41 protein-coding genes are annotated in these 44,021 nt (G+C 63.1%); 19 read left to right on the top strand and 22 right to left on the bottom strand.

What is annotated here, in order from left to right; translation table 11 throughout:
• Positions 1-144 precede the first annotated feature (144 nt).
• Both VRS74_RS12175 and VRS74_RS12170 read right to left on the bottom strand, forming a co-directional pair.
• Positions 145-609: a MaoC family dehydratase gene (locus VRS74_RS12175; protein ID WP_354145499.1), complete on the bottom strand. Its 465-nt coding sequence runs from the start codon at positions 607-609 to the stop codon at positions 145-147.
• A 29-nt stretch (positions 610-638) separates the two neighbouring features.
• Entirely contained in the window at positions 639-1,931 is a 1,293-nt protein-coding gene (locus VRS74_RS12170; RefSeq protein ID WP_354145498.1) for an alkaline phosphatase family protein, read from the bottom strand.
• Between the two features lie 477 nt (positions 1,932-2,408).
• Between VRS74_RS12170 and VRS74_RS12165 the strand changes: the two genes are divergently transcribed.
• Positions 2,409-3,242: a hypothetical protein gene (locus VRS74_RS12165; RefSeq protein WP_354145497.1), complete on the top strand. Its 834-nt coding sequence runs from the start codon at positions 2,409-2,411 to the stop codon at positions 3,240-3,242.
• Here the strand turns inward: VRS74_RS12165 and ychF are convergent.
• On the bottom strand, positions 3,239-4,339 hold the full coding sequence (gene ychF, locus VRS74_RS12160; protein ID WP_354145496.1) for a redox-regulated ATPase YchF: 1,101 nt from the start codon (positions 4,337-4,339) through the stop codon (positions 3,239-3,241). The genes VRS74_RS12165 and ychF overlap by 4 nt on opposite strands.
• A gap of 132 nt (positions 4,340-4,471) precedes the next feature.
• Here ychF and VRS74_RS12155 point away from each other — a divergent pair, with 132 nt between their 5' ends.
• On the top strand, positions 4,472-6,823 hold the full coding sequence (locus VRS74_RS12155) for a zinc-dependent metalloprotease (RefSeq protein ID WP_354145495.1): 2,352 nt from the start codon (positions 4,472-4,474) through the stop codon (positions 6,821-6,823).
• A gap of 14 nt (positions 6,824-6,837) precedes the next feature.
• Here the strand turns inward: VRS74_RS12155 and VRS74_RS12150 are convergent, their stop codons facing one another.
• Genes VRS74_RS12150 through pth form a run of 4 tightly spaced genes read right to left on the bottom strand, consistent with a single transcriptional unit; the run spans position 6,838 to position 9,715 of the window.
• On the bottom strand, positions 6,838-7,833 hold the full coding sequence (locus VRS74_RS12150; protein ID WP_354145494.1) for an SDR family oxidoreductase: 996 nt from the start codon (positions 7,831-7,833) through the stop codon (positions 6,838-6,840).
• Positions 7,834-7,863: 30 nt separating this feature from the next.
• Complete coding sequence (locus VRS74_RS12145; RefSeq protein ID WP_354145493.1) at positions 7,864-8,382, bottom strand: P-loop NTPase family protein; 519 nt, start codon at positions 8,380-8,382, stop codon at positions 7,864-7,866.
• Between the two features lie 55 nt (positions 8,383-8,437).
• Positions 8,438-9,088 (bottom strand): hypothetical protein, encoded by a 651-nt coding sequence (locus VRS74_RS12140; protein ID WP_354145492.1) that lies wholly within the window; start codon positions 9,086-9,088, stop codon positions 8,438-8,440.
• A 57-nt stretch (positions 9,089-9,145) separates the two neighbouring features.
• On the bottom strand, positions 9,146-9,715 hold the full coding sequence (gene pth, locus VRS74_RS12135; protein WP_354145491.1) for an aminoacyl-tRNA hydrolase: 570 nt from the start codon (positions 9,713-9,715) through the stop codon (positions 9,146-9,148).
• A 110-nt stretch (positions 9,716-9,825) separates the two neighbouring features.
• Here pth and VRS74_RS12130 point away from each other — a divergent pair, with 110 nt between their 5' ends.
• The gene (locus VRS74_RS12130; protein WP_354145490.1) at positions 9,826-10,035 is read left to right on the top strand and encodes a hypothetical protein; all 210 of its coding nucleotides are present in this window, start codon (positions 9,826-9,828) and stop codon (positions 10,033-10,035) included.
• 76 nt (positions 10,036-10,111) lie between these two features.
• Here the strand turns inward: VRS74_RS12130 and VRS74_RS12125 are convergent, their stop codons facing one another.
• The 3 genes from VRS74_RS12125 to VRS74_RS12115 all read right to left on the bottom strand — a co-directional run bounded on the left by VRS74_RS12125 (position 10,112) and on the right by VRS74_RS12115 (position 12,716).
• Positions 10,112-10,774 carry a 50S ribosomal protein L25/general stress protein Ctc gene (locus tag VRS74_RS12125; protein WP_354145489.1) on the bottom strand — a complete coding sequence of 221 codons (663 nt, stop codon included), beginning with the start codon at positions 10,772-10,774 and terminating at the stop codon, positions 10,112-10,114.
• 137 nt (positions 10,775-10,911) lie between these two features.
• Positions 10,912-11,790, bottom strand: coding sequence for a TraB/GumN family protein (locus tag VRS74_RS12120; RefSeq protein WP_354145488.1), 879 nt, complete (start codon positions 11,788-11,790; stop codon positions 10,912-10,914).
• Positions 11,787-12,716, bottom strand: a complete 930-nt coding sequence (locus tag VRS74_RS12115; RefSeq protein WP_354145487.1) for a TraB/GumN family protein — start codon at positions 12,714-12,716, stop codon at positions 11,787-11,789. Before VRS74_RS12115 ends, VRS74_RS12120 begins: the two co-directional genes overlap by 4 nt.
• A gap of 172 nt (positions 12,717-12,888) precedes the next feature.
• On the opposite strand from VRS74_RS12115, the gene VRS74_RS12110 reads away from it, so the two are divergent.
• The 3 genes from VRS74_RS12110 to ppdK all read left to right on the top strand — a co-directional run bounded on the left by VRS74_RS12110 (position 12,889) and on the right by ppdK (position 18,645).
• Positions 12,889-13,803: a glycine--tRNA ligase subunit alpha gene (locus VRS74_RS12110; RefSeq protein WP_354145486.1), complete on the top strand. Its 915-nt coding sequence runs from the start codon at positions 12,889-12,891 to the stop codon at positions 13,801-13,803.
• Entirely contained in the window at positions 13,770-15,908 is a 2,139-nt protein-coding gene (glyS, locus tag VRS74_RS12105) for a glycine--tRNA ligase subunit beta (RefSeq protein ID WP_354145485.1), read from the top strand. The genes VRS74_RS12110 and glyS overlap by 34 nt, the downstream gene beginning before the upstream one ends.
• A gap of 61 nt (positions 15,909-15,969) precedes the next feature.
• Positions 15,970-18,645: a pyruvate, phosphate dikinase gene (gene ppdK / locus VRS74_RS12100; RefSeq protein WP_354145484.1), complete on the top strand. Its 2,676-nt coding sequence runs from the start codon at positions 15,970-15,972 to the stop codon at positions 18,643-18,645.
• Here the strand turns inward: ppdK and VRS74_RS12095 are convergent.
• On the bottom strand, positions 18,642-19,391 hold the full coding sequence (locus VRS74_RS12095; protein ID WP_354145483.1) for a methyltransferase domain-containing protein: 750 nt from the start codon (positions 19,389-19,391) through the stop codon (positions 18,642-18,644). The genes ppdK and VRS74_RS12095 overlap by 4 nt on opposite strands.
• A gap of 55 nt (positions 19,392-19,446) precedes the next feature.
• Here VRS74_RS12095 and VRS74_RS12090 point away from each other — a divergent pair, with 55 nt between their 5' ends.
• The 6 genes from VRS74_RS12090 to VRS74_RS12065 all read left to right on the top strand — a co-directional run bounded on the left by VRS74_RS12090 (position 19,447) and on the right by VRS74_RS12065 (position 24,791).
• A complete protein-coding gene (locus VRS74_RS12090; protein ID WP_354145482.1) occupies positions 19,447-20,289 on the top strand; it encodes a ComF family protein in 843 nt (280 codons plus the stop codon).
• Between the two features lie 310 nt (positions 20,290-20,599).
• Positions 20,600-20,995 (top strand): phosphoribosyl-AMP cyclohydrolase, encoded by a 396-nt coding sequence (hisI, locus tag VRS74_RS12085; protein ID WP_354145481.1) that lies wholly within the window; start codon positions 20,600-20,602, stop codon positions 20,993-20,995.
• A gap of 30 nt (positions 20,996-21,025) precedes the next feature.
• Positions 21,026-21,484 (top strand): MerR family transcriptional regulator, encoded by a 459-nt coding sequence (locus tag VRS74_RS12080; RefSeq protein WP_354145480.1) that lies wholly within the window; start codon positions 21,026-21,028, stop codon positions 21,482-21,484.
• A 44-nt stretch (positions 21,485-21,528) separates the two neighbouring features.
• Complete coding sequence (locus VRS74_RS12075; RefSeq protein ID WP_354145479.1) at positions 21,529-23,334, top strand: acyl-CoA dehydrogenase C-terminal domain-containing protein; 1,806 nt, start codon at positions 21,529-21,531, stop codon at positions 23,332-23,334.
• Between the two features lie 215 nt (positions 23,335-23,549).
• A complete protein-coding gene (locus tag VRS74_RS12070) occupies positions 23,550-24,533 on the top strand; it encodes a hypothetical protein (protein ID WP_354145478.1) in 984 nt (327 codons plus the stop codon).
• A gap of 84 nt (positions 24,534-24,617) precedes the next feature.
• Positions 24,618-24,791, top strand: coding sequence for a hypothetical protein (locus tag VRS74_RS12065; RefSeq protein WP_354145477.1), 174 nt, complete (start codon positions 24,618-24,620; stop codon positions 24,789-24,791).
• A gap of 24 nt (positions 24,792-24,815) precedes the next feature.
• Here VRS74_RS12065 and VRS74_RS12060 read toward each other — a convergent pair whose 3' ends face one another.
• The 5 genes from VRS74_RS12060 to tyrS all read right to left on the bottom strand — a co-directional run bounded on the left by VRS74_RS12060 (position 24,816) and on the right by tyrS (position 29,542).
• Positions 24,816-25,508 (bottom strand): dienelactone hydrolase family protein, encoded by a 693-nt coding sequence (locus tag VRS74_RS12060; RefSeq protein ID WP_354145476.1) that lies wholly within the window; start codon positions 25,506-25,508, stop codon positions 24,816-24,818.
• Positions 25,509-25,510: 2 nt separating this feature from the next.
• A complete protein-coding gene (cysK, locus tag VRS74_RS12055) occupies positions 25,511-26,431 on the bottom strand; it encodes a cysteine synthase A (protein ID WP_354145475.1) in 921 nt (306 codons plus the stop codon).
• A 1-nt stretch (position 26,432) separates the two neighbouring features.
• Positions 26,433-27,653 (bottom strand): MFS transporter, encoded by a 1,221-nt coding sequence (locus VRS74_RS12050; protein WP_435521404.1) that lies wholly within the window; start codon positions 27,651-27,653, stop codon positions 26,433-26,435.
• 170 nt (positions 27,654-27,823) lie between these two features.
• Positions 27,824-28,162, bottom strand: coding sequence for a PilZ domain-containing protein (locus tag VRS74_RS12045; RefSeq protein ID WP_354145473.1), 339 nt, complete (start codon positions 28,160-28,162; stop codon positions 27,824-27,826).
• Positions 28,163-28,312: 150 nt separating this feature from the next.
• Positions 28,313-29,542, bottom strand: a complete 1,230-nt coding sequence (gene tyrS, locus VRS74_RS12040) for a tyrosine--tRNA ligase (RefSeq protein WP_354145472.1) — start codon at positions 29,540-29,542, stop codon at positions 28,313-28,315.
• Positions 29,543-29,623: 81 nt separating this feature from the next.
• Here tyrS and VRS74_RS12035 point away from each other — a divergent pair, with 81 nt between their 5' ends.
• The 3 genes from VRS74_RS12035 to VRS74_RS12025 all read left to right on the top strand — a co-directional run bounded on the left by VRS74_RS12035 (position 29,624) and on the right by VRS74_RS12025 (position 32,719).
• Complete coding sequence (locus VRS74_RS12035; RefSeq protein WP_354145471.1) at positions 29,624-30,145, top strand: DOMON domain-containing protein; 522 nt, start codon at positions 29,624-29,626, stop codon at positions 30,143-30,145.
• A gap of 2 nt (positions 30,146-30,147) precedes the next feature.
• On the top strand, positions 30,148-31,347 hold the full coding sequence (locus VRS74_RS12030) for an exo-beta-N-acetylmuramidase NamZ family protein (protein WP_354145501.1): 1,200 nt from the start codon (positions 30,148-30,150) through the stop codon (positions 31,345-31,347).
• A 79-nt stretch (positions 31,348-31,426) separates the two neighbouring features.
• Positions 31,427-32,719 carry a spinster family MFS transporter gene (locus VRS74_RS12025; RefSeq protein WP_354145470.1) on the top strand — a complete coding sequence of 431 codons (1,293 nt, stop codon included), beginning with the start codon at positions 31,427-31,429 and terminating at the stop codon, positions 32,717-32,719.
• On the opposite strand, the gene VRS74_RS12020 is transcribed toward VRS74_RS12025, so the two are convergent.
• Complete coding sequence (locus tag VRS74_RS12020) at positions 32,716-33,567, bottom strand: DUF817 domain-containing protein (RefSeq protein WP_435521403.1); 852 nt, start codon at positions 33,565-33,567, stop codon at positions 32,716-32,718. The two genes, VRS74_RS12025 and VRS74_RS12020, sit on opposite strands and share 4 nt — an antisense overlap.
• Positions 33,567-34,751 carry a vWA domain-containing protein gene (locus tag VRS74_RS12015; RefSeq protein ID WP_354145468.1) on the bottom strand — a complete coding sequence of 395 codons (1,185 nt, stop codon included), beginning with the start codon at positions 34,749-34,751 and terminating at the stop codon, positions 33,567-33,569. Before VRS74_RS12015 ends, VRS74_RS12020 begins: the two co-directional genes overlap by 1 nt.
• A 77-nt stretch (positions 34,752-34,828) precedes the next feature.
• On the opposite strand from VRS74_RS12015, the gene VRS74_RS12010 reads away from it, so the two are divergent.
• A complete protein-coding gene (locus VRS74_RS12010; protein ID WP_354145467.1) occupies positions 34,829-36,274 on the top strand; it encodes a methyl-accepting chemotaxis protein in 1,446 nt (481 codons plus the stop codon).
• On the opposite strand, the gene VRS74_RS12005 is transcribed toward VRS74_RS12010, so the two are convergent.
• The 4 genes from VRS74_RS12005 to VRS74_RS11990 all read right to left on the bottom strand — a co-directional run bounded on the left by VRS74_RS12005 (position 36,259) and on the right by VRS74_RS11990 (position 41,063).
• Positions 36,259-36,969, bottom strand: a complete 711-nt coding sequence (locus tag VRS74_RS12005; RefSeq protein WP_354145466.1) for a hypothetical protein — start codon at positions 36,967-36,969, stop codon at positions 36,259-36,261. The genes VRS74_RS12010 and VRS74_RS12005 overlap by 16 nt on opposite strands.
• A gap of 13 nt (positions 36,970-36,982) precedes the next feature.
• The gene (locus tag VRS74_RS12000; RefSeq protein WP_354145465.1) at positions 36,983-37,840 is read right to left on the bottom strand and encodes an AAA family ATPase; all 858 of its coding nucleotides are present in this window, start codon (positions 37,838-37,840) and stop codon (positions 36,983-36,985) included.
• Between the two features lie 97 nt (positions 37,841-37,937).
• Entirely contained in the window at positions 37,938-39,914 is a 1,977-nt protein-coding gene (gene parE / locus VRS74_RS11995; RefSeq protein ID WP_354145464.1) for a DNA topoisomerase IV subunit B, read from the bottom strand.
• Between the two features lie 57 nt (positions 39,915-39,971).
• Positions 39,972-41,063, bottom strand: a complete 1,092-nt coding sequence (locus VRS74_RS11990; RefSeq protein ID WP_354145463.1) for a penicillin-binding protein activator — start codon at positions 41,061-41,063, stop codon at positions 39,972-39,974.
• A gap of 110 nt (positions 41,064-41,173) precedes the next feature.
• On the opposite strand from VRS74_RS11990, the gene rsmI reads away from it, so the two are divergent.
• From rsmI to gshB, 3 genes are all read left to right on the top strand, one after another.
• On the top strand, positions 41,174-42,034 hold the full coding sequence (rsmI, locus tag VRS74_RS11985; protein WP_354145462.1) for a 16S rRNA (cytidine(1402)-2'-O)-methyltransferase: 861 nt from the start codon (positions 41,174-41,176) through the stop codon (positions 42,032-42,034).
• A 62-nt stretch (positions 42,035-42,096) separates the two neighbouring features.
• Positions 42,097-42,381 carry a YraN family protein gene (locus VRS74_RS11980; RefSeq protein ID WP_354145500.1) on the top strand — a complete coding sequence of 95 codons (285 nt, stop codon included), beginning with the start codon at positions 42,097-42,099 and terminating at the stop codon, positions 42,379-42,381.
• Between the two features lie 114 nt (positions 42,382-42,495).
• Positions 42,496-43,446, top strand: coding sequence for a glutathione synthase (gene gshB / locus VRS74_RS11975; protein ID WP_354145461.1), 951 nt, complete (start codon positions 42,496-42,498; stop codon positions 43,444-43,446).
• Positions 43,447-44,021 lie beyond the last annotated feature (575 nt).

The raw sequence follows: 44,021 nt of genomic DNA, 5'->3' as shown, positions 1-44,021 counted from the left end.
CGCCCACACGTTCATGTCCGCCATCTGCGTCGCCGCAACCGTCATCTTCTGGCTGCCGCAATGAGTCCTGAGCCTAGAACAAACCTTGAGAAAAGATACTATCAGGAGCCATCGGACGGCGGCTAACCACCCAATAGCAGACGTTTAATCCTCGATCGGTGCATCCGGGTCGCGCACCGCGATCAGCCCGTTCGACGTCATTTCCATCACGACGTCGCCATTCTGGTTGAACACGCGTGCGCGGCTCTTGAAGATCCCCATTTCGCGGCGTGACTTGCTGCGCCGCATCTCGATCACTTCGCTTTCGACCCGCAGGGTGTCGCCCGGATAGACCGGCTTCTTCCATTGGAGATTGTCGACCCCGGGCGAGCCGAGCCCCGCCTGCTTCACCGACTTCATATTCTCGACCATCATCGCCATGGTCATCGCGCAAGTATGCCAGCCGCTGGCGGAAAGCCGCCCGAAATGGGTTTTGGCGGCGGCCTCGTCATCGAGGTGGAACGGCTGCGGATCGTACTTTCGCGCGAAATCGAGCACTTCCTCTCGCGTCACTTCATAGTGGCCGAAAGCAGTTTTCTTCCCGATTTCAATGTCTTCAAAGTAGTTCATGCAAACCATCCGAGTTCAATCGTGGCAAGTTACTCACGCGGTAACAGCGCCGGCAGCAGCGGCGCTAGCACATCGCGCGATTGCTGCGCCCCTGGCAAGTGAAGCAGTTCGCGCAGCAGCGGCGCCACGACAGTGTTGTCGAAGGCGTCGAGCTTGACCCCGTGGCGGAACGCCGGGCCATTGGCGATGAACAGCGCAAGCATCTCGGGCGAGGCATTGTCATAGCCATGGTTGCCGCCGCTCCATTCACCGTTGGGCCGCGAGGTAGTGACGGTCCAGCCGGTTTCGGGCAGGCAGAAATAGGGCGGGATGCGGCGATGCGTTCCGTATTGGAAGCGCGCGGGCATTTCTCCCTTGCGCCAGCAGGTCATGTGCTCACGCGGCGCCAGTAGCACGGCCTCGAGCGCCGCTTCATTGCCTTCGGTCGGTTCAAAGCTGGCATAGGCGCCGCCCTCGACGAGGCGGTAGAGCGAAGGATCAAGAAAATCGTTGAGCGCGATCACCCGTTCGGAGCTGGTCGGCGCCATGCCGTGGTCCGATACGATCACGAGATTGGCCGGTTGGCCAAGCCGTGCAAGGCCATCGACCAGCATGGCGACATAGCCGTCGATGTCCTTCAGCCCGGCGTGCAATTCCTCGCTCTGCGGGCCAGAATCATGGCCCGAGGTGTCGATCGTGTCGAAATAGAGCGTAACGAAGCGCGGGCGGATATCCGCCGGGCGGCGCAGCCAGTCGAGCACGCTGTTGACGCGCTGTGTATTGTTCACCTGCATGCTGAACTGCTGCCAGTCCTGCGGCAGGATGCCATCCTGCACCGGGCCCCAGCCACGCGCTGTGCCGCCCCATGGAACAGCCGAGCCGGGCCAGAACATCGCCGCGCTGCGCACACCGGCTTCTTCGGCCTCGACCCAGATGGGCTTGGCGTCGCTCCACCACCGCGGATCGACCGTTGCCATGGTGAAGGTTTCACCCGGTCGGCCCGGGTCTTCCATCCGGTTGGCGGTGATGCCGTGGCGATCGGGCACGAGGCCTGTCACCAGCGTCCAGTGGTTGGGGAAGGTCTTGGTCGGGAAGGACGGGCGCATCGGCGCGCTGACGCCATGGCTGGCGAGCGCATCGAGAGTGGGGGTCCTCCCTTTGCCGAGATAGTCGGGGTGGAACCCGTCGATCGACACGAGGATGGTGACCGGCGCGCGCTCTTCCTGCGCGCTGGCGGTGCTCGCTGCCGGGATCGGCTCTGCGGCAAAGCCTGGCTGCGGTGTATTGACCGCCAACATTGCGGCAAGCGCCAGGGTCAGGGATTTCGCCAGCGCACGCATCATGCTTTCTCCGCGTCTCAATCGTTGAACTTGAACAGCATCACGTCGCCATCCTGGACGACGAGAGGCGCTCCTTCCTAGGCAAATGTTTCAGTACGAATAAGGTCACACCTGAAATTGGTGTGGATTTCAACTTTGGGCTGTGCGGTGCGGATTAGGGGGCGCAAGTGGCAAGCATCGCGCACTAGTACCTCAGCTCCTATCGCAGGACCGACGATTACAAGTGTAATTGGGATTACATCTGTAGTCCAAGGAGTTGGTCCGTGCTTCGTATTGCTTCCGTTGTCCTTGCTTCGGCCCTTGGTGGCCTGACCGCGCCCGCATTTGCGCAGTCTTGTCCCGAAATCGACGGATTGGAGCTGGCACAATTCCACTGCGCCATGACCGACCGCGGGCTCATAATTGCCGAAAGCCCTGTTCGAAACCCTTTTCGCCAGCAAGGCCGCGCCATATGCGATTGTCGACCGCACCGAAGGCGGCTTGAGCGGCGGTGACAGGCAAGCCCTGACGGCAGCGGGCTATCTGGCTATCCTTCCCTGGCTGTCCCCCGACGGCTTTCGCAACCAGATGTCGGCATCGGTGCGCCGTTCAATAGAGGCGAATACCTCGGCCCTGACGGAAGAGCAGCGTGAGGCCGCGCTGAAATCGGCACTCGCACAGCTTGAGAGCCGGTTGTCGGATTCAGCTGCCGCCGACCGTGACGCTACCGCCATTCCGCACGAACTCGGTCACATGTGGCTGATTCGCGCATTCTGGCCCCAGATGATCGAAATCGAAGGCGGTCATTACGGCGGTCCGGGCCCAGACTGGCTGGACGAACTTGCCGCCGTGCTTCACGAACCGGAAACGATGGCCGCACAACGCCGGGACCATTTCGCCAAGCGCCTCAATGCCATTCGGGCCGCGCAAGCGAAGGGCGAGGAGGTGACGGATGAACTGCTCGACCTGACGGCCTACCTCACGAAGGCTCACCCGGTTGGCGGAAATCCGCAGGAGTTGATGGCGCAAACTGGCGGCGCTCCCACCACGGGGGGAGCGACCATACAAGTGCTGACCGGGGCGGAAGCCCAGCGTGTGTCTGGCGACGGAAGCCGTTTCTACCTGCAATCGCGATTGGTGGCGGATTATGTGCTCGAACGCAGTGGTGATCCGGCGATCTTCGGCAAGATCGCCGCGGCTATGGCCAGCGATCCCGACTTCGGTGCGTGGCTGTCGGGCAATGGGCACGAGCACAATCTGCCCGGCTCGATCGCCGCGCTTGAGAAGAACTGGCTGGCTTGGCTGGATCTGAAATATCCAGCCGCGCCGAGCTAGACGTTGAACTTGAACAACATCACGTCGCCATCCTGGACGACATATTCCTTGCCTTCCTGGCGCAGCTTGCCGGCTTCCTTCGCACCCGCTTCTCCGCCCAGTGCGACATAGTCATCGTAGGCGATTGTTTCGGCGCGGATAAAGCCGCGCTCGAAATCGGTGTGGATCTCGCCTGCAGCCTGCGGGGCCTTGGCGCCCGCGGGGAAGGTCCATGCGCGCGCCTCCTTCGGCCCGGCGGTGAAGAAGGTCTTGAGGCCAAGCAGCTTGTAGCCCGCGCGGATCACGCGGCTGAGCCCGCTTTCCTCAAGCCCCAGCTCGGCAAGGTATTCGGCGCGGTCCGCAGGGTCCATCGCGACGAGTTCGCTTTCGATCGCGGCTGAAACCACCACCGCTTCGGCACCCTCGGCCGCTGCCTTGGCGAAGACGAGTTCCGAAAGGGCATTGCCCTTGGCGGCGTCTTCCTCGCCCACATTGCAGACGTAGAGCACCGGCTTGGCCGTGAGCAGCTGCGCCTGTGCGAAGACGCGCGCTTCTTCATCGTCTTTCGGCTCGGTCAGCCGTGCGGGCTTGCCTTCGCGCAGCAGCTCGAGCGCCTGGCCGAGGACCGACGCCATCAGCTTGGCTTCCTTGTCGCCGCCGGTCGCGCGCTTCTGCGCGGCAGGCACGCGCTTTTCGAGGCTTTCGAGGTCCGACAGCATTAGCTCGGTTTCGACCACTTCGGCATCCGTGATCGGATCGACCTTATTGGCGACGTGCCGGATGTCGTCATCTTCGAAGCAGCGCAGCACATGCACGATCGCGTCGACTTCGCGGATATTGCCGAGGAACTGGTTGCCCAGGCCTTCGCCCTGGCTTGCACCCTTGACCAGCCCGGCGATGTCCACGAACGCCAGCTGGGTGGGAACCACCTTGGCGCTCTTGGCGATTGCCGCGATCTTGTCGAGCCGCTCGTCCGGCACAGCGACCTGGCCAACATTCGGCTCGATCGTGCAGAACGGATAGTTCGCGGCCTGCGCGGCCTGCGTCTCGGTCAGTGCATTGAACAGGGTGGACTTGCCGACATTCGGCAGGCCGACGATCCCGCAACGGAAACCCATCGATAACTCCGGAATAAGTGATTGGCGCGGCCCTTAGCGTGTCGCGCGCCGATGTGGAAGCACAGGCTTGGCCATTTGCTCGACTTGCCGTTGCGACATGCTAAGCCTGCGGCAACTCAAGGGGAGTTCGTAATGAGCAAATCCATGATCGCACTGCTGCTGGCTTCGGCAATTCCGCTCGCTCCGGCGGCGGCGCAAGACAGCCTTGTTCCGGTTGCGGCCGATTTGCAGCAGGGCACGATCGAGCTGACGCTTCCGGCACCCGATAGCGAAGGCGTTGCCGCGCGCTTCCTCTATGTTGCGCAGATCGAGACAGGGGTAGGTTCGGCGGCGACCGGAGTGGACCGGGGCGCGCCGCTGCAAACGGGCATCCTCCGCTTCCGCCGCCTCGGCAAGAAGGTGGTCGCCGAGCTTGAGAACACCGGCTTCGTCGCGCCCGCCGGATCTGCGGCGCAGCAGCAGTCCGTCGCCAACAGCTTCACCAACGCCACCATGTGGGTGGGCGATATTGGCAAGACCGCCGCCGATGGCAGCTTCACCTTCGATTTCGCGCCTTTCCTGGCCAAGGATCATTTCGGTTTCGCGCGGCAATTGGGGAAGGGCTACAAGCTGGAAGCGGGCTATTCGCTGGCCGATCCGGCCAAAGTGAAGGCCTTCCCCGAAAATGTGGAATTCTCCGCCCTGCTGAGTTTCTCGACCGACAACGCGCCGCCCGAGCTGCGCAATGTTTCGCCCAATGGCAGCGATATCTCGCTGTGGGTGCGGCATTCGCTGGTGGCACTGCCGACCGAGCCGATGCCGCGCCGCACCGATCCCTATGGCTATACCTTCAGCACCCGGACTTATGACTTTTCCGCGCCGCTGGGCCGCTCGATGCTGGTCAAGCTGGCTGAGCGGCACCGCCTGGAGAAAGTCGATCCGTCCGCTGAGCGCAGCCCGGTAAAGGAGCCGATCGTTTACTACGTCGATGGGGCCGCGCCCGAACCGGTTCGGCAGGCGCTGATCGACGGGGTGGGCTGGTGGGCTGAAGCCTTCGAGGAAGCCGGATTTCTCGACGCCTTCCGCGTCGAAGTGCTGCCCGAAGGCATCGACCCGCTCGACATGCGCTACAACGTGGTCAACTGGGTCAACCGCGCAACCCGCGGGTGGTCCTATGGCCCCAGCATCGTCGACCCGCGCACCGGCGAAATCCTGAAGGGAAGTGTCATGCTCGGCTCGCTCCGCGTGCGGCAGGACATACTGATCTTCCAGGCGCTGATGGGAGCGGGGCTGACCGATAGCGGCCAGCCGGATGATCCGGTGAAAGTGGCGCTCGCGCGGATTCGCCAGCTTGGCGCCCATGAAGTGGGCCACACGCTGGGCCTGTCGCACAATTTCGCCGCAAGTTCGCAGGGGCGCTATTCGGTGATGGACTATCCCGCACCGCGCGTGGAGCTGGTCGACGGGAAGCTGACCATCGCCGATGCCTATGGCGTAGGCGTGGGCGAGTGGGACAAGTTCGCGATCCGCTATCTCTACGCCGCGAAGACCGATGAGGAAGCGCGCGCCATGGTGCAGGAAGCGCAGGCGCGCGGGCTTCGCTTCGTCGCCGACGCCGATACAGCGGGCACCGGCACCGCCAATCCGCAGGCTTCGCAGTGGGACGATTTCACCGATCCCGTGGCCGAACTGGGCAGGGTGATGGCGGTACGCCGTGCCGCGCTGGACCGCTTCAATGTCGATGCCATCCCCAGCGGGCAGGACATGGCGAGCCTGCGGCGCGCTTTCGTGCCAGTCTGGCTGCTACATCGCTACCAGGTGGTGGCCGCGGCAAAGGCGCTGGGCGGGGTTGTCGCGCCCTATGCACTTTCGGGCGACGCGGTTTCGGTCGAGCCGGTGAGTGCGGAGCAGCAGGAACAGGCCTTGGCTGCGCTGCTCGACGCGCTTTCGGTCGAGGCGCTTACTGTTCCGGCGCGATTGCTGCCGATCCTGTCCTACGCGCCAGGAACCGATTTCGACTATTCGACCACGATCGAAGTCATGCCGACCGCAGGCGGGCCGGTGTTCGATCCGCTGCGCGCGACCGAGATCGGCGCGGTGCATGTGCTCGACAATCTGCTCGATCCGCAACGGCTCAACCGGATCGACCTCCAGCGCGCCAATGGCATTGGCGGCCCTTCGCTCGACGAGGTGTTAAGCAGGCTGATTGTCCATGCCGACCAGGCTGCGGCATCGGGTGAGGCAGGGAGGCGGATCGCCACAACCATCGCGCTCGACCTTGCACGAACCACGCGCGACGGCGCGCTGTCGCGCAGCATCGCGCTGCAGATCGAGGGGAGGCTGGCGAGCTGGGCCGCCAAGCTGGCCAAGGCTCCGGCCAAGGGCGCGCTTGGCGACTGGCAGCGCGGGCTGGCCCTGCTGCTGCGCGACCGCACGGCGCTGGACGCCGCGCTCGCCGACAAGAACCTGCTGCCAGAAGTGCCGCCGGGCATGCCGATCGGCTAGCCCGGCGGAGCTTGTCAGACCCGGTGCACGGCGCGGATCAGCGGACCGGCGCCTGATTGGCCAAGCCAGCCGACCTGCACCTGCGCGCAAACTTCGTTGATCGATGTCTGCGGAATCCCGCCTGCAGAAACGGGCTGGCGCAGCGGGCTGGTACCGCGCGGCATGGCGGCCAGCTTCGCGATGGCGCGCGGGATGTCCATCGTGTCGGCGCTGCGGCCCGATCCGTCCTCGGTCCCCATCCGCGCAACCTGTTGCGGATAGCCGGCGGTGTGAATTTCCTCCGCCCGCGCCTTGAGCGCCGAAGTGTAGATGTTGCGGTTGACCCAAACCTTGGTCGGGTAACCGCCGGGCTGGATGATGGTGACGTCAATCTTGTGCGGCACCAGCTCATAGGCAAGCTGTTCGCTCATCGCTTCGAGCGCGAACTTGGTCGCCGAATAGTGCCCCGAATAGGGGGCGATCACGCGGCCGAGCTGGCTCGACATCTGGAAGATGTGCCCGCCGCCCTTCGCGCGCATGCCGGGCAGCACGGCCCGTGCCATGCGGTGGCAGCCCAAGACATTGGTGTCGAAGATCAGCTTGGTGGCTTCCATGTCCTGCACTTCGAGAGGAGACGTGATCCCGATGCCGGCATTGTTGACGAGCACGTCCATGCCGCCGCCATTTATCCGCTCAGCCTCGGCCACCCCGGCGGCGACCTGCGCATCCGACAGCACATCGATCTCGATCACATGCAGGTCGAGCCCTTCGTCGCTCGCCAGCTGGCGCAGCTCGTCCGCTTCGGGGCGGGGCAGATTGCGCATCGTGGCGAAAACGCGCGCACCGCGGCGGGCGTAATATTCCGCACCGGCACGACCAAATCCCGACGAAGTGCCGGTGATCAGGATCGCCTTGCCCGAAAGGTCCGGTTCGGCATGCACATGGTCGGGCTGGGCGAAGGAAGCGGTAGCGGCAAAAGCGCCGGTGGCTGCGGCGCCTGCAAGCAGGCCGCGACGATCGATTGATGGCATGGTCTCTCTCCTATTGGTGCAGCATAGCGCCTATCGGCGGGCAAGCGAGTCCAGCCAGCATTGCGCCTCGCGCGAGCTGCATAGCCGGACCATCTTGTCCCGATAGGGCCCTATCCGACCTTCCAACCTCCGCCGCGGACCGTGGTTCCAGCGCGCAACGTAAAGAAGGAAGGACAGGTCGAGCCGTTCCGGGCATCCCTCCGGCATATCCGGGCGAGCACGACCGCGCCAGGTCAGGATGCGCTTGAGCACCCGCCAGAAACACAGCGGGATCGGGTAATCGAGATAGACCACAGTGTCCGCGCCCGGCAGCCGCTCGTCCAGTGTGCCGCCATAGGTCCCTTCGATGATCCAGCGCTCGCCAGCCACGACCTCGCGCAACCTGGCGCGCAATTCCTCATCGGTCGATTCGATCCACCCCGGCTTCCAGTTCAGCCTGTCCATATGGAACAGCGGCAAGCCGGCCGCTTCGGCCAATGCGAAGCCGAAGGTCGACTTGCCGGCGCCACATGGGCCGACGATCAGGACACGCTGCAATGAATGCGCCATTCCGCCGCGCCTAATAGGAACGGATGCAGGCACCAATAGGCAAGTGAGGGCGCGCCTAACTCTCAGGTCCGATCGAGCGGATGATATTGCCCGTATCATCGAGGAAGTTGATCGAGCTGGTTCCGTCCCTGTCGACCTTGAGCATGATCCGCGGCGTTCCCCGCTCATCCTGCAGCATGATCACCGATGCGCGGTCGCGTGACTTGCCTGCGAACAGGCGCGGAGCGCCGCGAGCCATTTCGGTTTTGACCTGTGATTTCCCATCGACCTTCTCGAACATCGATTCGGCGGCGCGATCGGAAATGATGAGTGCCGCGATGTCGCGGTCGCCACTATCGTTCTGCAGCAATTGCAGGGTCTGGTCGTTCTCATAGCGGTCGAAGGTCAGGCTGGCCCCGGCATTGGCTTTCCCGTCGACCGACTTGCCGGCCCAGATAAGGCCTCCGTTCTCGGTTCCCTCATCATTGAGGAACAGCATCCCCGCGGCAAAGCGCCGATCCGGGCGCGCAATTTCTTCGCCCTTGTGGAACGAGCCCGGGAAACGGTCGCGGCCCGAAATCACCATGCGGAGGGTGCCGTCCGGCTCGCGGATGTTGATCCGCTCGACGTCAATGGTCGAAAAATGCTGCGGTTTTGCAGCGGCAGTCAGCGCCACCGCCATTCCCACCAGTGCCGCACCCGTGACGATCCCCTGCCAATAGCTCATTTGACGCCTTTCCTGTGTTAATGACCCAACACAGTAAGACGGCAGGCAGCGGCAACGTCAATCCTGCATGCGTACTGCTACATCGCTCATGAAGCGGGCGTCGTCGCCCTTTGCCAGCCAATCCGCTTCGGCGGCGATCGCGCCGAGCATGTCGACAAGGTCGTCCTGCTCGCTCTTGGCATAATTGCCTAGGACATAGCCGGTCACGCGATCCTTGTGGCCGGGATGGCCGATACCGATGCGCACACGGCGGAAGTCGGGGCCCAGGTGCTGGTCGATCGACCGCAGGCCGTTGTGGCCCGCAGTGCCGCCGCCCTGCTTCACCTTCACCTTGAACGGCGCGAGGTCGAGCTCGTCATGGAACACGGTGAGCGCATCGGTGCCGAGTTTGTAGAAGCGCAGCGCCTCCGCCACGCTGCGGCCGCTTTCGTTCATGAAGGTCGCGGGTTTGAGCAGCAGGATTTTCTGCGTGCCGATGCGGCCTTCCTGCGCCCAGCCCTGGAACTTCTTTTGCACCGGGCCGAAATCATGCATGTCCGCGATAACGTCGAGCGCCATGAAGCCGACATTGTGCCGGTTCATCGCATATTTCGGTCCGGGATTTCCGAGGCCTGTCCAGATTTGCATCTGCGCGCCCTAGCATATGGATCGAAAATGCAAACCGCCGTTCGGAATGCCGATTGTCCGGTAAGGCAGAGCGAAGTAAATGCTGCGCTGGACGAAGGGGGCAAGGCTCGATGAAGCGATCGAAAATCTGGATATGGGCGGCAATTCCGATGCTGGGCGCTTGTGCAACCAGCAATCCCGGTTGGACCGGCGATGGCGCGGTGCCCTTCGATACAGCGCATGCTGCGTGCGAAACGGCGACTACGGGGATCGAAAGCGAAGAACTGCGATACCAGCAGATGACCGAATGCATGGCCGGGAAGGGCTGGTCCAGGGGCTGAGCCGCAGCCGTAGAAACCAAAACGCCGGCCCATTTCTGGACCGGCGCCTTGGTGATTTCGCAAGAGAAGCGGAGGATTATTCCTCGGTCGCTTCCTCTTCGCCGCCCTGTTCGGTGGCGGGCACTTCGGCAGCGGCTGCTGCAGTCGAGGTATCGCCTTCGGCCTTCTTGAGCGCCGAGGGGGCAACCAGCGTAGCGATCGTGAAGTCGCGATCCGTGATCGCGCTTTCGCTGCCGGCGGGCAGGGTCACTTCGCTGATGTGGATCGAATCGCCCACATCCTTGCCGGTGACGTCGATCACGATTTCGCTCGGGATCTTGTCCGCTTCGCAGATCAGGTCGAGTTCGTGACGCACGATGTTGAGAACGCCGCCCTTCTTGAGGCCCGGGCTCTTTTCTTCGTTGGAGAAGACCACCGGCACGTTCACTTCGACCTTGGCGTCCTTCGAAAGGCGCAGGAAGTCGACGTGGGTCGGGCGATCGGTGACGGGATGGAAAGCGACATCCTTGGGCAGGGTGCGCACGCTCTTGCCGCCGAGTTCGATCATCACGATCGAGTTCATGAAGTGGCCGGTGCCAAGCTGGCGGACCAGTTCCTTCGCCTCGACGTGGATCATCGTGGGTTCTTCCTTGCCGCCGTAGATAACGGCGGGAACACGGCCATCGCGACGCAATGCACGGGAGGCTCCCTTGCCAGCCCGTTCGCGCGCTTCGGCCGGCAGGTTCAGAGCGTCGCTCATGTAACTTACCTTTCGAATTGCTTTGAGTTTGTCATTTCGCGCGCCACACCTCCAGGGATGACCATGACGCCCAAGCGCGGCCCTTTAGGGGGCAAAGCGTCGAATGGCAAGCGTGGATTGCCTCGGCGCGCGCGGCCTTACTGCAGGCGGCGCACGGTATAGCCGCGCTGCTCCAGCAAGGCGGCGAGGCCATCGGGCCCGACGAGGTGCGCCGCACCCACTCCAACCAGCGGGCGCGGCTTCTGCTTGAGCATGGCGTCCAGCTGGGCAACCCAGTCCCGGTTGCGTCCGACCAGTAAGGCCTGGCGCAGCTCGCGATCGGCGAGAATGCCCGTTTGAGATGCTTCGACCAGCGCATCCTCGTCGCCCGAAAGCCATGCGCGCCTCAGGCGGTCCGGATCCTCGTCACGCTTCTTCGTTTCGGCGATTACGCCCGAGAGAAGGTCCGACTGGTCCTGCTCCGGCAGCTGGTCGAAAATGCCCAGCTGCCGCTCCGCGCCTTCGAGTTCGCGGATTTCGCTACCCTTGAAATCGGCCAGCAGAGCGCGATCGGCACCATGCCGCGACGAACCGTCATCGTCTACTTGCGCCAGCATCAGTGCCACCGCCCAGGTTTCGATTCCGGCGAAATCGCCGGGCGAATAGCCGCCACGCTCGATCAGTGCGAAGAGGTCCGGCCGGTGTTCGGAGTCCACCCGCATGCCGATATCCGGCTGTTCGGGTGAGCCTGCGAGATCGGCGAAGACCTTGCCGATTGCGGCATTGTCATCGAGCGCGGCAATTTCGACCACCAGCAGGTCGGCCTTGTCGACCACGCTGTCGAGTTCTTCGGTGCGCCATTGCACACCGCCGGGCAGCGAATGGATCGTGCCGAACAGCCAGCCTTCCACCGCGCCGTCCTTGCCCGTCACTTCGTAGAGAACGGGAGATGCATCGCTCCCACCGCCTTGCGGTTCCTGCCCGCATGCGGCCAGCGCTAGCGCGCCGATCAGGGGCAGGAACCGGCACGGGTTCACTGAACGCGAACCGTCTCGATGCCGAGCGCGCTCAAGGCGTCCTGCACGCTTTCCTTGCCTGCAAGGTGCCCGGCGCCCACTGCCACGAAGACCGTGCCGGGCGTTTCGAGCCGCGTATCGATCCATTGCGCCCAATTGCGGTTGCGCGAATAGAGCAGGGCATCGGCCACTTTCGGATCGGTCAGCCCTTCGTTCATCAGTGCGGCCAGTGCATCGGCATCGCCTTCGAGCCATTCGGCCACCATCTTGTCGAGCATGGGCTTGATCTCGTCGATCCCGGCCGAAGCCTCGACCAGGAAATTGACCTGCGATTCCTGCGGCAGCTGGTCGAAGATGCCGATCTGGAAAGCGATGGTTTCGAGAGCCTGCTGGTCCTTGTCGCCCGCCTTGGTCAGGATCACCTTCTCCACCCCGGCATCGGGCGAATAGCCTTGCTGCAGCAGCGGCAGCATCGACATCATCATGCCCGCATACCACGGCTCGAAGCGGTCGAAGGCGGCGGCCGGAATGCCGAGCTTGCCCATCGCGGCTTCGTAAGTCGCGGTCTGCTCGGGGTTCAGGAGGCTGCGCAGCGTGGTCTCCGCGGGCAGGATGCCTTTGGTCATCACCAGCTGCTGCATTTCCGTGGGCATCTCGGGCGTCATCTTGATCTCGGTGACGACGCTGTCGGATGAAACCAGCGCGTTTTCGAGCACGCTCGACGACCATTCGACATCCTTGGGCAAGGCGTGGACCGTGCCGAAGAGATAGATCGTGGTGTCCTCGTCTGCGACCTTCCACAGCGCGGGGCCGGTGGGGGTGCTCGCCTCGACGCTGGTTGTCGCTGCAGCTGCGACTTCGGCTTCCTGCCCGGCGAACGCGGGAGCGGCAAAGGCAAGTGCGGACACGCCAAGTGCGGCGAGGACTTTGCGAGGGGTCAGTTTCATCGATGGTCCCGTGATTGGTTCGTGGGTTTCGCGAATGCTAGTCCTAGGATGGCTGAACCATCAATGAAAAGGGTTTATGCGCCGGTCGTAAACGGTTTTGGGGCAGCTGCGCTGCGCAAATGCCGCACTGCGGCATTGACGGTGGGCAGGGGCTGCGCCATGGGCGCTGCCCATGAGTTTCGAACCGCCCAAACGCGATCCCAAGCGCTCCTTCCAGGACATGATCCTGGCGCTCCACGATTATTGGAGTGCGCAGGGCTGCGTCGTCCTGCAGCCTTATGACATGCGGATGGGAGCGGGCACCTTCCACCCTGCAACCACTTTGCGCGCGCTGGGCCCCGAGCCGTGGAACGCGGCTTTCGTCCAGCCTTCGCGCCGCCCGACCGACGGGCGCTATGGCGAGAACCCCAACCGGCTGCAGCATTATTACCAGTACCAGGTGATCATGAAGCCGAGCCCGCCGGACTTGCAGGAGCTCTATCTCAAGAGCCTGGAAGTGATCGGGATCGACCCGCTCAAGCACGATATCCGCTTCGTCGAGGACGATTGGGAAAGCCCCACGCTGGGCGCCTGGGGCCTTGGCTGGGAAGTGTGGTGCGACGGGATGGAAGTGACCCAGTTCACCTATTTTCAGCAGATGGGCGGGTTCGACTGCAAGCCCGTGGCGGGCGAGCTGACCTACGGGCTTGAACGGCTCGCCATGTATATCCAGGGCGTCGACAATGTGTACGACCTTGCATTCAACACGCAGGGCGTCAGCTATGGCGACGTGTTCCTCGAGAACGAACGCCAGATGTCGAAGTGGAACTTCGAAGTCGCCGACACCGATGCGCTGTTCGATCTGTTCAACAAGGCAGAGGCGGAATGCCGCAACTGCCTGGCAAACGACGTTCCGATCGCCGCCTATGAGCAAGCGATTGAAGCCAGCCACGTCTTCAACCTGCTTCAGGCGCGCGGCGTGATCAGCGTGCAGGAACGCGCCAGCTACATGGGTCGCGTGCGCGACCTCGCGCGCTCGTCCTGCGAGAAATATGCCGAGAAGATGGCGCCCGAATGGCAGGCCAAATATCCGGAGTGGACGCTGTGAGCAGGGACTTTCTTCTCGAGCTGCGCAGCGAGGAAATCCCTGCGCGGATGCAGGCCGGCGCGCGCGCGGAGCTGGAAAAGCTGTTCCGCCGCGAGATGGAGGCCGCCGGTGTCGCTATCGGCGACATTTCCGTCTGGTCGACGCCGCGCCGGTTGGCTCTGATCGCGAAGGGGCTTCCCGAAGCCACCGAAGCGGTGAGCGAGGAGGCCAAGGGCCCGCCCGAAGGCGCGCCCGATGCTGCGATTGACGGCTTCTGCCGCAAGAACGGCGTTGCGCGCGACCAGCTGGAGCTGCGCGACGTCAAGGGCCGCAACACCTGGTTCGCGGTGATCGAGAAGCCGGGCAGGGCGACCAAGGACGTGCTGGCCGAAGCAATCCCCGCGATCATTCGCGATTTCGCGTGGCCCAAGTCGATGCGCTGGGGTGCTGCTTCGCTTTCGACCGAGAGCCTGCGCTGGGTGCGCCCGCTTTCGGGCATCGTGGCGCTGCTGGGCGGTAAAGTGGTCGAATGTTCGGTGGGTAATGTTGCCAGCGGCAATGTGACGCTCGGGCACCGCTTCCATTCGCATGGCGAGATCGCGATTTCGGGCGCCGGGGACTATCTCGACAAGCTGCGCGTCGCCCATGTCATCGTCGACCATGAGGAACGGCAGGACATGGTGCGCGAAGGCGCTCGCAAGGCCGCCGCCGATGCGGGGCTGACGCTGGTTGAGGACGAGGGGCTGGTGGTCGAGAACGCCGGGCTCACCGAATGGCCCGTGCCGCTGCTCGGCCGCTTCGACGAGAGCTATCTCGACGTTCCGCCCGAAGTGATCCAGCTCACCGCGCGGGTGAACCAGAAATACTTCGTCTGCGAAGACAAGAACGGCAAGCTCGCTAACGCCTTCGTCTGCACCGCCAATATCGCGGCGGACGATCCGGCGGTAGTGGTCGACGGCAATCGCAAGGTGCTCGCCGCGCGGCTTTCCGATGCGCGCTTCTTCTGGGAACTCGACCAGAAGACCAGCCTCGAAGATCACGCGAAGAAGCTTGAGCGGATCACCTTCCACGAAAAGCTGGGCACGGTCGCCGACAAGGTCGAGCGGGTGGCCAAGCTGGCGCGTTGGTTGTGCGAGGAAAAGATCGTCGACGCCGATCCGACTTTGGCCGAACAAGCCGCGCGCCTTTGCAAGGCCGATCTCGTCACCGAAATGGTCGGCGAGTTCCCCGAGTTACAAGGCCTGATGGGCGGATATTACGCTGAGAAGGAAGGGCTGCCGCAGGAAGTCTGCGACGCCATCCGCGATCACTACAAGCCGGTCGGGCAGGGCGACGAGGTTCCAACCGCACCGGTGACTTTGGCGGTGTCGCTGGCCGACAAGCTGGACACGCTCCGCAGCTTTTTCGCGATCGACGAGAAGCCCACCGGCTCCAAGGATCCGTTTGCCTTGCGCAGGGCGGCTCTCGGTGTGATCCACACGGTCCAGGCCAATAACCTGCGTTTCGGTGTGGCTACAGGCGATTTGCTCGATTTCTTCGCCGATCGCCTCAAGGTCCAGCAGCGCGAGGCGGGTGTCCGTCACGATTTGATCGATGCGGTCTTTGCGCTCGGCGGCGAGGATGATCTGGTCCGCCTGCTCGCCCGCGTGAAGGCCCTGCAGGGCTTCATCGGCACCGAGGATGGCGCAAACCTGCTCGCGGGTTACAAGCGCGCGGCCAATATCCTCAAGAAGGAAGACTGGCACGGGATCGAAGGCGAGATCAGCCGCACTGGCGAGGAAGACCCGCTGGCGGGCGTCGACGACCCCGATCTTGCGCCTGTGATTGCCGCCAAAATGGCCGAGCGGCACGCGAATGAGCTTTCCTACACGCCCGAACCTGCGGAAAAGGCGCTGGTGGATGCGCTCGATACAGCCGAACCCAAAGCCGCCGCTGCAATCGCGGGTGAGGACTTCGAAGGCGCGATGGCCGCGCTCGCAACCCTGCGCGCTCCGATCGATCGCTTCTTCGATGAAGTCACAGTTAATGCCGATGAAGAAAACAAACGCGCGGCAAGGCTCGACATGCTGCTGCGCTTCCGCGATGCGGTGCACCGCGTGGCGGACTTCAGCCGGATCGAGGGATGAGTTTTTTCCCTCAATAAAGTGTCGCATGTGTCGCATGCGGGCCTAGCGAAGGGATTGCACATTGAAGACGGTCTACACATTCGGAGGCGACCCGGTCCTTGGGCAGGATCATTCGGACCCGCGCCAGAAGGACAAGACCGTTTCCGGCGGCAAGGGCGCGAACCTTGCTGAAATGGCCAGCATCGGCCTGCCGGTGCCCCCGGGCTTCACCATCACCACTGAAGAATGTGTGAAATATCTTCAGGAAGGTGCTGATTTTTCTGACGATCTGCGTGCGCAGGTTGCCGCGGCGCTGGCCCATGTCGAAGCGACAGTGGGCAAGAAATTCGGCGATGCGGGCGATCCGCTGCTGGTTTCGGTCCGCTCGGGCGCGCGTGTCTCCATGCCCGGCATGATGGATACGGTGCTCAACCTTGGTCTCAACGATGCCACGGTCGAGGGGCTGGCCACGACTTCGGGTGACGAACGCTTCGCTTGGGACAGCTATCGCCGCTTCATCCAGATGTATTCGGACGTGGTGCTGGGGCTCGATCACGGGCTGTTCGAGGAAGCGCTCGAAGTGGCCAAGGAAGACAAGGGCTATTACGCCGATACCGAAATGGAAGCGGAAGACTGGCAGGCGCTGGTCGGCGAATACATGGGTATTGTGCAGCAGGAGCAGGGCGCCCCGTTCCCGCAGGATGTGACCGAGCAGCTGTGGGGTGCGATCCGCGCTGTGTTCGACAGCTGGGATAGCGACCGTGCCAAGGTCTATCGCCGCCTCAACGACATTCCGGCCGATTGGGGCACTGCGGTGAACGTGCAGGCGATGGTGTTCGGCAATATGGGCGACACCAGCGCCACCGGCGTCGCCTTCACCCGCGATCCGGCGACCGGCGAGCGCGCCTATTATGGCGAATACCTCATCAACGCGCAGGGCGAGGATGTGGTGGCGGGCATCCGCACGCCGCAATATCTCACCCGCGCCGCGCGCGAGAAGGCCGGAGCCAAGCCGCTGAGCATGGAAGAGGCGATGCCCGAAGCCTATGCCGAGCTGGCTCGCGTGTTCGACCTGCTCGAGCGCCACTATAAGGACATGCAGGACATCGAGTTTACCGTCGAGCGCGGCAAGCTGTGGATGCTGCAGACGCGCAGCGGCAAGCGCACCGCCAAGGCGGCGCTGAAGATGGCGGTCGAGATGGTCGGCGAAGGGCTGATCGACGAGCGCACCGCGATCCTGCGGGTCGACCCCATGGCGCTCGACCAGCTGCTCCACCCCACGCTCGATCCCAAGGCGCCGCGCGAAGTGCTGACCAGCGGCCTTCCGGCCTCTCCGGGTGCGGCTTCGGGCAAGATCGTGCTCGATGCCGACACCGCCGAGACCTTCGCTTCGCGCGGGGACAAGGTGATCCTGGTGCGGGTCGAAACCAGCCCCGAGGATATTCACGGCATGCATGCGGCGCAGGGCATCCTGACCGCGCGCGGCGGGATGACCAGCCACGCGGCGGTGGTAGCACGCGGCATGGGCCGCCCCTGTGTGTCGGGCGCATCGGCGGTCTCGATTGATCGCGCCAGCAAGACCCTGCGGATCGGCAATCGCGAACTGCGCGAAGGCGATGTCATCACTATCGACGGCAGCAACGGGCAGGTGATGGCGGGCGAAGTGCCCACTGTGGAGCCGGAATTGGTCGGCGATTTCGGCACGCTTATGGAATGGGCTGATGCGCATCGCCGCATGAAAGTGCGCACCAATGCCGAAACCCCCGCCGATTGCCGCATGGCGCGCCAGTTCGGCGCGGAAGGCATCGGGCTGTGCCGCACCGAGCACATGTTCTTCGACGCACGCCGGATCCGCGCGGTGCGCCAGATGATCCTTGCGGAGGACGAGAAGACCCGCCGCGCGGCGCTGGCCAAGCTGCTGCCCGAACAGCGCGCCGACTTCCGCGAGATCTTCGACGTGATGTCGGGCCTGCCGTGCACGATCCGCTTGCTCGACCCGCCGCTTCATGAATTCCTGCCGCATGCGGATGAGGATTTCGCCGAGTTGGCCGATGCCACTGGGCTGGGGGTGGACCACCTCAAGCGCCGCGCAGCCGAATTACACGAGTTCAACCCGATGCTGGGCCATCGCGGTTGCCGGTTGGGGATCACCTTCCCCGAAATCTACGAGATGCAGGCGCGCGCGATCTTCGAGGCCGCATGCGAAGTGGCCAAGGCGGGCGGTGCAACGCCGGTGCCGGAGATCATGGTGCCGCTGGTGGCGACCAAGCGCGAGCTGGAACTGCTCAAGGCTCTGATCGACCGTGTGGCGAAGCAGGTGTTCGAGGAAACCGGATGCCCGGTCGAATACCTTGTCGGCACGATGATCGAGCTGCCACGCGCCGCGCTGATGGCGGGCGAAATCGCGCAGGAAGGCGCCTTCTTCAGCTTCGGCACCAACGATCTGACGCAGACGACGCTAGGCGTGAGCCGCGACGATTCGGCGCGCTTCCTTGCGCCCTATGTCGAGAAGGGGATTTTCCCGCGCGATCCGTTCGTCAGCCTCGATATCGAAGGCGTCGGCCAACTGGTCGAGCTTGCGGCGGAGCGGGGCAGGGCGACCCGGCCCGACATCAAGTTGGGCATCTGTGGCGAACATGGCGGCGACCCGGCGAGCATCGCGTTCTGCGAAAAGGTCGGGCTAGATTACGTGTCGGCCTCTCCCTATCGCGTGCCGATTGCGCGGCTTGCAGCCGCACAGGCTGCGCTGAAAGGCTAGCGCCAGCCGGTTAGAGTCAGGATCTGGAAGGTCTCGGCGACCTTACCTTCCTGGTCCTTCATCGCTTCGAGCGCGGCTTTGGCGCGCGCGAGTCCGGCCTTTCCTACATAGGGGGCGGGCGATACCAGCACCGAAGTGAGCGCCTGCTCGCGCAGATCGGTGATGAGGCGGTCGAATGAGCGGTAACGAACCGTCATCCGGTGCGTGTCGACAACCTGCTTGGCGAAACCGGCGCGCTGCATCAGCGCCGCTGCCGCGCGGTCGTCGATCTGGGGATGGAGCCGTGCAGCGGGGCGCTCGCCATCGGCGGCGAGCATCACTTGCCGGAGCGCGCTGAGGCTGCCCGCGCCCGGGAATTGCGCGATCGCCAGTCCGCCCGGGGCGAGCGCATTGCGCAGGTGGAGCAGGGCGCCGGGCAGGTCGTTGACCGTGTCGAGCCGCGCGTGGCTGACGATAAGGTCGTAGGGAGCGCCGACGATCGGCTGCTCCTCGTCAGGTGAGGTAGGGGTAGCGACGTCTGCGACTCGAGCCTGGAGTTGTGCAGCGAGTCCCTCGGCCGCATGACCTGTCACCAGTGCCCGCGCAGGTTCGAAGCGCATGAAGTCCAGCCGTTCGAGGACGTCGCGTTGCAGTTCCTCGTAGAGCCAGTTCGCCGCGCCTTCACGCGTCGCCAAGGCCTTGGCACGCGCGGCTCGTGCATCGCGCCGCTTGCCGGCGAAGATCTGGGGAACGCGAGGCTGGCTCATCGCCCAGCGCAGTGCCCCGCTTGCGCCCGCGGTGCAAGAGGTGCAGCATGGCGACATGGGTCGCGCAGAGGAATTTTCTGCATCGCTTTCGCGCGTTTTCGCGCCGCTGATCGATCTTGTGTACCCGCCGCGATGCCCCTTGTGCGGGGTTGCTATTGCCGAGAATGGCGGACTGTGCGGCGGTTGCTGGGCGGAACTGGTGATTCCCGGCGAACCGGCATGTGCGACGTGCTCGCGGCCATTTCCGTCGGGCATGGCAAGCGCGACCGCGCAATGCGCCGTCTGCCTGCACGATCCTCCTCGCCATGCGGGGATTGCCGCGGCGACGCTGTACAACGATGCTTCGCGGAGACTGATCCTTGCCTTCAAGCATGGGCGCAAGATTGCGCTGGCAGGGCAATTGGGGCGGCTGATGGCCGCGAAGCTGCCCGAGGCGGGCGAGGTGCCGCCGTTGCTGGTTCCCGTTCCCTTGCACCGCTGGCGCTTATGGCGCCGAGGGTTCAACCAGGCGGCGCTGCTTGCGCAGGAGCTAGCGCGACATGGCAAGGGCGAACTGGCGGTCGATGCGCTGGTGCGGCGCAAGGCGACGCCGATGCTTGGCGGGATGCGGCGCAAGGCCCGCCAGCGGGCACTCAGCGGGGCGATCGAAGTGCCGCGACGTCGCGCGGCGCTGGTCAATGGCCGCGATGTGATCCTGGTCGATGACGTGCTGACGAGCGGAGCCACGAGCAGCGCCTGCATCGCCGCGCTGCTCAAGGCCGGAGCCACAAGCGTTACAATCTGCTGTTTTGCAAGGGTGCTCGACGAGTCGTTTCAGGGCCGTGCCGCGGCAACTTCAACGGATCAGGGCCCGGAAAACATAACGCCCGGGATCGATATGATCCCGGGCGCCACGTGACGAATTAACGCGAACCCGCTTCCAGGAAGCTAAGGTGACCTCCCCCTTGATGGCCACCCGGGTTCTATCCCTCATCGTTTTTCCGGAAGCGCTCAACCCTAGTGGAGAGCGGCGTCCCGGGTACCCCTGAACCTGGCACTTTTGCTGTACCGGTGTTCGGTTGGCGAGCTATGCCCGCGGCCCGATTGGTCTCATTCAATTGCCATTCTTCAAAGTCTGAATCCGCTTCATCATGGATTTTGACCGTCATCTGTGGTTATCCTGCAACAAATCATCGCGCCTAACTACCTGTTCATCGAAGGAATCCCGAGTGTCCCACGCAGACCCCGGTGCTGACGCGGCAAATGAACCGCGCGACCAGACTCTAAAATTCCTGCCCAAATTCGATTCGGCCGGCCTGCTGACCGCAGTGGTGACGCATGCCCAAAGCGGCGAAGTGTTGATGGTCGCGTTCATGAATCGCGAAGCGGTCGAGGCCACGCGCGAAACGGGAATTGCACACTTCTGGTCACGCTCTCGCCAGTCGCTTTGGCGCAAGGGTGAGACTTCGGGCAATGAATTGCGGGTCGTCGAAATCCTGGTGGATTGCGACCAGGATGCGCTGGTCGTGCGAGCGGAACCCGCCGGTCCCACGTGCCACACCGGAGCGCGTTCGTGCTTTTTCCGGCGGTTGGAAGGTGACACTCTCGTAAGGGTCAATTCTTGACGCTAACGTAAAGGTAAGTTAGTGCAGGGCATGGCCAGCCCAGCAGCAAATCCGCAACCTGAGAATGACGAGCCCCGGCACGGAGGTGCGCATCTCGATCGTCCTGACAAGCATGAGCGCGAGCAGTATACTATTTCCGACCTGACCTCGGAATTCGACTGCACTGCGCGCGCATTGCGTTTCTACGAAGACGAAGGCCTGATTTCGCCCCAACGGGTAGGCCTGACACGCGTCTATTCGAAGCGCGATCGTGCCCGGCTTGCATGGATCATGCGCGCGAAGAACGTCGGCTTCAGCCTGACCGAAATCCGCGAGATGATCGATCTCTACGACCTGGGGGATGGCCGCGTCGAGCAGCGCCGTGTTACAGTCGAGAAATGCAAGGCGCATGTCGCCAAGCTCAAGCGCCAGCGCGCCGATATCGATTCCTCGATCAAGGAACTGAGCGGCTTCATCCGCATGGTCGAAGAGCTCGATCCGGGCCGCTGAGGCCCACCGACACATTAAACCACTTACGTACCAAGGACACATCGATGCCTATCTATACGGCCCCGACCCGCGATACCCGTTTCGTCGTTAATGAGCTGCTCGATCTTGCGAGCTATGGCAATCTGCCGGGCTTCGAGAACGCCACGCCCGACATGATCGATACGGTGATCAACGAAGCCGGCCGGTTCTGCGCCGAGGTTCTGGCTCCGCTTAACCTCGTCGGCGACCAGCACGGATGCGTCCGGCACGAAGACGGGTCCGTCACGACGCCTCCCGGGTTCAAGGAGGCCTACCAGCAGTTCCGCGAAAGCGGTTGGGGCACCGTTGCCCAGCCTGAGGAGTTCGGTGGGCAGGGCTTCCCGCATGTGCTCGGCTTCGTGCTCGAGGAATTCATGGGCACTTCGAACCAGGCTTTCGCCATGTATCCCGGCCTTGGCGCTGGCGCGGTCGCCGCGCTGATTGCTGCGGGCAGCGAAGAGCAGAAGGCGACCTATCTGCCCAAGATGGTCGCGGGCGAGTGGCTGGGCACGATGAACCTGACGGAGCCGCATTGCGGCACCGATCTGGGCATGATCCGCACCAAGGCGGAGCCCAATGGTGATGGCAGCTATGCGATCACCGGCACCAAGATCTTCATTTCGGCGGGCGAGCACGACCTGACCGAGAACATCATCCACCTGGTGCTGGCTAAGACGCCGGGTGCGCCAGACAGCACCAAGGGCATTTCGCTGTTCGTAGTGCCCAAGTTCCTCGTCAATGCGGACGGTTCGCTGGGCGAACGCAACGGCGTTTCCTGCGGCTCGATCGAGCACAAGATGGGAATCCACGGCAATTCCACCTGCGTCCTCAACTACGACGGCGCCAAGGGCTGGCTAGTGGGCGATGAGAACAAGGGCCTCGCCGCAATGTTCGTGATGATGAATGCCGCGCGCCTTGGCGTCGGCATCCAGGGGCTGGCGCAGGCCGAAGTCGCCTATCAGAACGCGGTCGCCTATGCGCTCGATCGCCGCCAGGGCAGGGCGCTCACCGGCCCGGCGGACCCGGAAGCCAAGGCTGATCCGATCTTCGTCCACCCGGACGTGCGCCGCATGCTGATGGATGCGAAGGTCTTCACCGAAGGGATGCGCGCACTGTGCCTGTGGGGCGCGTTGCTGGTTGACCTGTCGCACAAGGCGCCGACCGCCGAAGAGCGCGAACAGGCCGATGCGCTGATCGGTCTGATGACACCGGTGATGAAGGGCTATGGCACCGACAAGGGCTATGACGTCGCCACCAACATGCAGCAGGTCTTCGGCGGCCATGGCTATATCGAGGAATGGGGCATGAGCCAGTTCGTGCGCGATGCCCGCATCGCCATGATCTACGAAGGCACCAATGGCGTGCAGGCGATGGATCTGTGCGGCCGCAAGCTTGGCTCGAAGGGCGGCGCAGCGATCCAGGCCTTCTTCAAGATGGTCGATGACGAGATCGCGGAAGCGAAGGGCAATGAGCAACTCGCCGATCTCGCGACGCGCCTCGAAAAGGCACTGGGCGAGCAAAAGGCTGCGACCATGTGGTTCATGCAGAACGCGATGGCGAACCCGAACAACCTTGGTGCGGGCGCACATAACTACATGCACCTGATGGGTATCGTCGTGCTTGGCCTGATGTGGCTGCGCATGTCGAAGGTGGCACTGGAAAAGCTCGCGGGTGAACCCGAAGACAAGGCCTTCTACGAAGCCAAGCTGGTCTCGGCGAAATATTATGCCGAGCGCTTCCTGCCCGACGCAGGCGCGTTGCGCCGCAAGCTGGAGGCGGGCAGCGAGCACATGATGGCGCTGGGCGCGGACGCTTTCCAAACTGCCGCCTGATTTCCACTGCCAGAGACAAAGTTGCGGGGTGCCTTGAGGAAAGGCGCCCCGTTTTCTTATGTGGGCAGGGCCCGGCGTGAAGCCAACACCGATGGCGTTATCAACAAGGCGCGAGCGGCCTCGGCGGCAGGCTATTGGAGGATGACCCCCTATCCCTCTATCAGGTGACGATAAACCAGCATCGATGATGCCGTTGCGAGATGGGGGAATTGGGGATGTCATCGAGCGTTTTGCGGCGGCTCGCCGGTCCGGGCCTGATCTTTACGGGGGCCGCCATCGGCACCTCGCATCTCGTCCAGTCGACCCGCGCGGGCGCGATGTTCGGGGCTGCGCTGATCGGCGTGATCGTGCTGGCGAATTTCCTCAAATACCCCGCCTATCGCTTCGGGATCGACTTTGCGCATGCACGGGGGCGATCGCTGCTCACCGGCTATCGCGAGTTGGGCCTGTGGGCGCTGGTGCTGTTCCTGATCGCGGTAGCGCCGCTCGTTCCGATCATCTGGGCCGCGCTGGGGGCGGCGACTGCCGGGATCGTGACGGTAGTGATCGGGCCGATTTTGCCCGTTCCGATGCTCGCATCGTTGATACTCCTTGCGGCGACAGCACTGTTGCTGATCGGGGGATACAGGCTGCTCGACCGCGTGAATGCGGTTCTGCTCGCCTTCCTCGTCGTCTCGACGCTGATCACGACGATCATGGTGTTGCCGCGGGTCGAGCGGGGCACGCTGGTCGATTTCAGCTGGACGCGCGAGTTTGCGGCGCTGCTCTTCATCGTCGCGCTGGCGGGCTTCATGCCCAACCCGACCGACGTTTCCGTGCCGCTCTCGCTGTGGAAGATCGAAGCGGACCATTCGCTGCCGGAAGGCAGCAAGCCGACACTGGCCGAAAAACGCAAGAGCTTCTTCTGGCCCTATGTGATGACCGCATTCATGGCGGTGTGTTTCTGCATCATGGGGGCAGGGGTGATGCATCCGCAGGGAATCGCGCCGCTGGCCGATGCTCCGGGTTTCGCCGGGCAGCTCGTTGGGCTCTACCGCGAGGCGCTTGGTCCCGGCGCAGCCTTCCTTGCGGCGATTGCCGCGCTGTCGGTGATGCTCACAACGGTTATCGCCGGGATCGACGCCTATGCCCGCACTTTCGCCGCTTCGCTGGCGGTGCTCGGCGGGCGTGAGGACATTTCCTATACGAAGGGCGAATAGACGTCCTTCTGCCTCTTCTTCGTCGCCGTCGCGATATTAGCGCTGTTTACACTGCTTTCGGACCTGACGGGCTTCCTCGATTTTGTGACTTCGGCGAGCTTCGTGATCGCGCCGGGTGTCGCGCTGCTCAACCACCTGGTCGTGACGCGATGTGAAATGCCTGAGGAAGCCCGACCTACTCGCCTCGCACGGCTGCACAATGCGATCGCCATCGTGGTGATGGGCGCGCTGGCGGTGATGTATTTCGTGCTGATCTGACCGGCGCGGCTGCGCGAAAGCGGCCTATCCCAGCACTTCGTCGAACAGGCTGTGCATCGCCGCCCAGCTCTGGCGGTCTGCGCTGGAATTGTACGCCGGATTGGGCGAGCCATCGAGCATGCGCTGGTTGGTAAAACCATGTTCGACGCCGGAATAGCTGTGGAAGTGCCAGTTTGCACCCACACGATCCATTTCCTCCCAGAACTCGGTCACCTGGCTGCGCGGGACCAGCGAATCCGCATCGCCATGGCACACCAATATGCGTGGGCGGATCGTGTCGCTTGCGGGCAGGGGAGTCGCCAGCAAGCCGTGGAAGCTGACGACCGCTTCGAGTTCATGCCCGTCGCGCGCTAATTCGAGCACTGCCATGCCGCCGAGGCAGAAGCCGATCGCCAATTGCGGCAAGTCAGGGTGGAGCTGGCGCAGCAGCTTGAGGGTGGTTCCTAGCCGGGTCCGCATGGCGCGTGGATCTGCCCGCAGCCGTCCCATCGCTTCGAACGCCTGCTCGAAACTGGGCGGTGCATCTGGCCCGTAGAAATCGGCGATGAGCACGGCGTAACCGGCATCGGTCAACGCCTGCGCCTTGTCCTCCACGCCGGGAGTGGAGTTCATGAAGGTAGGGAAGATCGCGACAGCTGCCCGCGCCGATCCTTCGGGGCGCAAGTGCTGCGCGACCAGCGGCGTATCGCCATCGCGATAGTCGATCCGCTCAAACATGCTTATTCGACCGGAAGGAAATCGGGAACCGAGAGGTAGCGCTCGCCTGTGTCGTAGTTAAAGCCCAGCACGCGGCTGCCCGAGGGAAGCTCCTTCAGCTTTTGCGCAATCGCGGCGAGCGTCGCACCGCTCGAAATGCCCACCAGCATGCCTTCCTCGGCAGCGGCGCGGCGGGCCATTTCCTTCGCATCTTCCGGATCGACTTGGATCGCGCCGTCGATCGCCTGCGTGTGCAGGTTGCCGGGAATGAAGCCGGCGCCGATGCCCTGGATCGGGTGCGGGCCGGGCTGGCCACCGCTGATCACCGGGGAAAGGGTCGGTTCGACCGCATAGGCCTTCATGCCTGCCCATTGGCGCTTCAGTTCCTCGGCGCAGCCGGTGAGGTGCCCGCCGGTGCCGACACCGGTTACGAGGACGTCAACAGGCGCATCGGAGAAATCGGCCAGGATCTCCTTGGCGGTCGTGCGCACATGCACCGCGACATTGGCCGGATTGTCGAACTGGCTCGGCATCCACGAATTCTCGGTCGCTTCGATCAGCTCATGCGCGCGTTCGATCGCGCCCTTCATTCCCTTTTCCTTGGGCGTGAGGTCGAAGCTGGCACCATAGGCGAGCATCAAGCGGCGCCGCTCGAGTGACATCGATTCGGGCATCACCAGCACAAGCTTGTAACCCTTGACCGCAGCCACCATCGCCAGCCCGATCCCGGTGTTGCCGCTGGTTGGTTCGATGATCGTGCCGCCCGGTTTCAAGGCGCCGCTCTGTTCGGCATCCTCCACCATCGCCAGTGCGATCCGGTCCTTGATCGAACCGCCCGGATTGGCGCGCTCGCTCTTCACCCACACTTCGTGGTTGGGGAACAGCCGGGCCAGCCGAATATGCGGGGTGCGGCCGATCGTCTCGAGGATGTTCGCGGCTTTCATGTCAGGACTCCTGGGATTTGATGCGCTGTTGCTCGATCATGATTTCGTCGGGCGGATCGAATGTCCGCGTAGTTCTTAGCACAGGAAACAGCCGGCTCCACAGCGCGACCGTTACGATCGCGCCCGCACCGCCAGTGACCACCGCAGCGACGGGCCCGATCAGGAAGGCCAGGCTTCCCGAGAAGAAATCGCCGAATTCGTTGGATGCGCTGATCGAAAGCAGGCTGACCGATGATACGCGCCCGCGCATCTCGTCGGGTGTGTGCAGCTGGATCAGTGACTGGCGGATATAGACGCTGAACATGTCCGCCGCGCCGATGATGAACAGCATCGAGAGGCTCAGGGGCATCGAAGTCGAAAGGCCGAACACGATCGTCGCGAGCCCGAACAGGAACACCGCCCACAGCATCTTGGGGCCGACATTGTTCTCAAGCGGACGGAAGCTGAACCACAGCGCAGTAATCGCCGCTCCCAACGCCGGCGCCATCGCAAGCTGTGCCAGCCCGGTTTCGCCGACCTTCAAGATGTCGCGCGCATAGACCGGAAACAGAGCTGTCGCGCCTGCGAGGAACACCGCAAAAAGGTCGAGCGTGATCGCTCCGAGCACCATCTTGTTCTGGCGGACATAGCGCAGACCGTCGAGCATTTGCCCGATCGGGCGCCGATCCTTGCGCAGCGCGGGTTGCGGCACCTTGCCGATCAGGCTGAGCGCGGTGACCGAAACGAGGAACAGGCCGCTCGCAACGAGATAGGGAAGCGCAGGAAAGATCGAATAGGTATAGCCGCCGATGAAGGGCCCCACGATCATGCCGGTTTGCCAGGCGATGCTTGAAAGCGCGATGGCACGCGGCAGAATGCGCTTGGGCACCAGATTGGGGGCGAGGGCGGACAGCGCCGGGCCTGCAAATGCTCGCGCCACGCCCAGTAGCACAGCGATACCGAAGAGCACCGGCAGGGTAATATCTCCATGCCAGGTGAGCCAGGCCAGCAGCGCGGCGCAAGCGAGCTGCAACAGCACGGTGAGTCGAGCGATCATGCGGCGGTCGAAGCGATCGGCTGCGAGCCCGACGAAAGGCGTCAGAGCGAATAACGGAGCGAATTGCATCAGCCCGATCAGCGCCAGCTGGCCCGATGCTGCAGCCACACCCATGCCCGCGTCGCGCGCGATATTGTAGGTTTGCCAGCCGATAATCAGCAGCATGGCGTATTGCGCCAGCGTCATGCACAGGCGGCTCGTCCAATAGGCGCGGAAGTTGGCGACGCGAAACGGGTGCGTCGCTTCGACGCTTTGATCGGCCCCGCTGAGTGCTGTGTCGCTCACAGATGCGCAATGGCAGGGGCGATGCCCGCTGCCAAGGCGTCAAAAACTATATTGTCGGTAAGCTGGGGTTATCAGCGCAAACGGCGCAGGCGCGGATTGGGCTGCAGCTCGTCGATGATCGCGATGAAATCGTCGAGGCGGATGATCCGCTCGAACTGGAAACCGGCACGCTCGTCGCGCGCCCAGATCACATAGGCTTCGATCCGGCCAACCACGGGCAAGCGGATGATCACGCGGTCGCCGCGTTGAAGACCTTCGGCATTGTCGACCATGAAGCCATGCGCGGAAAGATTCGCGACATGCAGCTTGAGATCGCCCAGGCGGCGATGTTCGGCCATTACCGGGAAATCGACCGGGTGACGCGCGGCACGGCGCAGGTCGGTCACACTGAGATTGGCTCCGGCACTCACGGTTTCTTCCTCCAAGAAATGCTCTTGAAGGCATGATTGCCAGACAATCGCTGATATTTGGTAAAGACCGAATGCACCAAAACGGGACGCGCGGCGGCTTCGCGCATCACTGCGGGATAACTTTGGCTGGTTTGCAGCGACTTACCGCGGTTAACGCGTGATGACGCCGTGCTTCTTCTTTCCCAGGCTGAGCTTGCGCTGTTCGCCCTCGGCGACTTCGACGAGGAGGGCAGGGTCGCTGACCACCACATCGTCGAGCTTTACCGCACCTTCGGCGATCTTGCGCTTCGCCTCGCCATTGGAGGCAGTGAAGCCGATTTCGGTCAGCACTGCGCCGATCCGCATGCCTTCCGCACCGACTGCGAGAGTAGGAAGGTCTTCGCCCGCGCCGCCGCCGGCAAATGTCTCGATCGCGGTCGCTTCGGCAGCGCGAGCGGCTGCATCCCCGCGCACCAAGCTGGTCACTTCATTGGCAAGGACGATTTTCGCCTGGTTGATCTCCGCACCTTCGAGCGCTTCGAGCCGGGCGATCTCTTCCAGCGGCAGATCGGTAAAGAGGCGCAGGAACTTGCCGACGTCGCGGTCGTCCACATTGCGCCAATATTGCCAGAAATCGTAAGCCGGGAGCTGCGCTTCGTTGAGCCACACCGCGCCAGCGGCGGTCTTGCCCATCTTGGCACCGTCAGCGGTAGTAAGCAGCGGTGTAGTCAGGCCGAACAGTTCGACGCCGTCCATCCGGCGGCCCAGTTCGATCCCGTTTACGATATTGCCCCACTGGTCGCTGCCGCCCATCTGCAGGCGGGCGCCCATCGCTTGCGCCAGGTGGCGGAAGTCGTAGCCCTGCAGGATCATGTAGTTGAATTCGAGGAAGGTCATCGGCTGCTCGCGTTCGAGCCGCAGCTTGACCGAATCGAAGCTGAGCATGCGGTTGATCGTGAAATGCGTGCCGACCTTGCGCAGCATCTCGATGTAACCGATCCCGCCCAGCCAGTCGTAATTGTCGACCATCACTGCATCGGTCGGGCCGTCGCCGAAAGTGAGCAGGCGTTCGAACACCGTGCGGATCGAAGCGATATTGGCCGAGATTGTCTCTTCCGAGAGCATCTTGCGGCTCTCGTCGCGCCCCGTGGGGTCGCCGATGCGTGTGGTGGCGCCACCCATAACCACGATCGGCTTGTGACCGGCCTGCTGCAGGCGGCGTAGCATCATGATCTGCACCAGGCTGCCGATGTGGAGCGAGGGCGCGGTGGCGTCGAAGCCGATATAGCCGGGCACCACCTGGCCGGAGGCGAGCTTGTCCAGCCCCTCAGCATCGGTCAGCTGGTGGATATAGCCCCGCTCGTCGAGCAGGCGCAGGAGATCGGATTCGTAGGTGCTCATTTCGCGCTGGCCCCTAGCAGCGCTTTCGCCCGAGCGTAAGCCTCTTGCAGCATGCCCCGTGCCGCCATAGGGCAGAAGGCGATGCACTCGCTCGTTCTCCATCCCGATTGTCGGCCCGGGCCGATCGCTTCGGTCACTGCCAGCCTCACTCCCACTGCGGAGGGGTGCGAGGCGGAATTCCGCCTGCACGGCGATATTTCCGCGATCCTCGTGCCCGAGCCTGCTCTGCCCGAACGGCGCGATTTCCTGTGGCGGACGACCTGCTTCGAGATCTTCTGGCAACCCGATGGCGGCCATTGGTATCGCGAGTTCAACCTTTCGCCCTCTTCGTGCTGGGCCTGCTACGATTTCGACGATTTTCGCCTGAATTCCCGCGACGGGCCGGTTGAGGCGATCACTGTCGCCTGCTCCTATGACGAAAGCGAACTGGTGCTGCGCGCCAGCATCGCGGCCGAATTGCGCGATCCGGCGCAAGTGGCGCTCAACGCCGTTGTCGAGGACCTTGAAGGCAACATCCAATATTGGGCGCTGGCATTTCCTGGCGGCAAGCCGGAGTTCCACAGCGATATCTGCCGCCAGCTGCGCGTGGAGAGAGGCAAATGAACGTGCAGTTCGGGATCGACCGGCTGCTGGCCGAGCCGGAACTGCGGCGCGAGCTTGAGGGCAAGCGCGTGGCGCTGGTCGCGCATCCCGCTTCGGTTACGGCCGATTTGACGCACAGCCTCGACGCGCTGATCGCTGCGGGGATCAATGTCACCAGCGCATTCGGGCCGCAGCACGGGCTGAAGGGCGACAAGCAGGACAATATGGTTGAGACCGAAGACGAGCTCGACCCGCAATACGGCATCCCCGTGTTCAGCCTTTATGGCGAGGTGCGCCGGCCGTCCGGTCAGATGATGTCATCCGCCGATGTCTTCCTGTTCGACCTGCAGGATCTCGGTTGCCGTATCTACACTTTCGTCACGACGCTGCTCTACCTGCTTGAAGAGGCTGCGAAATCGGGCAAGAGCGTGTGGGTGCTCGATCGGCCCAATCCCGCCGGGCGCCCGGTGGAAGGCACTTTGCTGGTGCCGGGGCAGGAAAGCTTTGTCGGCGCCGCCCTCATGCCGATGCGCCACGGGCTTACCATGGGCGAGATGGGGCATTGGTTCATCCAGCATTTCGGGCTCGATCTCGATTATCGCGTGGTCGAAATGAAGGGCTGGGAGCCGGACGGGCCGGGCCATGGCTGGCCGGATAGCCGCATCTGGATCAATCCGTCGCCCAACGCCGCCAATGTGAACATGGCACGCGCCTATGCCGGGACAGTGATGATCGAAGGCGCAACGCTGAGCGAAGGGCGCGGTACCACGCGCCCGCTCGAAGTCCTGTTCGGCGCGCCCGACATCGATGCGAAAGCGGTGCTGGCGGAAATGCACCGGCTTGCGCCCGACTGGATGGCGGGTTGCGCGATCCGCGAATGCTGGTTCAGCCCGACTTTCCACAAACACGCAGGAACGCTTTGCAACGCATTGATGATCCATGCGGAAGGCAATTTTTACGACCACGCCGCATTCCGGCCTTGGCGGCTTCAGGCGCTGGCGTTCAAGGCGATCCGGCGGCTCTATCCGGATTACCCGATCTGGCGCGATTTTCCCTATGAGTATGAATTCGAGCGGCTTGCGATCGATGTGATTAACGGCGGCCCGGCATTGCGCGAATGGGTCGACGATCCGGCCGCAGATCCGGACGATCTCGACGCGCTGGCTTCGGCCGACGAGGCGGCATGGATCGCGAACGTAAGGGAACATCTGCTCTATTTTTGAATTGTGCAGGCTGAAAGCGTCTGAGTTAGCGACCAAAACAATAAGCGGCGCGGCCGCACCACGAGGGAAAGGAACGCGGATGGCATCCGCCGCAGAACAAGCGATTACGGCGCGCTCCGTCAGGGTCACATTGTGGATCCTGCTGATTGTCTACATCTTCAATTTCATCGACCGTCAGATCGTCAACATCCTGGCAGAGCCGATCGCGAAGGAACTGCAGCTCAGCGACACGCAGATCGGGCTGATGACGGGGCTTGCCTTCGCTCTGTTCTACACGGTGCTGGGCATTCCGATTGCGCGCCTTGCGGACCGACCGACCACTAGCCGCCCCAAGGTGATCGCGGTTGCGCTTGCGACATGGTCGGCGATGACGGCGCTGTGCGGCCTGGCGCAGAATTTCTTCCAGTTGCTGCTGGCGCGGATCGGCGTGGGTGTGGGCGAGGCGGGTTGCACCCCGCCTGCGCACTCTCTGATCAGCGAAACCGTGCCTCCCGAGAAGCGCAGTTCGGCGCTGGCGTTCTATTCGCTCGGCATCCCCATCGGCACTTTGCTGGGCATGGTGATCGGCGGGATTCTGGCCGACATGGTGGGTTGGCGCTACGCCTTCCTGATAGTTGGCTTGCCGGGCGTGTTGATGGCGCTGGTGGTGTGGTTCGTGCTGCGCGATCCGCGCCAGATGCACGCACAAGCTGCCCTCAAGGCCAGCTCGCATCCCCCCGCCATGCCGATGAAGGATGCGCTGAAGACCGTAATGGGTTCGCCTGCATTCGTGCTGCTGCTCACCGCCGGTTCGGCGGCGTCTTTCCTCAGCTATGGCAAGACGACCTGGACCACGATCTTCTTCCAGCGCACGCATGAAATGTCGCCCGGCGAAGTCGGCTTCTGGTTCGGCGTGATCAACGGGGTGGCGGGCATCCTTGGGACATGGCTCGGCGGCTATCTGGCCGACCTCTTCGGTGCGAAGAACCGCCGCCACGTGTTGAGCGCACCGGCGATCGGCATGGCGCTGGCGGTCCCGATCGCCTTCCTGGCCTATCAGGCATCGACCTGGCAGCTGGCACTGGCGCTGCTGTTCATCCCCACCGTGTGCAACTCGCTCTACTACGGGCCGACCTATTCCTCGGCGCAGGGCCTTGTGCCGGTGAGGGTGAGGGCGATTGCGGCGGCGACCATGCTGTTCTTCCAGAACCTGATCGGGCTGGGGTTGGGGCCGCTGTTTTTCGGCATGCTGTCCGACTGGATCCAGCCGACCTATGGCGCAGAGAGTGTCCGCTATGTGCTTTACGGCGCGGCATTCCTGGGGCTGGTTCCGGCCTATTTCTTTTGGCGTTGCAGCCTGCGGCTGTATGGAGAGCTGGACCAGAAGGATTAGGCAGGGGAAGGCCGGTCGGGCTTTCGCACCGGCTGAACCAATTCGACCAGCACGAAGCTGATCAGCATCAGCAAATACCAGCTGCCGAGCTTGGCGATGGAGACGGGTTCCCACCCGTCTTCCTGGCCCGGATAGTTCCACGCATTGGCGAAAGTGGCGATGTTCTCTGCCAGCCAGATAAATAGCGCCACCAGTCCGAAGCCAAGCAGCAGCGGCATCCACCGGTGCAGCCGGAAATTGCGGAAATGGATGCGCGTGTGCCAGAACAGGAGGGCTGTGAGTGCAAACAACGCGAGCCTGATGTCCACTGTCCAATGGTGCGCGAAGAAATTGACGTAGATCGCGGCCGCCAGCAGCCAAGTGGTCCAGCGCGGCGGATAATGGCTGAAGCGGAAGTCGAAAATGCGCCAGACGCGCGCGATATAACTGCCGACGCTGGCATACATGAAGCCGCTGAAAAGCGGCACAGCACCGACGTGGAGCACGCTCGCTTCGGGATAGGTCCACGAACCGGCAGCGGTCTTGAACAGTTCCATCACCGTTCCGACGACGTGGAACACCAGGATCAACTTGGCTTCTTCCCATGTTTCGAGCCGGAAGGCGAGCATCCCCGCCTGGATGGCGAGCGCACTGAGCGTCAGGAAATCATAGCGATGGAGCACCGCGTCGTCGGGGTAGAGCAGGTGAGTTCCCAGCAGCAGCGCCAGCAATAATGCGCCGAACAGGCAGGCCCACGCCTGTTTGAAGCCGAACAGCAGGAATTCGTACAGCCACAGCCGCCAGCCGGTGCCGGGATCATATGCTTCGAGCCACTGGCGAACCGCCAGGAAGCGCGAATGGGTTGGGATCAATGGCCCTGTTTCCGGCTCAGTTCGCGCATCGCGTCATCAAGCCCGTCGAGCGTGAGCGGATACATCCGGTCGCCCATCAGCTGCTTGATGATCTTGGTCGACTGCGAATAGCCCCATTGTTTTTCGGGCACGGGGTTGAGCCACACGCTGGCCGGATAGGTGTTTGCCACGCGCTGCATCCAAACCGCGCCGGCTTCCTCGTTCATATGCTCGACGCTGCCGCCGGGATGGGTGATCTCATACGGGCTCATCGCGGCATCGCCGACGAACACAACCTTGTAGTCATGCCCGTATTTGTGGAGCACGTCCCACGTCTTGGTGCGTTCCTGCCAGCGGCGCTTGTTGTCCTTCCACACGCCTTCGTAGAGGCAATTGTGGAAGTAGAAGAACTCGAGGTTCTTGAACTCGGTCGTGGCGGCGCTGAACAATTCCTCGCACAGCTTGATGAAGGGATCCATCGAGCCGCCGACATCGAGGAACAGCAGCAGCTTCACGGCATTGTGCCGCTCCGGCCGCAGGTGGATGTCGAGCCAGCCCTGCCGCGCGGTGCCGTCGATCGTCGCATCGAGATCGAGCTCGTCTGCCGCACCTTCGCGCGCGAAACGGCGCAGGCGCCGCAGCGCCATCTTGATGTTGCGGGTGCCCAGTTCCTTGGTGTTATCGAGGTTCTTGAACTCGCGCTTTTCCCAAACCTTGATCGCGCGCTTGTGCTTGCTTTCGCCGCCAATCCGCACGCCTTCAGGATTGTAGCCCGAATTGCCGTAGGGACTGGTGCCACCGGTGCCGACCCATTTGTTGCCGCCCTGGTGGCGCTTCTGCTGTTCCTCGAGCCGCTTCTTCAGCGTCTCCATGATCTCGTCCCAGTCACCCAGAGACTTGATCTTCTCCATCTCTTCGGGAGTTAGGAACTTCTCCGCCACGGCCTTCAGCCAGTCTTCGGGGATTTCGACCGGGTTCTGGCCGTAATCGGTCAGCAGTCCCTTGAAGACCTTGTTGAACACCTGGTCGAACCGGTCGAGCAGGCCTTCGTCCTTCACGAAGGTGGCGCGCGACAGGTAATAGAACGCCTCTGGCGTCTGCTCGATCACGTCACGGTCGAGCGCCTCCAGCAGTGTGAGGTGTTCCTTGAAGCTGGCGGATATGCCCGCGGCCCGCAATTCGTCGACGAAGTTGAAGAACATTGGTGTGGTTTAGCCCGCGCATCTCCGCCGCGCCAGTATTTGCAGCAAGGGCTAGCGAAATTAACGAGACGCTAACCATGGGCGGTTACCGAGCTCTACGGGTAATTATCAGGGGCGTACTTCATGAAGCCGATGCGCTCAACCCTGCCGGGGCAACCGCACTCGAAAAGATTCCAGAGAGTTGCGGCGATGTGACCGTTGGTTGCACCGATGTCGCGGGGATCGTCGAGGCGGTGATCCGTTCTTCGGAAACTCTGCGCGCGGAACATGCCGCGCTGCGTGGCACTGTTACCGCGCTGGAAGCCGACCAGGCCAAGGTTGCCGAAGCGAGTGACGAGGCGCGATTGCTGTCGGAACGAGCGATCGAGCGACTGGGCGAGGGCACTGCGCTGATCCACAGTTCGCTGGGCCAGATCAACGGGCTGCTCGAACTGGTGGAAGCGCTGTCGCAGCATGTCACCAGCTTTGCTGCTGCCATGGAACAGGTCCGCCGCAGCTCGAAGGATATCGAGCAGATCGCCGAAACCACCAATATCCTGGCGCTCAACGCCACGATCGAAGCGATGCGCGCAGGCGATGCCGGGCGCACCTTTGCGGTCGTCGCCAGCGAAGTGAAGAGCCTTGCTAATGACACGCGCAAGGCGACCGAGGAAATCACCACCACGATCGACGCGCTGGGCGGTGAGGCCGCGCAAGTGATCGAACGGATCGAAGCGGGCTCGAAGGCAAGCGGCGAAGCCAAGGCTTCGGTTGCGCGGATCGAACGCACCATCGTCAGCGTAGGCGAGCTGGTGGAAGAGGTCGACAAGCAGAACGACCAGATCGCGCGCTCGACCACCACCATCAGCGACCATGTGGTGCGCGTGCAGGACGTGCTCGACAGCTTCGACAACGCCGCGCGCGACAACGAAACAAAGCTCGAAAAGGCGCACAAGCGCATGGAAGAGCTGGAAATGACCGCGAGCGAAATGTTCGACCGGATTGTGCAGGCCGGGCTGTCGCCCGAAGACAGCATGATGGTCGAAAAGGCACAGGGCTTCGCGCGAGAGATCAAGGAACTCACCGAAGCGGCGATCGCATCGGGCGAGCTCGACTTGGCAGCGCTGTTCGACAGCGACTATCGCGAAATCCCCGGCAGCAATCCCAAGCGCTTCACCACCGCGTTGTCCGATTGGGCGCACCAGAAATGGCGCCCGTTCCTCGACCGCGCAAAGCAGAGCGACAGCCGCGTGCTGGCGGCCGCCTGCACCGACATGAGCGGCTTCCTGCCGACGCACCTTAGCGAGCGTTCGCTGGCACCGACCGGGAACATCACGCACGACACGGCTTTCTGCCGCAACGGCCGGATGATATTCGACCCGATCGACGCCAAGTCCAAGCGCAGCAATGCGCCCTACATGATGGCGGTCTATCGCCAGGAAGGCGACGGCCAGAGCTATATCGTGGTCCGCAACGTCTATATCCCGCTGGTGATCAACGGGCGGCGTTGGGGCGATTTCGAACTGGCTTACAGCTTCGACTGATCCGGGGTCGCGCCGGACCTGTACCACCGGGTTCCGGCGTGGATCGCCATTGCCAGCCAGCCCAGCCCGATCATGGTCGTTGCAAGTGGCGCGGTTCCCATCGGGTCGAGCATTCCCGGCACCAGCATCAGCGGGGCGGGAATGCACAGCAGCGCAAGCACCCAGCGCTTCATCCGGATGAAGGCCCATGCCGCTCCGCCGCAGGTTACAGCGAGCAATCCGAATTTGATCCACACGGGGTAGGGCAGCAGCGCCATGTCGGCATAGGCACCCGCATTGCCAGCGGTAAATTCGGCGACAATGCGGAACATCAGCGCGTTCTCGACCGCGTCGGACAGCGCCGCGATGACGCCCATCCATCCGACCAGGCTCCACCAGCCGGACGGAGTTTCGCTGGCGATGCCCCTGAAGAAGTTGAAGGTCAGCAAGGCGTAAGCGGGCATCAGCAGATAATCGAGCACATTGCCGGTGTGCATACCCGCGATCCTGGCATCGCGCAGCGGATCGCCGGCTTCGCCGAAGATGTGCACCAGATGCTCGTGCTTGCTGGCGAATTCGAGCAGCAGCACCGGGCGGATATCGCTGCCGGGCAGCGGGATCGCCAGCTCGGCCGGAAAATACTGCCGCATCACCAGCATCGTGGCGAGCGTCAGCACAAAGAAGAAAAGCGTCAGCCGGTGATCGCCGAGCCGCATGATGTGCGCCGCCTCAGCTCGGGTTGCGGCGCGCCATAAATGCCAGCCGTTCGAACATCATCACGTCCTGCTCATTCTTGAGCAGGGCGCCGTGCAGCGGTGGGATCGCGCTGTTGGGGTTCGAATCCTGCAGCACATCGAGCGGCATGTCCTCGTTGAGCAGCAGCTTGAGCCAGTCGAGCAATTCGCTGGTGGAGGGCTTCTTCTTGAGGCCGGGGACGTCACGCAGCTCGTAGAAGATATCCATCGCCTTGGTGACGAGGTTCTTCTGGATGCCCGGATAGTGGACTTCGATGATCTCGCGCATCGTCTCGCGGTCGGGGAACTTGATGTAGTGGAAGAAGCACCGGCGCAGGAATGCGTCGGGCAGTTCCTTTTCGTTGTTCGAAGTGATCACCACGATCGGGCGTTCCTTCGCCTCGATCCGCTCCTGCGTTTCGTAGACGTCGAAGCTCATGCGATCGAGTTCCTGAAGAAGGTCGTTCGGAAATTCGATATCGGCCTTGTCGATCTCGTCGATCAACAGCACGGGCAGCTCTTCGCAGGTGAAGGCTTCCCACAGCTTGCCCTTCTTGATGTAGTTGCGGATGTCATGGACGCGCTCTTCGCCAAGCTGGCCGTCACGCAGGCGCGCCACCGCGTCATACTCGTAAAGGCCTTGCTGCGCCTTGGTGGTGGACTTGACGTTCCACTCTATCAGCGGCGCGTCGATCGCCTTGGCGATTTCATGCGCCAGCACGGTCTTGCCGGTGCCCGGCTCGCCCTTGACCAGCAGCGGACGACGCAACGTGACCGCGGCGTTGACCGCCACTTTCAGGTCGTCGGTCGCGATATAGGAGCTGGTGCCTTCGAAGCGGGTCGTATCGGTCATCGGTTTTCCCTTGGAACTTTCCGTTGGCGTTAAGTTAAGCAACAGTTTGGCGCAAGGGTGTCACTGCGGAAGCTAGCGAATTGGAGGGGCCGCCAGCTCAGGCGTCGATCATCTCCCGATCCACATCGCTGGCGTGGTTCTGGATGAAGTTGAAGCGGTGTTCCGGATTGCGGCCCATCAGCCGGTCGACCAGCTCCTTCACCGCGAAGCGCGCTTCGTGTTGTTCGGGCAGGGTGATGCGGATCAGGCTGCGTGTGTCCGGGCTCATGGTCGTTTCGCGCAGCTGGTTCGGGTTCATTTCGCCAAGACCCTTGAAGCGGCTGACTTCGACCTTCTTGCCCTTGAACACGCTGGCTTCCAGTTCGGCGCGGTGCGCGTCATCGCGAGCGTAGCGCGTCTCCTTGCCGCTGGTGAGTTTGTAGAGCGGCGGTTGCGCCAGGTAGAGATACCCGCCGCGCACCACTTCGGGCATTTCCTGGAAGAAGAACGTCATCAACAGCGTAGCGATATGTGCTCCGTCGACATCGGCATCGGTCATGATGATGATGCGGTCGTACCGCAGGTTCTCAGGGTCGCAATCCTTGCGTGTGCCGCAGCCAAGCGCGAGCGCGAGATCGGCGATTTCCTGATTGGCGCGGATCTTGTCAGCCGTCGCGCTGGCGACGTTCAGGACCTTGCCGCGGATCGGCAGGATCGCCTGGCTCTTGCGGTCGCGCGCCTGCTTGGCGCTGCCGCCGGCCGAATCGCCTTCGACAATGAACAGTTCGGTCTCGCGGTCGCCTTCGCCCGAACAATCGGTGAGCTTGCCGGGTAGGCGCAGCTTCTTGGCGTTGGTCGCGGTCTTGCGCTTGATCTCGCGTTCGGCCTTGCGCTTGAGCCGCTCGTCCATCCGCTCCATCACGCTGCCCAGCAGCGCGCGGCCGCGCTCCATATTGGCGGTGAGGAAGTGGTCGAAATGGTCGCGCACCGCGTTCTCGACGAGGCGGGTCGCTTCGGGCGAGGTCAGGCGGTCCTTGGTCTGGCTCTGGAACTGCGGGTCACGGATGAAGACCGACAGCATCACTTCGCAGCCGGTCATCACGTCATCGGCGGTGATGTCTTTCGACTTCTTCTGGCCGGTCAGCTCGCCAAAGGCGCGCAGGCCCTTGGTCAGCGCCGAACGAAGGCCCTGCTCGTGCGTGCCGCCATCGGGGGTGGGCACGGTGTTGCAATACCAGCTGGTCGAACCGTCGGACCACAGCGGCCAGGCAATCGCCCATTCGACGCGGCCCTTTTCCTCGGGAAAGTCCTGGCTGCCGGTAAAGGGCTGGGCGGTGACGCATTCGCGGGCGCCTACTTGCTCGGCCAAATGGTTGGCAAGGCCGCCTGGAAACTTGAACGTCGCTTCCTCGGGCACATCCTCGCTCGCGAGCGAAGGGGCGCATTTCCAGCGGATCTCGACCCCGGCGAAGAGGTATGCCTTGGAGCGGGCCAGCTTGAACAGCCGCGCGGGCTTGAACTGGCGGTCGCCGAATATCTCTTCGTCGGGCGTGAAACTGACGGTGGTGCCGCGCCGGTTGGGCGTGGGGCCAAGGCTTTCGAGCGGGCCGAGCGTTTGGCCCTTGGCGAATTCCTGCGCGTAAAGCTGGCGATCGCGCGCCACTTCCACGCGCGTATGGCTGGAAAGCGCGTTGACCACGCTGACGCCGACGCCGTGGAGGCCGCCCGAAGTGGCGTAGGCCTTGCCGGAGAACTTGCCGCCCGAGTGCAGCGTCGAAAGGATCACTTCGAGCGTGGACTTGCCCGGGAACTTGGGGTGCTCGTCGACGGGAATGCCGCGGCCATTGTCGCTGATCGACAGGCGGTTGCCTTCTTCGAGCCGCACTTCGATCCGGCTTGCGTGGCCCGCGACCGCCTCGTCCATCGAGTTGTCGAGCACTTCGGCGGCGAGGTGGTGAAGCGCGCGGTCGTCCGTCCCGCCGATATACATGCCGGGGCGGCGGCGCACGGGCTCGAGCCCTTCGAGCACTTCGATGGCAGAGGCGTTGTAGTCGCCGCTCGAAGCGGGCGTGTTATCGAACAGATCGTCGGACATGGACAAGCCTATATGCTGCGGCCCAATCGCCGCACAAGCAGGGCGAGGGGGTTTTGCTCAGTCGGTGAAGCGGGCGGGCGCCGGATCGACCACGGTGACGTCGCCCGCCTTGACCTCGCGCACTTCCATCGCTCGCTCGATCACCCCGTTGGTGCCGAAGCGGAAGGCTCCATCGAGACCCAGGAAACCGTCGCGTGCAACAAGCTGGCTGGTGGGGAAGGGCCGCCCGAAGCGCCAGTCGCGCGCCACGCGGAGCGTCAACAGCACAGCGTCGTAGCCCAGCGTCGAAATGCGATAGGGCGCATCGCCGAAGCGGGCCTGGTAGCTGTCGCGGAAGCGCTGGAAGCGCTGGTTCGAGACTGCCGAAAACAGCGCGCCGCGTAGCGCAGCGGTGCGGGTTAGCGCGCTTTCGCCGCTCCACAATTCGGTGCCGAGGATGCGGGGCGATGCGCCGCCTTCCTTGAGCGCGGTTGCGCCTTGCGAGGCGAGTTGCACCCCGTCGGCGATCAGCACCGTGTCGTATCCGCCTGCTTCGCGCAGCCGGTTCGCGGCGCCGATCACAGCGGTGCTGCCGCGATCATAGCGCTCGGTCCGCTTGAGCAGCCCGCCGTAATTGCGCAGTGCATCGCTGAGCGCGCTCTGGGCACGGTCGCCATAATCGCCCGTGGGTAGCAGCGCGGCAAAATTGTTCGCCCCGCGTGACCTTGCAAAAGCGACCGAACGCTCGATCGATTGCTCGGGGATATGGCCCATCACGAACACATCTGCCTTCGCAACAGTGGTGTTGTTCGAGAGAGAAATCAGCGGCACCCCGGCCCGGCGGGCCACGGATTCCACCGCAGGGACATTCTCCGCCAGCATCGGGCCAAGGATCAGCTTGTTGCCATCGGCAACCGCCTTGGTTGCGGCGGCGCCGGCGCCTTGCGACGTGTCATAGGTGGTGATGCGCAGGTTTTCCGCGCTGGTGTCGAGAATCGCCATGTTTGCGGCATTGGCGATCGACTGGCCGACCGGCCCGTTGCGGCCCGTCAGCGGCACCAGGATCGCGATGCGGTGGCGCGTTTCGTCGGTGGGAAGCTCGGTCGCGCTCGGCTCGGGCGCGGGGCCCACTTCGGGCGGAGGGGCGCCCGGCCCGGTCTTGGGGATCATCTGACAGCCTGCCAGCAGCAGCGCAGTGCCCCCCACAACCAGGTTGCGCCGATTGAACAAATTCCGCTGCATACTTGCCGACCCTATCCCGGCTGTTCCAAAGAGGCCATGTGAACAGTGACGCATCCGGAACCAGCCTTTCTGAACCTCTTCCAAGAGGCCTCTATATCGTTGCCACGCCGATTGGCAATTTAGGCGATATAACGCTCCGTGCGGTCGATATCCTGCGGCGCTGCGATGCGGTCGCCTGCGAAGACACAAGAGTGGCAGGCAAGCTGCTCAAACACCTCGACATTTCGAAGCCGCTGATTCGGCATGACGACCACGCGAGCGAGAAAGCGTGCGATGCGCTGGTCGAACGAATGCACAATGAAGCGGTGGCGCTGGTGAGCGATGCGGGCACGCCGCTGATTTCAGACCCCGGCTATCGCCTCGTGCGCGCGGCCCGCGAGGCGGGGGTAGCGGTCACGACCCTGCCCGGGCCATGCGCCGCGATCGCCGGGCTCACGCTGGCAGGCCTGCCGACCGACCGCTTCTTGTTCGCCGGTTTCCTTCCGGTGAAGGACAAGGCGCGCGGCGAGGCGTTGCAGGCGCTGGCGGGTATTGACGCGACTCTGGTGTTCTACGAGAGCGGGCCGCGCCTGGTGAAATCGCTCGAAGCGATTGCCGATATGTGGCCCGCGCGCGAAGTCGCGGTCGCACGCGAGCTGACCAAGCTTTACGAGGAGTGCCGCACCGGCAGCGCCGCTGGGCTTGCCGCGCATTATTCGGAACATCCGCCCAAGGGCGAGATCGTGCTGCTGGTCGCTCCGCCGGGCGCGGAAGAAGCGCCCGAGATCGACGCCGATGCCATGCTGCGTGAGGCGCTGGCCAGCCTCAAGCCCTCGCAGGCCGCAGCGCAGGTCGGCAAGGCGACCGGGCTCGACCGCAAGGCGCTCTACGCGCGGGCCATGGAACTCAAGGCCGAATGAGCCGCCAACGGGCCGAACGGGAAGGGCGCAAGGGCGAATGGCAAGCCGCGTAATGGCTCCGCCTGAAAGGCTGGTCTGTGCTTGACCAGCGGGTGAAGACCCCACGTGGGGAAATCGACCTGATCGTGCGGCGCGGCGGCGTGGTTGCATTCGTCGAAGTCAAATGGCGCCAGCGCGCGGCCGATCTCGACCATGCGATCGAGACCTGGCGCCTGCGCCGGGTGGCCGATGCGGCCGAATGCGTGGCGCACAACTATGCTGCGCAGGGCGAGGACATCAGGATCGACGTGATCCTGCTTGCACCCGGGGCCTTCCCGCGCCACATCGTCAACGCCTGGATGCCGTGAGATTTCAGCAACCCCGTTCGTGCTGAGCCTGTCGAAGCACTGCACTTTTTCGGGTGCGTCGGTATGAAAGCAGTACAGCCCTTCGACAGGCTCAGGGCGAACGGAGATGATTGAATGACACTACGCGTCGCCGTCCAGATGGACCCGATCGAAACCGTCAACATTGCGACGGATTCGTCCTTCGCCCTGATCGAGTCCGCGCAGAAGCGCGGGCACACGGTTTACGAATATCACGTCGAAAGCCTGACGCTGGACGCCGACGACCGGCTTTATGCGCAATGCTTCCCGGTGACGGTGCAGCCGGTGCAGGGTGACCACGTGACCAAGGGCGAAGCGGTGCGGCTCGATTTGGGCAAGGATATCGACGTCGTGCTGATGCGGCAGGATCCGCCGTTCCATATGGGCTATATCACTGGCACCCACTTGCTCGAACGCATCAAGGGCGAGACGCTGGTGGTGAACGACCCGGTCAGCGTGCGCAACGCGCCGGAAAAGGTGATGGTGCTCGATTTCCGCGAGTTCATGCCGCCCACGCTGATCACTCGCTCGGTCGACGAGGTGCGGCGCTTCATGGCCGAACACGGCGCGGTGGTGGTCAAGCCGATCCACGGCAATGGCGGCAAGGCGATCTTCCGCATCCCCGAGAATGGAGAAAACCTTTCCGCCCTGTTCGAAGTGTTCAACCAGATGTGGCCCGAAGCGCATATGGTGCAGCCCTTCCTTCCCGAAGTGGCCGACGGCGACAAGCGCATCGTGCTGATCGACGGCGTGGTGGCCGGTGCAATCAACCGCATCCCGGGCGAGGGCGAGTTCCGCTCCAACATGGCGGTGGGCGGCAGCGCCCAGGCGACGACCCTGACCGCGCGCGAGCAGGAAATCTGCGATGCGCTGGGCCCGGTGCTGCGGGAGAAGGGGCTGATCTTTGTTGGGATCGACGTGATCGGCGGCAAATATCTCACCGAGATCAACGTGACTTCGCCCACCGGTATCCGCGCGATCGACCGGTTCAACGGCACCGATATGCCGGGAATGATCTGGGGCGCGATCGAAGCGCGGTTGAGGTGAGTCCGCTTTCGGGAACTTGAGAGCGCAACGTTGCCGTCCGAAACTGGGTGGAAAGCGGAAGTGACCGCCTCTCCAAGAACTTTGAGACTCTCACTCTCAATTTTCACACGGAGAGGGCTGGAGATGTAGTTTGATGCCTTTCCGCTCGGCGCGAATTGGATCACCGGCTTTGCAGCCAGCAACCTCACTAGGCAGGACAATTTTAACTCCAGAAATTCCATCGGCAGTAGACGCAGCGAGAACCAGACCGGGCGTGCGTCCCTGTAATCGGCTGTGCCCTACACTCAATTGTGTGATCTGAGCGATAACTGGCTCACCAGGCTCAACGTATGTGTCAAGAGGGTCTCGCCAGAGAAAAATAAATATTGGCACCAACAGCAAAAGCGGCAGGAGATAATGCACCTTATAGTCGTAGCGAAGGAGCCAATACAGTTTCTTCAACGCGTCCATTCAACAACTATGGGTCAATTCTCAGAGCCGCACAACTGGGGTTGTGATCTAGGCTCAGGACCCATTAAATCGCTTGCCTTGGCGGCGAAGCCTTGATTCACTCGCGGCACTGAGGAGGTGCTGCG

Origin of the sequence: Altererythrobacter litoralis, assembly GCF_036324225.1 — a bacterium.
GTDB lineage: Bacteria > Pseudomonadota > Alphaproteobacteria > Sphingomonadales > Sphingomonadaceae > Erythrobacter > Erythrobacter litoralis_A.
Note: the sequence above shows the minus strand (reverse complement) of the source record. Positions and strands in the feature narration are given on the sequence as shown.

What these genes read in the sequence shown, in the direction of transcription:
- VRS74_RS12175 (WP_354145499.1), bottom strand. Translation starts at nt 609, where the DNA reads ATGAACTACTTTGAAGACATTGAAATCGGGAAGAAAACTGCTTTCGGC.
- VRS74_RS12170 (WP_354145498.1), bottom strand. Translation starts at nt 1,931, where the DNA reads ATGATGCGTGCGCTGGCGAAATCCCTGACCCTGGCGCTTGCCGCAATG.
- ychF (WP_354145496.1), bottom strand. Translation starts at nt 4,339, where the DNA reads ATGGGTTTCCGTTGCGGGATCGTCGGCCTGCCGAATGTCGGCAAGTCC.
- VRS74_RS12155 (WP_354145495.1), top strand. Translation starts at nt 4,472, where the DNA reads ATGAGCAAATCCATGATCGCACTGCTGCTGGCTTCGGCAATTCCGCTC.
- VRS74_RS12150 (WP_354145494.1), bottom strand. Translation starts at nt 7,833, where the DNA reads ATGCCATCAATCGATCGTCGCGGCCTGCTTGCAGGCGCCGCAGCCACC.
- VRS74_RS12145 (WP_354145493.1), bottom strand. Translation starts at nt 8,382, where the DNA reads ATGGCGCATTCATTGCAGCGTGTCCTGATCGTCGGCCCATGTGGCGCC.
- VRS74_RS12140 (WP_354145492.1), bottom strand. Translation starts at nt 9,088, where the DNA reads ATGAGCTATTGGCAGGGGATCGTCACGGGTGCGGCACTGGTGGGAATG.
- pth (WP_354145491.1), bottom strand. Translation starts at nt 9,715, where the DNA reads ATGCAAATCTGGACAGGCCTCGGAAATCCCGGACCGAAATATGCGATG.
- VRS74_RS12130 (WP_354145490.1), top strand. Translation starts at nt 9,826, where the DNA reads ATGAAGCGATCGAAAATCTGGATATGGGCGGCAATTCCGATGCTGGGC.
- VRS74_RS12125 (WP_354145489.1), bottom strand. Translation starts at nt 10,774, where the DNA reads ATGAGCGACGCTCTGAACCTGCCGGCCGAAGCGCGCGAACGGGCTGGC.
- VRS74_RS12115 (WP_354145487.1), bottom strand. Translation starts at nt 12,716, where the DNA reads ATGAAACTGACCCCTCGCAAAGTCCTCGCCGCACTTGGCGTGTCCGCA.
- VRS74_RS12110 (WP_354145486.1), top strand. Translation starts at nt 12,889, where the DNA reads ATGAGTTTCGAACCGCCCAAACGCGATCCCAAGCGCTCCTTCCAGGAC.
- glyS (WP_354145485.1), top strand. Translation starts at nt 13,770, where the DNA reads ATGGCAGGCCAAATATCCGGAGTGGACGCTGTGAGCAGGGACTTTCTT.
- VRS74_RS12095 (WP_354145483.1), bottom strand. Translation starts at nt 19,391, where the DNA reads ATGAGCCAGCCTCGCGTTCCCCAGATCTTCGCCGGCAAGCGGCGCGAT.
- VRS74_RS12090 (WP_354145482.1), top strand. Translation starts at nt 19,447, where the DNA reads ATGGGTCGCGCAGAGGAATTTTCTGCATCGCTTTCGCGCGTTTTCGCG.
- VRS74_RS12080 (WP_354145480.1), top strand. Translation starts at nt 21,026, where the DNA reads ATGGCCAGCCCAGCAGCAAATCCGCAACCTGAGAATGACGAGCCCCGG.
- VRS74_RS12075 (WP_354145479.1), top strand. Translation starts at nt 21,529, where the DNA reads ATGCCTATCTATACGGCCCCGACCCGCGATACCCGTTTCGTCGTTAAT.
- VRS74_RS12070 (WP_354145478.1), top strand. Translation starts at nt 23,550, where the DNA reads ATGTCATCGAGCGTTTTGCGGCGGCTCGCCGGTCCGGGCCTGATCTTT.
- VRS74_RS12060 (WP_354145476.1), bottom strand. Translation starts at nt 25,508, where the DNA reads ATGTTTGAGCGGATCGACTATCGCGATGGCGATACGCCGCTGGTCGCG.
- cysK (WP_354145475.1), bottom strand. Translation starts at nt 26,431, where the DNA reads ATGAAAGCCGCGAACATCCTCGAGACGATCGGCCGCACCCCGCATATT.
- VRS74_RS12050 (WP_435521404.1), bottom strand. Translation starts at nt 27,653, where the DNA reads ATGACGCTGGCGCAATACGCCATGCTGCTGATTATCGGCTGGCAAACC.
- tyrS (WP_354145472.1), bottom strand. Translation starts at nt 29,542, where the DNA reads ATGAGCACCTACGAATCCGATCTCCTGCGCCTGCTCGACGAGCGGGGC.
- VRS74_RS12035 (WP_354145471.1), top strand. Translation starts at nt 29,624, where the DNA reads ATGCACTCGCTCGTTCTCCATCCCGATTGTCGGCCCGGGCCGATCGCT.
- VRS74_RS12025 (WP_354145470.1), top strand. Translation starts at nt 31,427, where the DNA reads ATGGCATCCGCCGCAGAACAAGCGATTACGGCGCGCTCCGTCAGGGTC.
- VRS74_RS12015 (WP_354145468.1), bottom strand. Translation starts at nt 34,751, where the DNA reads ATGTTCTTCAACTTCGTCGACGAATTGCGGGCCGCGGGCATATCCGCC.
- VRS74_RS12010 (WP_354145467.1), top strand. Translation starts at nt 34,829, where the DNA reads ATGGGCGGTTACCGAGCTCTACGGGTAATTATCAGGGGCGTACTTCAT.
- VRS74_RS12005 (WP_354145466.1), bottom strand. Translation starts at nt 36,969, where the DNA reads ATGCGGCTCGGCGATCACCGGCTGACGCTTTTCTTCTTTGTGCTGACG.
- VRS74_RS12000 (WP_354145465.1), bottom strand. Translation starts at nt 37,840, where the DNA reads ATGACCGATACGACCCGCTTCGAAGGCACCAGCTCCTATATCGCGACC.
- parE (WP_354145464.1), bottom strand. Translation starts at nt 39,914, where the DNA reads ATGTCCGACGATCTGTTCGATAACACGCCCGCTTCGAGCGGCGACTAC.
- VRS74_RS11990 (WP_354145463.1), bottom strand. Translation starts at nt 41,063, where the DNA reads ATGATCCCCAAGACCGGGCCGGGCGCCCCTCCGCCCGAAGTGGGCCCC.
- gshB (WP_354145461.1), top strand. Translation starts at nt 42,496, where the DNA reads ATGACACTACGCGTCGCCGTCCAGATGGACCCGATCGAAACCGTCAAC.